This window comes from Marivirga arenosa, assembly GCF_030503895.2.
Taxonomy (GTDB): Bacteria; Bacteroidota; Bacteroidia; order Cytophagales; family Cyclobacteriaceae; genus Marivirga; species Marivirga arenosa.
Genome location: NZ_CP129970.2, coordinates 288,357 through 346,027, shown reverse-complemented (window position 1 = coordinate 346,027; position 57,671 = coordinate 288,357). Strand labels below are relative to the sequence as shown.

The following is a 57,671-nucleotide window of genomic DNA, read 5'->3' as shown; positions in this document are numbered from 1 at the left end:
TCCTTTGTCATAGCCTAAATTTGCCATTACATACCAAGCATCATTTAATGTGTATTTTGAAGAGAGTTGTATTCTGTAAAAACTATTGTTAAGGAATGTTTCAGGAGCGAATGTATTAAAACCATATTCCACCACCAAAGCAGTTTGTGGGGTTAAGCCTGCTTCATTTAATAAGTTGAATTTAGTCCCTATCACTACAGGACCTGAGAAACTTCTCCAAATAAATTGTGGACTAGTGCCCGCTTCTAATAATCTTTCGCTTTGATAAGTTTGGCCTAATCGTAACTCCCATCCATTAGTCAAACCATATTTTATTAAGGTATTATTCCAGTTAATTAATTGTAATCGGTCTGTGGGATTTACAGTACTATTTTCAAAGGAAAATCCACCCTCTATTTGAAAGTAACCTCTAGGGATAGTAGCTGAATACTCTGAAAATCCAGGTCTATCGGTAGTAATCGATATGCTGTCTTCCTGAGCAATCACTAGCACTGATTGAATTACTAGAATAAATGATAATATAGTTCTCATTGCTATTAGATTTCATGCAAGTTAATAAAAATTGAATATTCAAAAATTATTCAATTTCGGGAAACCTTTTTATTTAAATTTAGTCTTCTAATTATTTATTATATATTTGTATTAAAATAATTTTAGATTAACCTAAAAAATAATTGATGAAGTCTTTATTTTACTCTATTTTATTCGTTTTGAGCTTTTTAGGGACTATTTCAGCTTCTTTTGCACAGACTTTAAAGCTTGAGATTTTAGATGAAAACAATTCACTACTACCCTTTGCAACAGCATATGATGAGGTATTGCAATATGGTGCTACTGCAAATGATAAAGGATTTTTATTACTTGAATTAAAGTCAGGATCAACTGAAATAACAATTTCGTATCTGGGTTATCAAAAATATAAATTGCGAATTCCTGAGTTAGATTTAACCAAAACACATCAAATAAAACTTATTCCTGATAAATTAGGCTTAAATGAAGTAGTAGTGAGCGGGCAAATGCAAGCAAGGAGTTTACGGAATTCACCAGTAAAAGTGGAAGTCTTTAAAGCAGATTTTCTTAATGATTTTTCACAGGGTTCAGGAAACCTAATGGAAAATATTTCTATGGTCAATGGGATTCAAGAAAACGTAGCTTGTGGGGTATGTTATACTAACGAAATCAGTATAAATGGTTTGGAAGGTGCTTATACCTCATTACTAATAAATGGTATACCCATTTACGGTAATTTGGCTACGGTTTATGGATTAAATAGTATTCCAACTGATATGATTGAGAAAGTAGAAGTGGTAAGAGGTCCCGGTTCTACTCTGTATGGATCAGAGGCTATGGCTGGTGTGATTAATATTATTACGCCCCATGCAGAGGAGAGTAGTTTTAATTTAAACTCCAGTTACTCTCAATTTGGTGAATGGAAAGGTAATTTCATTGGTCAATATAAAGGTGAAAATTGGAAGCATTTTTCTGGTGTTCATTGGGATGTAGCGAATCAATTTATAGACGAAAATGGCGATTTATTTTCCGACTTAATATTGAGAGATCGATTTTCTATATTTAATTTTTCTGAAAATGAAGAAAAGCAATTTTCTATTGGAGGGAAATACTTTTTTGAGGATAGAAGAAATGGGGTACGAGAATTTGTTCAAGATCGAAATTACAGACAACTAAGAGGTAGTGATCAGGTTTATGGGGAAAGTATTTACACCAACAGATGGGAGCTTTTTGGGAATAAAAAGTTTGGGCAATCTCCATTTGAACTACAGTTCTCCGCTAGCCAGCATTGGCAAGATAGTTATTATGGAGATACATTTTATCAGGCTGAACAACATCAAGCATTTGTCAATTTGATATCAGAACATACAATTGGGAATCATAATGTATTAGCCGGTTTCAGTCAAAGAATTAGTTATTATGATGATAATTCTGCTGCAACCCAAGATGAAGGCAGTAACGAACCGAGCATTCAAATTATTCCTGGTGTTTTCGTGCAAGATGAATGGAGTATTTCAAATGAATGGAGAATACTTTCAGGAGCTCGATTAGATTATTATAATTTACATGGATTAATTTTCTCACCAAGATTAAATGTTCAATACCAATTAAGTGATTGGGCAAATTTGAGATTCAACAGTGGCACAGGTTTTAGAGTGGTCAATCTTTTCACAGAAGATCATGCTTTTGTTTCAGGTCAAAGGGAACTACTAATTCAAGAAGAGCTAAATCCTGAAAGATCGTTCAATGTTGGATTGGGATATCAGCAGGTTTATACTATTGGTAATCAGCAAGGTAATATTGAATTCGATGGGTTCTACACGTATTTCACCAATAAGATTATTCCTGATTACGATACGCCCGGATTTATTATTTATGAAAATTCTGAGGCATATGCTTTCACAAGAGGGCTTAGCCTAAATATTAATCATCAAGTAGGCTCAGATTTATTTTTTAACGCAGGGGCACAGTGGCAAAATGCACGTCAAGCAGAAGAAAATGAAAGTGGATCGTTAGAGGAAGTTCCGATTATTTATTCAAGAGATTGGTCCGCTGTCGGTTCATTAGAATATAGCTTTCCTTTCAATATAAAGCTTAATTATAGTTTCAATTGGAACGGGCCAACTGCCTTACCAGAAGTATATGAAGTCAACTCTGCTGGAGAAATTGTAAGCATAAGAGATACTTTTTCTCCTGATTTCACCCTGCATAATATTAAATTAAGAAAGAATTTTAAGAATTTAGAGGTGTTCGCTGGAGTGCGTAATGTCTTTGATAATACACAAAGCTTATCCCCCCTAAGTGGCACTCAAGATCAAACGGCACCTTTAGGCTTTGGAGAGTTTTTTGATGCAGCCTACAATTATGGTAGTATGACAGGTAGAAATTTCTTTTTGGGATTTGATTGGAAGATTAAATAATAACCTAATTTTTAGTCAATTAGGGCAGTAAATGAACGAATAAACGAGAATAATAAGCTAAAAACACTTGCTTCATCGGTTTTTTCGTACTTCTGAACGATTAAACGTAACATTTAACTGTAAAATCATATAAATATAGAAAAAAGTACTGTATTTTTGCTTGATTAAGTTATTGGTTGTATGTTTTTAAATTTATATAACTAATGATAATGCTATTAATTAAAGAACTGATATGAAAAAATTCTATCTACTTGCTATCATTTTTATTTGCTCAATTACCAGTAATATATTTGGACAATCTGGTCCTGCGGGAATTGGTAATGCCGATGGAAGTAACGGACAACCTGAAACAATTTATTGGTTAGAGGCAGGAGATTTAGGATTGAATAACAATGATCCTGTAAGTAATTGGAATGATAAATCTGGTAACTCAAATAATTTAAGCCAATCCGGAACATCAAGACCTACTTTTAAAAATGCTTCTGATGCTAACTATGATTTCTCAGCAGTTAGTTTTGACGGTACGGATGATTTTCTTCCATTTGATGGTAATCTTTTAGTTGGAACAGACTATACAATTTTACTAGTCGGAACTCGAAAATCCAATGGAAGAGAGGTAATTATGGGAGGTTCTGTAGGCGCTACTAATCAAAATTTACACCCATATTTTAATACCGGAGCTCTACATTCACATCATTGGGGTAATGACCATAATGCTGGATATACTGGGGGTGACGGTAGTACAGCTAATGCAACCACTCCTAACTTTGGTATTTTTGGATTTAGGTTAAACAGCAGCTTGGGCACGGCTCAGCGTGCGCTTTACCAGAATGGTCGATTAATTGGTACTAGAAATAATAATGCACAATTAAGTGCTTTTGTGGATGCGGCCATAGGTAGATTTGAAGCAGTAGGTGAATTTAGCGATATTGAAATTGCCGAATTAATTATTTATTCAGATGCTCTAAATGAAGCTCAACAAGTACTCGTACAAAACTATTTATCTTCTAAATATGACATTACATTAGATGATAATGAATTTTATGCTGGAGACACACCAGCTAATGGTAATTATGATTTTAATGTAATAGGAATTGGTCAGCAATCAGGAGACCAAATACTCACAAATAGTAATAGTGGCTTTTATTTGACTGGAGATGGAACATTAGATGCAAATGGTGAATTTGTAATGTTCGGAGATGATAACTCTGCAAATGCAGTATCTACTTCTAATTTAGGAGCAACAGTTCAGGAAAGGTGGGCTAAAACTTGGTATCTTGATAAAACCGGGACCCTTAATGCTACCATAGGTTTTAATATTTCAGAAGGGATTCCAGGAGGTCTTTTTCCTGCTGGAGATGTAGATAATTATGTTCTTTTAAGAGAAAATGCAGGAACTTTTGATATTGTTCCCATCGCGGCTGTTGATAAGTCGCTGAATGCCGGAAGAATTGAATTTATTGTTAGCGATGCTGACTTGCTTGATGGTATTTACACTTTAGGAACAACCAATAATACGGATAGCCCTGTTGCAGGACAACCTAATCAAACATGGTATTCGAGACTATCAGGAGATTGGAATGATCCAAATATTTGGACTCTAGATGGTTCAGCTACACCACTTCCGAATAATCCAGGAAATGAAATTCCTGACGCTACTGATAATGTCGTGATTAATAATGCTACTACGGTAACATTGATTAATGATAATAGAAATGTTACAGATATAGAGGTAATAGGAACCTTAGACATAGCTAATACCTCAGGGCATAATTTCACGAATATTAGAGGAAACGGTCGGATAAGATTAGCCGGAGCCGCTGGGATAGGTAATTTCCCTCAAGGAAATACAACTGATTTTGCGGATAATTTTATTGGAGGAACAGTTGAGTATTACGGAACGGGATTGACGGTAAATGAAAATAGAGTTTTTAATGACGTAATTATAAATTTAGACAATAATACTGATGACTTAGTGTTAATGGCTGATTTACTGAGCAATGGCGATCTTACAATAATATCTGGTGATTTACAGATTAATGACAATTTATCTACCACTATTAAAGCCCTCGAAGTAAACGGTACATTATTCGTAGATACAAATGGAGCTATAAGCGTAGGGACAGGGAATACAATAGGAACATTTTCTATTAATGCTAATAACATGCCATCTTCAGGTAATTACCACAATATTTATCACCAAGTAATTATTAAAGGAGATTTCATAAATCAAGGTAATGTTAGGTTTACCAATCAAGCAAGTCCAGTTTATAATGAATTTACCACTACTGGTGCCGCTACGGTTCGGTTTGAAGGAGCTACGAATAATACGGCTTCTTTATTTGGTACAACTGATTTTTACAATCTAGTAGTTGATAAGGGCACAGATGAGACCTTTGAAATTGAGATTAATTCTGATAATTCAGCTAACTTTTCTCTTTTTGGTCCTAATGATGTCGGAAGAAATAGTGGTGGAGGCTTTACAGCTGAAAATCCAGAAATTAGAAAAGCACTTTGGATTTATAGAGGTACATTGCATCTTTCAGGTGATATTATCATACCAACCCTTTCTGAGGGCAATAGAAATGGAGGAAATGGTGACTATGCCATTGGTGCTACTGCTGGGTTATGGATCGATGGGCCTAATGTTGAAGTTTATTCTACTGCTGACAATGCCGGTCAAGTGCCTGCAGGAGCAATCGGTGTAAACGGAGGAGGAAGTAACCAAGCACTTTCTTTGTATGGTAAATTCAGAATAACAGATGGTTTTTTTGGTACTAGAGCAAGTGCTGGCTTTATCTTTTGGAATGCTGATGCAGGAGAAGTTCTTATCGAAGGCGGAACTGTAAATGTTTCTCAATTTAGGTCAGCAGGCGGTGGAAATGGAATTTACTCATATACACAATCAGGAGGAGATGTTTTGGTGAGGGCTAACGAAGGACAGCCAGGAGAAACCAGCGGTACATACAGTTTATTTAGTTTAGATACCGAAGATGCCGTATTCAATATGTCTGGTGGTACTTTAACAGTATATGGAAATAGAGGAGAGGCTATATTTATCAACAGTGGTCCTGGAAATTTCTCAGTAACAGGAGGAACAGTAAGAGTTGAAAATAGAAATGGCACTCGTGCCATAGTATCTACCAGAGTTCCTTTCTGGGACTTTGAAGTAGCTAGGGATCAAGCTGGCGATGCAGATGAAGTGGATTTAATAACTTCAACATCTGGAGGTAATACCATTACTAATCCTGAATTAATTGTATTAAATAATTTCACGATTGAACAAGATATTAATTTTGATCATAATGGAAATGATGTCACAATAGGAAGTGATTTTACCATTGAAGCAGGTGGGGATTATGAATTTGCTGGAGGTAAGCGAAATACTACTTCCTTTATTGGAACTGATAATGCCACATTAACTTTTTTAAATAGAACTGGTGGAACAGGGGATGAGCAACGTTTTTGGAATGTTTTAGTAGATAGACCATCAGGTAAAACTCTTTCTTTTGAGTCAGGAAAGACCAATAGAAATGGCAACAATAATAATTTATTTAGAATAGATGGTGACTTCTTTAAAGTATTGAGTGGTACTGTTGATCAAGGTACGCATAGTATAAGAATGTATGCCGATACATTATTGAATTATGATGAGATTTGCGTTTTTAATCCACTGGCTATTAATGATGCTGATCCTAATGGAAGAAATGATATTATCAAATTCAGAGATGACGGTGGACCAGCTACAGTATTGATTACTGCCGATACTTCTAGGTTTGGCGCTATTAAGCTTAATAGCGATGATGAAATTTTTACTTTAAATTCTGATTTGCAAATTGATTATCTTGATTATAGACACGGTAGATTTAATCTTCAAAGTAATAATCTCACAATAAATATACTGGATAATAATTTGAATGGTACAGCAGATTTTGATGTAAATCAGGATGGTGCTGTTTCCGGTGGTACTGAAAATGGTATTTTTTCACCCGCTGATATGATCATTACCAGTGGAAATGCTTCAGATGGTGGACTTTCCCTTTTAGTGACAGCCAATGGTACCTATACTTTCCCTTTAGGCATTGGGACCGATGCAACAAGATTGTTAAGGAATAATTCAAAATATACACCAGTTACTGTAGAGGTAACAGGCTTGGCAGATGCAGGATACATTACAATCCGTCCAGTTGATAGGGTATTATCCACTACCGATGGGACAGGTGGTGATATATTATCCTACTATTGGAAAATAGACAGTGAAGGGTTCAATACACCGCCTAATGTTGAATATAGTATGATATACTATGATGAGGATTTAGATGGATCTGCAAATGAAGGCACATTCGTAGCCGGAAAAGTGCTAGAACAAATTCCATTTACTAGAAATTATGAAGACGATGGAGATGCAGAATTTGAAGGTGTTGATGTAGTAAATAATACTATTACCTTTAACGGACCAAATCCTGATTCAGGCTTTCCTTTAGAAAATGCTTCTTATACAGCAGGAGAATCAGGTAGATTTGTAGGGGCTCCTACAATATATTACTCTTCCACTGCAGCAGTTGGGAATAATACAGATTTTAATAGAAATGATAGATGGAACCAGTCTAATAGATGGTCAACAGTTGGTCACTATTCAACTGTAAATACGGGCACTTTTCCTCAGCCTGGGGACGTAGCAATAATGGCTTTTGGTTTACAAAACGCAAACTCCACAGTCGATAACGCGCAAAGATCCCATTGGTATTATTTAAACGCTGACGGAGGGGCCGCGAAATTGATATTCTCAGAAACTGTAGAAAATGCTAACGGTGATATTGTAGTCAATGATGCCTCATTTCAACCACAACTTATTATTGCTGCCGATAATGCGCTGGATGTAAATTTTGGAACAGTTGAAGGAAATGGCACATTCAATGTAGAATTGGATTGTGCCCCATGTAATATAGATCCAAATTCATCAACAGTCGTATCTGCTAATATTACAGCAGACTTCGGCCTATTTGCTGATGTTGAGGCTGCCAGATTTGATTTTGATTTATATAGCAATAATAATACGTCAGTTTATATGCCAACTGATATAACCTCTGTTTTCCCAAACCTTCAAATTAAAGGTCAGGGTGGTAATGGAAGAAGACTTGTCTTTGAATCAGACGTGACGATTAACAGAGATTTAGTTTTACGTGAAGGAGGATTTTTAAGATTGGGGAATCAAGCAGATGGTGATGTGACTGTTGGTAGAAACTTGAATATGACTACAAATAATGATGGTGATGTAGTTGAGTTTCCTTTAGATGGACCAGGCAGAGTGCTGACAATCAATGGAGACATCAATATGGATAATAATAATGATGAAATTACTTTCCGAGATAATAATAATGCAGGTGATGTTACTATCAATAGATTAAGAGTTGGTGGAAATATAAATCAGGAAACTGGACAGATTAATCTCTATTCTGGGGCTGGACCAAATCGGGATCAAGTAGAATTGGAAGTTTTCGGTGAAACTGATGCTGAGTACACAAGAACTAACAACCCAATAGCTAGCCTTTATAGATTAATTCTAAATAAAGGGAACAATAGAAGTACCACTTTTACCTTCCAAGATAACTTTTCTTTAAATGGTGAAACAGATGGTACTGAAAAAGCTTTAGAACTACAAAACGGAACATTGATATTAAATGACAATGCTATTGATATCGACCTAACTACTGGAGGAGATAGTTTTGTAATTCCAGCTACTGCCAGTTTACAAATCACTCAGGGCTTAGCTAATATAGGAGGAGATGATTCGGGAATTATATTAGATGGTGCTTTAATCATTGATGGTGGTACTCTAGATATGACTGGCGCAGGAAACGGTAATAATTTTATTGAGTACTCTGCATCTGGAAATGCTGTAATTGAGGTTTCTGATGGATCACTATTAGTGGGTTCACAAATCCGTGGAGGTCTTGGTACTACTGCAGGGGTATTAAAATATAGACAAACTGGAGGTATCGTAGAAGTAGGAGTAAATGCTGCTCCAGAAGCAGATAGAAGTGTTTTCGAAATTAGAAATGAGGGTAGTGAGTTTACTTATACTGCAGGTGATCTCATAGTTAGAAGACAAAATACTGGTGCGCCAACTGTAGCTGCGATTAGGATACTACCAACAGATTTTAGTATTAGCAGACCTATTATCATTCGAGCCAATGATACGGGCCAAGGAAATATTGGTATAAATGCTAACGTCCCATTGGCAGGACTAACAATTGAAGGCGTCAATAATCCAACTGTTATTACTAATGTAAATGCCTTAGAACTTAATGGTGACTTAGATATTCAAAATGGAGCTTCATTTAATGCCAACGGAATAGATTTATTGTTAAATAGTGATCTTATTAATAATGGTACTTTTACAGCTTCAGGAAACAATACTCAGTTTTTATCAAGTATTAGCCAAAATATTAGTGGAGCCAATCCTGTAACATTTTTTGAATTCACAAAAAATGCAGAGGGGACTCTTAATTTAGTAGGAAATCCAATAGTTGTGAACGGTTTGTTCAGTCATGAAAGCGGAGTAATTAATGATAATGGAAATATCATTGATTTGAAAAGCAATGCAGTGATAGAGGGAGAAATATCTAGTGCTGCAGGTGGAGCATTAGTATTCTCTGGAGCTACACAACAGCAATTACAACGCTTAACAGCTGGGGTTACAGATTTAGGAGTTGTAACCATATCGAATCCATCGGGAGTAATTATTCCTGAAGGAAATGGTTATAACTTTACTATTAATGGAGATCTTGAAATGAATGGAGGTATTTTTAATATCGGAAGTTCATCAGTTGTAATAGGGCAGAATGCTGATATTACTACCAATAGTTCTTTCTCAGTAACTAATATGGTGCGTACCAATAGTTCATTTACAGATAACGGATTATCAAAAGTATTTTCCCCAGGAACGAATGGGGTATTCATATATCCTGTGGGTGAAGATGATTATACTCCTGTAGAAATAGATTTTGGTACAGGTAATTCAGGCACAAGTCTAGGTTCAATTGCGGTAAGACCTGCAAATGAATTCCACCCAGTGGTGAATGATGGTGATAATTTCTTCGCTTCTGGTGATATCAATAATGTATTACAGTATTATTGGACTCTTAGATCTACAGGTTTAACAAACTTCTCTGCAGATGTGAATTTTTCTTATGATCAGTCTGATGTAGTAGTTGCAGAGGGTGGTTTTACTGAGGCAGACTATATAGCTGCAGCAATATTAGCCTTTGACAATCCAACAAATGAGATCAATAAGTTTTCTGAAACAGAGGTTGATGAAACGGCAAATCAGATTTTATTTCCTGCAAGCTTAAAGTTTAACGCAGTAAATAGTAACAATATTAGTGGAGATTATTTTGCAGGTATAGATCAAGCTATTCCAGATAATGTCGCTACCTACACAACCCAAGCTATATTGGGTGATGTTACCAATACAAATACTTACGTTGAGAATTTACCGACAGATGGTGTAGCACCTTCAGGAGCTGTATTAATAGTAAGTAGCGGTACAGAGGTTACATTTAATACTGATAATGTCCGTTTATATAAAACTATAATAGAAAATGGGGCTACCTTAAATATTGATGATACTGACGGTCATAGACTAGGTATTCTAGAGGGTACAGGTAATCTTAAAATTACTAGTAATAGCAGTAATGCGCCATTACCTACGGCTGACTATGGAACTTTCTTTTCATGTTCTGGCGGAGGTTTGGAATATGCAGGTGATGGAGATTATTCAATTTTGGCAGGAATTTCATCTCTTAGAAGATTGGTACTTAGTGATGATAATGGAAATGGAGTAACTGGTGTTAGAAATTTCCCAAATAATAATGTGACAATTTGTGAAGATATGGTTGTTGATGGTCCACTCGTTAGTACAGTAAATAATACATCAATTAGGATTGATGGAGACATGTATATTAATTCAGGTGAATTTACTGTCCCAGGAGGTAATTCAGGGAGATTTACAGTAATTGGTCAGTTTAATCAAACTGGAGGTGTTTTCAATGGTAATTCTAGAGGGAGAGGTTTTTTTGCAAATAGTGTGAATATTGATGGCGGTAACTTCAATGTTGGGACTCTTCGATATCAGTTCTACTTCTACGGAGATATCAGTTTTAATAGCGGTTCATTCAATGGTGGGTCTGGTATTAGTGAAGTTTTAATTTTTGCAAATTCAATTTACAATGAAAATAATAATATTTCAGGTGATTTCACTGGTTTAAATTCTTTCAATAACCTAACAATAGATAAAAATAATTTAGGAAATAACGTTTTTCTTGATGGAACAATTGAGGTAAGTGGGGAATTAAATTTGACCGATGGTAAAATCATTTCAAATGGAAATGATGTTGTATTAGGCTCAGCTGCAACAGTTTCTCCTGCTAGAGGTAGTAGTAATTCTTACATAACGGGTAAAGTAATTAAGCCTTTAGCTGCAGGAGAAAGCTTTACCTTCCCAATAGGTAGTGTTGATCGTTGGAGACCCGCTAGAATTAATGGGGTAAATGCTGGTTATACTTGGGAGGCTCAGTTCTTTGAAGGAAATGTTGTCACAGATAGAGCTGAAGTGGACGATATGAGTACTTCGGATCCTGCCATTCAAACACTACAGCAAGGAGAATATTATGTAATATCCGATAATTCTACAGGTGGTACTGCATCGAGTGTTGAGTTATCATGGGGAATTGAAACAGATGTTGCTGCTGGATCAGCTGATAGAGGGCAGTTAACTGTAATGGTATATAATACTACAACAAGCGAATGGGATAATTTGGGAGGTACTTTTCCGAATGGACTTGGAACCCAAAGTGCAGGTATTGTTAGATCAGCTTCTTCTCAGTCCTTCAGTGAAAAGATTTTCATTATAGGCTCAACTGATGCAGCAAACCCATTACCAGTTGAATTTACTTACTTTATAGCAGATAATAAACCCAATAGAGTAGAGTTAAATTGGCAAACTGCTTCAGAACATAATAATGATTTCTTTGAAGTTCAAAGATCTTTTGATGGAAAGCAGTTTGATGTACTTGGAGTAGTAAATGGAAGTGGTGACTCTAAGGAATTAATTGATTATGGTTTTATTGATTATTCTCCTTTAGCAGGAAAAACATACTATAGATTAAGACAAGTAGATTTTGATGGTAATTTCGAATATTCTGATGTGCTTGAAATTAGTAGAATTCAGGAAACTGATTTATCAGCAGTTCCTAATCCTACAAGTGCTAATAATATTAGATTAAGATTATCTGGCTTCCACGCAGAACAAAATATTCAAGTTACGATCTTTGATTTGCAAGGTAGAAGACATTATCAAGCTATTCATTCTCCGTCAGATTTAATCAAAGCAATTCCTATTAATAAGGAATTAAACTCAGGTATTTACATAATAGATGTTAAACAAGCCAATATTAGAAAGAAAGTAAGACTGATGATTAAGTAGATAGGGGTATTCAATTTTTATTTTTAACTGCATTTGTCTGATAAGGCAAATGCAGTTTTTATTTGTATAGGGCTTAAATATTATAGAAGTATTTACTGTAAGGATTTTATACTGTGAAAAACTGATCTAATTTTGCAGTATGCTTTCGATTAACAATTTAGATTATTTCATAGGGGATAGAGCATTATTCAATAATGCATCTTTACACATCAAACCCAAAGATAAGATTGGTTTAATTGGTCTTAATGGTCAAGGTAAATCTACACTTCTTAAAATTATCAATGGGGATATAACACCTGATAAAGGAGAAGTACAAATGAGTAAAGATTGTACAATCGGTTTCCTCAATCAGGATTTATTATCCTTTCAATCGGATGAAAGTATATTACATGTTGCCATGCAAGCATTCAAAGAAGCTTTAAAGTTGCAGGATAAGATTGACGGCATTTTGAAGAAAATGGAAGAAGATTATTCTGATGACTTAGTTGATAAATTAACGAAAGCACAAGAACAGTTTGAGATGATGGAAGGCTACAGCTTACAAGCTAAGGCTGAGGAGATTTTAGAAGGGATTGGTTTTAAAACTGAAGATTTGAGCCGTCCGCTGAAGACATTTTCAGGTGGATGGAGAATGAGAGTTATGCTAGCTAAACTATTACTGGAGAAGCCTTCATTATTAATGCTAGATGAGCCTACTAACCACCTTGATCTGCCCTCAATCCAATGGATTGAAAATTATTTAAAATCATATGAAGGGGCATATATTATAGTTTCGCACGATAGAGAATTCCTAAATAGAACGATTGATATAACGGTTGAAGTTGATCAGCAACAATTGAATTTATATTCAGGTAATTATAGTTTCTATCAGGAAGAAAAAGCATTAAGAGCTGAATTGCAGCAAAATGCTTATGAAAATCAACAGCAAAAAATAAAGCAAACTGAGCAATTTATCAGTCGATTTAGGTCAAAAGCTACGAAAGCAAAGCAAGTACAGTCTAGGGTAAAAGCTTTAGACAGAATGGATAAAGTAGAGGCCGTGGTGGATAATAATGCTACCATTAATTTTAGCTTTAAAATCAATAATAAGTCGGGTCGTCACATTGTGAGACTGCAAGATATTTCTAAATCATACGGTGATATAAAAATATTAGAACATGCTGATGCTCATATTGAAAGAGGCGATAAGATAGCCTTGATTGGGGCTAATGGTAAAGGTAAATCTACTTTACTACGGATTATCGCTGGGGAAGAAAAAATTGAAGGTAAGCGAGAGGAAGGCTATAATGTAGAGTTTGGATTTTTTGCGCAGCATCAGCTTGAATCATTAAACATACAAAATGAGATTTTAGATGAATTGAAGCAAGCAGGGAGTGATAGAACTGAAATGGAATTACGAAATCTACTGGGTTGTTTTCTTTTCAGAGATGAAGAAGTGTTTAAGAAAATAAAAGTATTATCGGGAGGTGAGAAGTCTCGTGTTGCATTATCCAAAACCATGATTTCAGACGCAAATTTCTTGCTACTGGATGAGCCCACTAACCACTTGGATATGCAATCTGAAAATATATTGATTCAGGCATTACAGCAATATGAAGGTTCTTTTATAACCGTATCTCACAATAGATATTTTGTTTCTAATGTAGCGAATAAGATTTGGTGGATAGAAGATTATCAAATCAAGGAATATCCTGGTACTTATGAAGAATTTCAAGATTGGTTTGCCAAAAGAGAGGCTGCTAAAGCAGAGGAAAAAGCTTTTGAACAAGAGTTAAAGAAAGAAGAGAAAAAACAAAAGCAAAGCAAACCGAGACATAATCCAGAAGACGCTGAATACAAGGCTAAACAGAAAGAATTAGGTAAAATTGAAAATCAGATTGAAAAGCTGGAAGTTAAAAAGAGTAATTTAGAAGAAGAATTAGCAAAACCTTCAGTTTATGGTAATCCTGATAAATTATTTGAGGTAAACCAAAACTTTGATAAAGTAAGTAAAGAGTTGGAAGAGTTGACTAATCAATGGGAAGCCTTAGCGATGGAAATAGAGTGAATCTAAAAAATTGGACTACTTTTCATATTTCGGTAAGTAAATGTGAAAAGTAGTTCCTTTATCAATTTCACTTTCAATTTCTATTTTTCCCTTATTAATTTTAACAAACTCTTTCACTAGTTGTAGGCCTAATCCAACGCCTTTTTCACCTTTTGTTCCCTGACTGATTTGAAAGTTATCTTCATTCAGCAACAGATCGACTTTATGTTTTGGCATACCAATCCCACTATCTTGAACTTTTATACGAACAAATTTATTCTGTTCCTCTGCCATTACATTTACCTGTCCTTTATTATCCGTGAATTTTAATGCATTACTAACCAAGTTTCGTAATATAGTTTTAACACTATTGACATCAGCCCACAAATAGGCTTGATCAGGAACAGTGGTACGTAGTTTTATCTGTTTACCTTCAGCCATATTAAAAAATAAATCTTCTAACTCATTAACTATAAGTTTTAGTTCTATCTTCTCAGGGTGATAGGGAATATTTCCTTGCTGCGTAACTGACCAATCCAACAAATTTGAAAGTAGGGACGATAAATTACTGATGGATTTATCAAATACTTTATGGATGTTATTCAAATCTTTGAGGTCCTGATTATCTATACTCATTTTCATGATGGTAGATAAGCCCTTGAAAGAATTCACAGGTCCCATTAAGTCATGGGCAATAATGGATAAAAACTTTTCCCTTGTTTCATTTATGGCTTCCAGTTGATCTCTTTGAGCTTCCGCTTCTTCCTTTCTTTCCTTTAAGATTAAATTGAGTGTATGCCTTTTTCTGCTGTTACGATAATATAAAAAGCTGACTAAGCCTAATAATACTATTATAACTGCCATAGAGATGAAAATGATATATTGCGTTCTTTTCTCGCTTTTTAATAGAGCAATCTCAGCTTCTCGTTTGTTGACTTCATATTCAGTTCTTAAATCTGCTATTTCCCGTATTTTTTCTTCACTATTGATGCTGTCTCGGTAAATTAGGTACTGACTTTGATGAAAATATGCTTTTTGAAACTCATTTTGAGCTTCATATAATTCGGATAATTTCAAGTTAGCATCACGAATTTGCTCTTTTAATGAATTTTCTTCAGCTATTTTTAGACTGTGCTTTGCATATTCTATTGCACGTTCTAAATCATTGTTTTCTTTGTAGATATCAGCAAGGTAGGTATCGTAAACTGCAATAGGGTAAAAATCCTCCAATTTCTCCAAGATTGCCGATGCTGAGTCCATCTTTATTTTAGCTATTTGATGTTCACCTTTTTGAGCATGCACCAAGCCCATATTGCCAATAGTATAGGCAGTACCCATCAAATAATCAATTTGCTGGAAAATTATGGCAGATTCTTCAAAATATAAATTGGCTGAATCATATTTTCCGAGGATTCTATAAAACTCTCCTGTGTTCATCAGGCTTTTAGCCAAATTAGTTGAGTCGCTTTTTGTTTTGCCTTTCCTTAAATAATTTATTCCTAATTTGTAATGCTTAATTGCTTTGTCATAGTCTTCACTAACTCGGTACAAAGTGCCAAGAGAACTATATATTAATGCAATTCTTTTGTTGTCTCCTTGTTTTTCAGCTTCTCGTAATCCTTGTATATAATGTGAGAAGGATTTTTCCAAATCACCTGTTTTCTTGTATATATGGCCCAGCTGGAGATTGGTTTTAAATAACCACCTGCTATTTTCTAAGGTAGTGGCTTTGTCATATGCTGCTTTTGCGTACTTAAGTCTTACTTCTGGTGAAAGTGTTGCGTTTTTAAATAATTCCTCAAAAATTTCCAATTGGATAGAGTCATTTTCAAACTCCCCATTTTGCAATAGTTGTTGTAGACTATCTGCACTTTGGTATTGAAACCCAAGAAGATGGTTAGAAAAAAAAGAAAGCCTATTAAAAGATAAGCTTTCTTGTTGACAATAGTAAATGGAAAATTAGCCATCGTCTTCCACTTCCAGTTCAGGATCGTCCACAAATGACTCATTCCCAATTTTGTAAGCGATAGAATAAGATTCATTTCCTTTTGCATTTTTGCTAACAGTACCTTTCCAATCTGACGCAGGATCATTAGGATTTACAGGTGCAGGATCTGCTGAAAAAATATCTTGACTATTCTGCTTTGCAGTAATTCCCATGATTTGGTCTATTCCTCCATTGGGAACTAACTTCCATGTAACAGTATCGCCAGGTTTTACATTGGTGGTGATGTTGTCTTTACCTGAGTGCCCTTCATTATCCGTTAAGTAAAGGTGATTATTTCCTTCCTGTTTACTGATGTTTATGATTTCTGTTGACATATATTTTGTTTTTTAGATGTGAAATTATACAATTTCGATTCTAAGTTTAGAGAAATTTCATCAATATATGTCAATTTAGTTTTATGTATTTGATTAAGTATTCTTTTTTGAAGATGAAAGGCTTAAATCATTCTTTGTAGCTTTACCTATATTTTAAAAAAAAAACAAAAAAAACAGCGCAGATAATCCCACGCTGTTTTTAAAATTTAAATTTAGTTTCTTCTTAGAATATAACTCCAAATGAGATTGCTCTTAGCGGATAATCAGCTTCAGGCCCTCTATCTTCTATAAATATAGGGCTTAGATCATAAGTAGCAAACAAATCGATTCCTTTCCATCCAATTTGAGCCTTAACTCCATATTTCCAGTTGTTAATGTAGAAGTTATTTTTTACTACATCCTTACCATTGTCATTATATTTAAATTTTGATTTACTCCCTATTCTATAACTCCCAAAAGGACCAGCACCGAATCTAAAAGCATCACTACTTTTTCCGAGATGAAACATCGGGATGAAGTTCAAATTCAAATATGTAATATTCAGTTTGCTTCTCTCTGGGCTTATGTCTGGCCTTGTTACTTCAGTATCTACAAGATCAACTTTTTCGCCTCCTTTTGTGATTTGATATTTGTTGTCAGATAGCGCGAAATTGTTCCATAATAAGCCAAACTGAAACTTAAACCTAACATAGTCTCCTGTTCTGAATACATGATTAGAATGAATTCCATAAGTCCAAGAGGTAATTGGATCTAGGCTATACTCTTTGTTATCATTATCAGGGAATTGGTTATTATTATTCAGGTAATTATTAAGTCCTATTGAGAATTCTATATCATTATCGTAGCCAAAAAATGATTTACGTTTTTTAACAGACTTCTCTTTGTTAAAAGCGGTATCAAACTCATCATCATCATTATCATCAGATGAATAATTCATGCTTCCATTTTTGGATTGATCAAAGATTCTACCAATTGCAAAAGGCACCTCTGCATTTTCTCTATAATCTCTTATGAATCCTATACCTGATTCAGGAATATCTGTAGTGGAAGCGGTGCCAGAAAAACCATCATTACAGTCTACTTCAATAGTTATCGCTTCAATTTCTCCTGATATAATCTCAAGATTTGTATACTTTAAATCAATATTTCTTTTATCAGCTTCTTCTTTAAACTCATCTAATTCAGCTTTTGATGTTGATTTAAAAATCTTAACAGTAAATATACCTTTATTGATGAAATCCGTATTTTTTAAAGCTTGGACTAAGCTTACTTCTTGCAGTTTATATTGCTCATTTGAGTTTTGTGCGTAGGCCATTACATTTAAAAGACCTAAACAAACGATTAACGAAATTTTTATAATATTTTTCATGACAGTTCTGTTTCTTTGTTAATTACTTTGTTTTTTATTGAGTTGAAATGCTGAGGCAAATAATTCGCTTTTTGCATTTCTTAAGTCTGCTAAACTGAATTCACTGGCCAGCGATTTAAGTTTATTATTACTCTTGCTTATTATATTCTGATTATTGTTTTCTGCGTATTGATAATTGATTTCAACTATTACTTTATTTTCATGCTTAATTGGAGATAATTTCAACTCAGGTATTAAATCTGTATTGATGTCAGCATTATTGGGCTCAATTTTTTCAATAGAAGCCATTCTGATAAATTTTTCTTTTCTCAGCTCAAGCTTTTCCAGCTTAGGTTGGTTATTGTTTACTTTCTTAGAATTACCTATCACTTCAACTGTATTGGTAGATGTGGTTTTCTGCAATTCCGGAACCTCTACCTTATCAACTTGAGCTAGATTAATTGCTGATTTATTTAAATCAAGCTTAGCAAAGTTTTCATTTTGTTGAGAGTTATAGTTGTACACTATTCCAAAAGAAAGAACTAACAGTATACTTACACTAGCTGCTATCATCCATGGGAATCCTTTTTTTTGTTTATTCCCCTTTAAATTCGACTGTATTTTAGCAAAAGCATCAGCTGATATTCTATCGCTATGACGCTCTAGTTTTTGCTTAAATAATTGATCTATCTTATGAGTTTCCATGACCTATTGCTATTTCTTGTTCCATCTCTGCTAAGCGCTTTTGTAAAAATGTTCTTGCTCGGCTTAACTGAGATTTCGATGTATTTTCATTAATATTTAATTGTTCAGCTATCTCCTTATGAGAATAACCTTCAATGGCATAGAGGTTAAAAACTGTTCTATACCCAACCGGTAGTTCCGATATCATTTGCATTAAATCTTCAGTTTGCAAATGATCTTCCATTGCGTCATAATTTGGTAAATGATGCGCTTCTTCTATATCCATATTGAGTTGCATATTTTTATGTTTTCTCAAATACTGTAGCGATTCATTTACCATGATGCGTTTCATCCAGCCTTCAAAATTGCCTTCACCTGTATATTGATTTATTCTTTCAAATATTTTGGTGAAAGCTGTGATCATCACACCTTCAGCTTCAAGCATGTCTTTTACATACCTTCTGCAAAGGCTTAACATCCTTCCGGAATATTTATCAAACAAGGCTTTCTGAGCACTTGCTTTCTGCTTAATACAGCCTGCTATTAAGTCTTCTTCCGTTTTAGATTTGTTGATAAACACTTTCATTATTGCTGGTTACATCTAGAAGATGCAAGTAAGTTATGATCGGTTGCGTGGGTAGTTGATAATTTTTAGAAATTTAGTGTTTTTTTACATGATAATTAAATGTAATCGTTCAAAAAGCTTTCTTATTTGGTTTATAGGCCTATTTTGAATATTGTATTGACACAATTTTTTTTTATTAACTTTTATCATCAAGGTGATTTAGGACGGATTTTTATTCTCCGGTTTTAATCTTTATAAGTCATTCATGTAATTCTAATATATATTTTGATATGAATTAATTAGATTGATATCAAAATTAAAATTTCTCACTATGAAGAAACTTACATTAATTCTAGCGCTAGCTTTAATTACCTATCATGGCTTTAGCCAAGGTACAATGTTGTTAAGGCAACCCACTATTTCCAACGAACATGTAGTATTTGTTTACGCCAATGATCTTTGGAAAGCTCCAATATCAGGTGGAGATGCCATCAGATTAACCACCAATGAAGGTTATGAATCATCCCCTCATTTTTCTGATGATGGAAAGTGGATTGCATTTAGCGCCCAATATGATGGTAATACTGATGTATATGTGATGCCTGCTGACGGAGGTTCTCCTAAAAGACTAACTTTCCACCCTGATTCTGATTATGTTCAAGGCTGGTCAGCAGAAGGGGACATAATATTTAGAACTGGAAGACAGGCGCATCCTACTAAAACATCACAATTATATACTGTAAAAGCAGAAGGTAGCTTTCCTCAACCCTTAATTGATATAAGAGCTGCATATGGAGAAGTATCAGCTGATGGAAAGCATTTAGCCTATACTCCAATAACTTCTTGGGATCCAGAGTGGAGGAATTATCGTGGTGGCCAGGCAATGCCTATTTGGATTCTGAATTTGGAATCAAAAGAATTAGTACGAACACCCCAAAAAGATAAAGAAAGACATTTGGATCCAGTTTGGGTAGGAAATAAAGTGTATTATCTATCTGAAAGAGATTACGTTAGTAACATTTGGAGTTTTGATATTTCCTCTCAGGAAGAAGAACAAATTACATTTCATAAGAAATTTGATATTAAAAGTTTAGATGCTTTTGGAGATCAGATTGTGTACGAACAAGGTGGATATATTCATTTACTCAATACTTCTGATAAAAGCACAAAACAGTTGGAAATCAATGTAGCAGGAGATTTAAATTTCAGCCGTGAAAGATGGGAAGATGTAAATGCGAATAATGTTACAAATCCGAATTTATCGCCTAATGGAAAGAGAGCGATATTCGAATATAGAGGTGATATTTTTACATTTCCTAAAGAGGAGGGGAGTTGGAGAAACATCACACAAAGCAGTGGTGTTGCTGATAGATTTCCTATTTGGTCGCCAAAAGGAGATAAAATCGCATGGTTTTCAGATGAAAGCGGAGAATATCAATTGTTAGTAGCTTCTCAATTTGGAGAGAATAAGAAATCGTATCCTTTAAAGAATCCAACATTCTATTTCACACCCGACTGGTCTCCGGATGGAAAGTATATTAGTTATACCGATACCGATTATAACTTATGGTATATCAATATAGAAAATGGAGCTGTTAAGAAAGTAGATACAGATGGATATGCTCATCCTAATAGGACAATGAATCCTAATTGGTCTCCTGACAGTAGGTACATTGCTTATGAAAAGCAGCAGGATAGTCATTTTAAAGCGATTTTTATTTATGATATTCAAACTGGTAAAGCAACACAGGTTTCGGATCCTTTAGCAGATGCAACCTCACCTGTATGGGATCAATCTGGAGATTATCTTTATTTCTTAGCAAGCTCAGATTACGGTCTAAATTCTGGCTGGTTAGATATGAGTTCTTATGACCCATCTATTACAAGAAGCCTTTATGCTGTAGTACTTTCCGCAAATGGGACAGCACCTAATCTTCCTGAAAGCGATGAAGAGGATGCTAAAGCTTCAACAGATGAAAAGGATGATAAAGAAGACAAGGATGAATCAAAAGCCATTCAAATAGATTTTAATACTATTCAAGAAAGAGTTGTCGCCTTAAAATTAGATGCTCGTAATTATCAATTTATTAAATCTGCTCAGGCTCACAGCTTATATATAGCGGAGTCTATTCCTAATCAACGTGGGTTAAAGGTACATAGCTATGATGTGAAAAAGGAAAAAGCAGATGATTTTGCTGAGGGAATAAGCCAGATGGTATTATCAAAAGATGGTAAGCATACCTTATTTCAGCAAAATGGTAGCTGGAGTATTACTTCAACTAAAGGAAAGGCTAAACAAGATGATAAAATTTCAGTATCTGCGTCTATGAAAGTCAATCCTAAAGAAGAATATGCACAAATTTTCAAAGAAGGATGGAGATTTATGCGTGACTTCTTGTATGTAGATAATGTCCATGGTGCACCTTGGGATAAAGTATATAGTTGGTATCAACCATGGGTTAAATATGTTAATCATAGAACAGATTTAAATTATTTAGTTGATATTTTGAGTGGTGAAGTTGCTATTGGTCATTCCTATGTTTCAGGGGGTGATATGCCAGATTTAGACAGAATACCTGTTGGACTACTCGGAGCTGATTATGAAATAGCAAATGGATATTATCGCATTAAAAAAATATATGATGGAGAACATTGGAATCCTGATATCGAATCGCCTCTTGGGTTGACAGGTCAAAATGTTAATGAAGGAGATTATATAGTGGAAGTGAACGGTAGAAAGTTAACAGCGAATGATAATATTTATGATCTTTTTGCTCAGACTTCTGGTAGAGTGATTTCTTTAATGGTAAATGATAATGCTTCAATGTCAGGCGCTAGGAGAGTATATGTGAAACCAGTATCTAGTGAATATAGATTAAGATATATTGATTGGGTTGAGGGGAATAGAAGAAAAGTAGATGAAATGTCAAATGGGAAACTGGCGTATGTATATATTCCAAATACGAGCGGTCCTGGATTTACTAGTTTTAACAGATATTATTTTGCTCAGCAAGACAAAAAAGGAGTAGTCTTAGATGAAAGAAATAATGGAGGAGGTTCTGCTGCAGATTATATGATTGATATCTTAACTAGAGAACCTATTGGTTATTTTAATAGTAAAGCAGGAGATAATCGTCCATGGACTTCACCAATTGCAGGTATTTGGGGACCTAAGGTGATGATTATTAATGAAAGAGCAGGCTCAGGTGGTGATTTACTTCCTTATATGTTTAAGAAAAAAGACATTGGTCCATTGGTTGGAACTCGCACATGGGGAGGATTAGTAGGGACATGGGATACACCTCGATTTATTGATGGAGGTAGAATGGTAGCGCCAAGAGGAGGTTTTTATGATACTGATGGAGAATGGGCAGTAGAAGGCGAAGGAATAGCTCCAGATGTTGAAGTGATTGACGACCCTAAAATGGCATTAGAAGGTAGAGATGCACAATTAGAAAAAGCAGTGGAGCAAGCATTAAAACTATTGGAAACGGAAGAGTTTAATATGAAGGCAGAACCGGAAGCACCGGTTAGATGGAAACGACCAGAAGGCTGGGATAAAGATTGATAAGCATATTTAAATTCAACAAAAGAGCATTAGATAATCTGATGCTCTTTTTTTTGTGGCAATTTCACCGGATGAATTCCGCTATTCACCTAGTTTTTTCATGCTACAGCCTAGAATGATTTACAATAAGTAATCATTTACTCTATTATTGTATCGAACTTAAATCTTAATATAGATGGAAAATAGAAATCGGTATTCAGGAAAGAATAACTTCTCCTTTGGTTTTATTCTACTCTTCATTGGTAGTGTTTTATTATTAGATAGACTTGATATTATTAGCTTTAGCTGGGTCTTTAGTTGGCCGTTTATCATGATTGGCTTTGGTGTATTTTTACTAATACGGCATGAGGGAAAGAATTTATTTGGTTTATTTTTAATCCTCTTTGGAACCTTCTTTTATCTCAGAAGAGAAAATTGGATACCTGATGAATATTATGAATTTATATTACCAATTGGGATAATAGCAGTTGGTCTGTATTTGATTTTGAATAGGCGATCTAAAGGTTCTTTGGATGAATTCTCTGATGAAGAAAAAAAAAGCTTTGAATCATCAGATCCAGAGATAGTGAATAGTGATTATATAAAGGCTGAATCAGTATTTGCAGGATTACAAAGAAGATTAATCACTAAAAACTTTAAAGGTGGTAAAATTACCACAGCTTTTGGAGGTGCAGATATTGATCTGTCGAAGGCTGAAATAAAGGATAAAGCGGTCTTAGATGTTGAAGTTATTTTTGGAGGTTTAAAATTAATTATTCCACCTCATTGGGAAGTTCAAGCAGATGTAAGTAATGTCTTTTCTGGCATAGAAGATAAAAGAGCGTTTCCTTCTATTAATGAAAGTGATAAAAAAACACTTTATATTAAGGGCTCAGTTAGTTTTGGCGGACTCCAATTTAAATCTTATTAAATAAATTATGATAATTAGTTTTCTTCATCAGCGGAATAATGCATGGCTTAAACTAATTATCATATTTCTATTATTGTTGTCACTTTGCACATTACTTTTTATGTATTATGGGCAAAGTGTATGGGCATCTTTAATAGATAATTCCATATTCAGTTTATTGCTTTTTTCAGCATTTATCATTTTGGAAAATGTATTTAAGAACTATATACCTACAGCTAAAAACCGCATATTAGTTTACATTATTCCACTTGTAATTTCTATTGCTATATTGTTTTTGGGAGATTTCATACTTCAAAAACTTGCTATTTCTTCAGAAATAAATCAGGATTTTTTGGATCAAGTATTTGTTTTAAGAGCCTTTATAATTTCTATAATTTTAGTTTTTTACACAGTTTTAATTAACATAAATGCTAAAATAAAAGAACAGAAAGAGATAGAAGAAAGAGAAAATAAGATTCAGCAATTAGCGAAAGAATCAGAATTATATCAGCTAAAACAGCAATTACAGCCTCATTTTTTGTTCAATAGTTTGAATTCTATTAGTGCCTTAATTAACCAAAAACCAGAAAAGGCGCGAGAAATGACTTTACAGCTTTCTGACTTTTTGCGAAACACAATTAAGAAAGAAGCCAATAATTGGATTACTGCGGAAGAGGAATTGAAATTTTTAAAATTATTCACTGATATAGAAAATGTCCGCTTTGGTCATAGGTTAGCAATAAAGTTTCAATTCAATGATGAGCTTATGGAAATGAAACTTCCTCATTTATTGATTCAGCCTATATTAGAAAATGCTATTAAGCATAGTTTGTATACTCTAGAAAATGATGTTGAAATCAATGTTTTATTTGATCAGTATCAAAATAATTTAAGAGTAAGGATTACAAATCCATATGATTCAAAAGTTGGACAGGCAAAAGGAAGTGGATTTGGACTTGATGCAGTTAATAGAAGACTTTTCCTTATTTTTGGAAGATATGATTTATTAAAAATTACAGATCAAGATCAGACCTTTATGGTAGATTTAACTATCCCTCAACAAAAATGAAAAGAACCATAATTATTGATGATGAACCACTTGCAGTTAGCCTTGTAGAGGAATATCTACAAAAGCATACTGATTTTGAAATAGTAAAAACCTGTAATAATGGTTTTGAAGGAATAAAAGCCATTCATGAATACAATCCAGATTTAATATTTTTGGATGTTCAAATGCCAAAAATTAATGGTTTTGAGATGCTTGAATTACTAGATGAAGTTCCTTCAGTAATTTTCACTACAGCCTTTGATGAGTATGCTTTAAAAGCCTTTGAAGTTCATGCCGTTGATTATTTATTAAAACCATTTTCACAAGACCGTTTTGATACTGCATTAAATAAGTATAAAGAAGCGAATCACGCAAAAAATATTTCTAAGCTGATAGAGGATGAAAATCTACTCCAGAAAGAATTCCTTAATCGAATAGTGCTAAAGGAAAAAAATGATATTAAAATCATTCCTGTTGAGGAGTTAATATTTTTGGAGGCTAATGATGACTATGTAAACATTTACACTAAAGACGGGAAGTTTTTAAAAAATAAGACCTTAAGCTATTTTGAGAATAGTCTTGATCATAAAGTCTTTGTTCGAGTTCATCGCTCTTATATTGTAAAGGTAGCTGAAATCACTAAAATTGAGCATTATAAAAAGGATAGTTATATCGTGATTTTAAAATCAGGTGAGCAAATTCCAGTCAGTAAAACGGGTTACCCAAAACTAAAAAATGCTTTAGGGTTATAAAAGAGGCCATGTTTATATACATGGCCTTTCTGATTAGAATAGAATTAAACTTATAAAAGTGTAGTTGGGCATATATATTCAGATACAGGTATTTCTGTTTCCTTAATAGCTTTAAAGCCTCCCCTTACATCTTCAAAATTATCATAACCTCTTGCTTTCAGTATAGAGGCCGCAAGCATACTTCTATATCCTCCTTCACAATGCAAAATAAATTCTTGATCTTTAGGGATTTCTGCTAAATGCTGATTAATTTGATTTAAAGGGATGTTTTCAGCTCCAATTATATGTTCTGAATCAAATTCACTTTTCTTTCTTACATCAAAAATAATCGGTGAATTATTCATTCTTCCTGCTAAATCTTTAGCATCAATTCTATGAATAGTATCTATTTCTTTATGTGCGTACTTCCAATTGTTAAAGCCTCTGTCTAAATAGCCAATAGTATTGTCATATCCCACTCTAGATAATCTGATCATGGCTTCCTCTTCTTTGCCTTCTTCCGTCACTAAAAGAATTTTTTGTTTGATATCAGGAATCATTTCACCTACCCACATAGCAAAGTTTCCATCTAAACCTATATTTATGCTGTTAGGTATAAAGCCTTTTGCAAATTCTTCAGCATCTCTTGTGTCCAAAACTAATGCTCCGGTTTCATTTGCAGCTGCTTCAAAAGCCCCTGGGCTGAGAGGATGTTTAGCTTTTTCCATTACCGTATCAATGCTTTCATATCCTTTGATATTCATCAAAACGTTTTTTGGAAAATAGCCTGGAGGAGCGGTCAGGCCAGTCAATAGTTTTTCTATAAACTCTTCCTTGCTCATCGATTGTAGGGCATAATTTGTTTCTTTCTGATGACCTAATGTGTCTGTTGTTTCTTTACTCATCATTTTACCGCAAGCACTACCCGCCCCATGATTAGGATAAACTATTAACTTATCGTCCAATGGTAAGATTTTATTATGAAGAGAATCATATAGTAAGCCTGCTAGTTTTTCTTCTGTTAAATCTTCAATTACATGCTGTGCTAAATCTGGTCTACCTACATCGCCAATAAATAAGGTGTCACCAGTAATGATACCGTGATCTCTACCTTTTTCATCAATTAATAGATAAGTAGTACTTTCCATTGTATGACCTGGAGTATGTAATACTTTCACTTTATAATTACCTACAGTAAATAAATCATTGTCGGCTGCTACAATTGCTTCAAATTCTGGTTTTGCAGTAGGACCATAAACAATTTTAGCTCCAGTTTTCTTTGCCAAATCTAAGTGACCACTCACAAAATCTGCATGAAAATGAGTTTCAAATACGTATTTAATTTTTGCTTTATCCTTATTTGCTCTGTCAATATAAGGTTGCACTTCTCTTAAAGGATCAAAGATTGCAGCTTCTCCATTGTTTTCTATATAGTAGGCTGCATGTGCTAGACATCCGGTGTAAATTTGTTCGACTTTCATAGCTCAATAAAAATTTAGTTTATACAATTTTACGAGCTGTAAATCAGTCAGTTAGTAACTTTGGTAACCTTTCTTCAATACAATGATGAGAATCATTTTGAATAATGATTTATGTCATAAAAACCGTTAATTTAGAAAAAAATGGCAAAGAAATTTTACTTACTAAATGCCAGTGAATAATTCAAAAGATTCTAGATAATCGGGAATGAAAATATTTTTATGACCACTTTGTTCAAGCTCATTTTTCAAATGCTTCATAGCTTCCAATTCACCATGGACGATAAAGGTAAATTTTAATGCATTTGTAAATGATTCATACCATCTGATTAATTCCAGTTGATCAGCATGGGCTGATAAACCATCTATTTTTGTGTAATGACATTTGATGGATTTTTCTTCTCCGTAAATTCTCACGCTTTCCTTACCCTCTAAAATATCTCTACCTCTAGTGCCTACTGCCTGAAATCCAACCATTAGTAATAAATCATTTTCATTGCCTAAGCGATTAAACAAATGGTGAAGAATTCTACCCCCGGTAAGCATTCCACTAGCGGAAATAATAATGGCTCTATTTTTTAATTCATTAAGTAGTTTGGATTGCTGATGTTCCTGTACATAATGAAAGTTTTTAAAATTAAAGATCTCTTTATCCTTTAACTTATGGCGATCACTATATTTTTCATAGAGATTGGTCACGCTTATCGCCATTGGACTGTCAATGTAAACTGGGATATGCGGAATCTGGCCGGTTCTCATTAATTCATACAGGTAAAATAATAGATTTTGAGTTCGACCTACTGTAAATGCAGGGATCAAAATGACACCATCATTTAAATGATATAAAATATTCTGTTTTAACTCATCCTGAACTTTAGAAACTTCATTTATTCGGTCTCCATAAGTGGATTCCATAAATAATACATCTGCATTTTTGAAATGAGTGGGAGAATTTAATATGGGGTCAGAATCTCTTCCGAGATCTCCACTGAAAAGAAGAGTCTTTTCTTGGTTTTCACCTTTCAAAATAATTTTTACTGATGCAGCACCTAAAATATGTCCTGCTGGATAAAATATAATTTGAACCTTATCATTAAGGTCGAAGGGTCTTTCGATCTTTTGGGGAACCAAGGTCTTTAATGCCGCTTCAGCATCTTTTTGATCATACAAGGCTAATGGGTTTTTGTGCTTAGAAAAGCCTTTTTTCTTAGCGTACTCTGCTTCCTCTTCCTGAAGTTTGGCTGAATCTAACCACATAATTTCAAGAAGGTCAGCTGTTGCATCTGTACAATATACTTTTTTATTGTATCCTTGTTTAATCATTCTTGGAACGTAGCCAGAATGATCTAAATGTGCATGTGTGAGAACAATTGCATCTATTTCTTCTACATTAATGGGGAAATCATCCCAATTTCGCAATCGAAGGGTTTTTAAGCCTTGAAAAAGCCCACAATCAACTAATACTTTAAAATCGTCTATTTCTAACAGAAATTTTGATCCTGTTACGGATTGTGCGCCACCCAAAAATTTTACTCTTACGTCCATATTGATCTACTTATGTAGCATTTAACACTAGCAAACTATCAATTTAAACGTAAAACTTGTATGAAATGAATGATTATTTTGAAAATATTATGAGCTAAGGGTGGAGGAGTGAAAAAACAAACTCATGTCAGACTGAATTGCTGACATGAGTTCAATTTTATTAATCTGCAGAAATTCGTCCTGCGCTATTGCTCTCACTGTCTAAGCGAGGTCTTCCTTGATAAGTAATTTTTGAAGCACTACTAGCTTCTGCATTTAAATAATCAGTAACGTAAACTTCGGCTTTAGCAGCACTTGAAGCTTCAATATCAGCTCTTTTTACTTTTAATCCATAAGCCTCCAATTTTGCTGCACTGCTAATATCTAAGTTGAAGTAGTTAGCTACTCCTTTTAATCTTGATCTTCCTGCACTAGATAAATCCATGTTGATTTCATTATAGTCCAGATCAGCATATAATCTGGCACCACTTCCAATATCTAAAGTAAGTTTGCTACCTTCCATTTTCTGAACATTAGCAGTAGCTCCAGATGTTACTTCTAAATTATTTAATTCTGGCATTCTGATAATACACTTCACTTTAGGGAACTGTGAATCCCAGTCCCAATCTTTTGAAAAGAATTTCCATTCTACTTCCTCTCTATCAAAATAAACTTTCAATCTGTTATTTTGAACTTCAAACCGGAAGTCTTCCAAATCATCCGTGTCATCAGTAACCACTTGTAAACCATAGTCATTCGATTGAATTACTTCAATCATGATTCCTGTATTTGCAGATATTTCATCGAAATCTGAGATTTCATAGGTTCTAGTATAAGCATCATCATCAAATTCTAATGATGGACCGAAGAACAAATCGGTATTAGATCTAAAATCATCATCTGATTCGTAATATGATCTTTTCGTTTCTTTTTTATCAGTACAAGTCAAACATTTTAAGTCTCCATTTTCTTCAAATGTCCATCTGTTATTGGGGATTTGACTTACACTATACCCATTAATATAAATTGTATTTTTTAGGATATGTCTCATTTTTCTACCCATCTCAAACTCTTGTCCATAAGGTACATATAAGGTCATATCTAACCTTTGTCCTCTGAATGGCGCATCTTCTTGAAACTGAATATTCGAATCGAACCATAAAATACTGTCACTTTTCAACTCTACATTGTGGCTTACCTTTTCCGCATTCTCACTAGCTTCAACTCTGGTGCTGCCTTGTGCTTTAAATCGTTTTTCTAATTTATAAACATCGCCTTCATATCCTCTGATTTTTAGATCAGTAACATCATAATCTTCATAACCTACTTCATTTAATTTAAGAACAGCCACCTTATTATTTAGATTATACTCCTCTGTTATTACTACTTCTCCATCAGATTTAAACTCCATAACTTGCGCTGGTATTAAAAATGCGCCTGTTATTAAGCTTACAAACCAAATAGCGATCAAAGAGAATGCGACAGTTCTGTTCATTAACCATTTTCTAGCCATCACACTAATACCTGCAACCGCTAGGAATAATGCTGGGATTAAGGATAATAAGAATACAACAATAATTAATTCTGCAGAAAAGGTATTGGCAATCAGTTGAGGCGGAATATCAAAGAAATTAAAAATTGAGGCATCTATCAATAAGCCTTGGCTGATAATAAGCAAAACAATCGAGGTAACCGCAGATGATAAACCCACCACAGTTAATACAATACCCAATACGATTCTTGCAGCTTCTACTAAGAAGTTAACTAAAGGACCTAGTATTTTTGCTAAACCAGTTAAAATAATTGCTATTAACCTGAAAGGAAATAATAAGATTTTAACTAATAATGACTCTTCACCATCTTCAACCTTTAAGCTCGATTTAATATTCTTTTCAATATTACTTAAGGTAATGGGGGTTCCTTCCATCTGCATTTTCTCAGTTACTGTTTTCGCAGAAGGAGTAATAAACCATAAGACTAAGTAAATAATTAAGCCTGCTCCTCCTGGAATTAAGAGTAATACAAATAGTATTCTAATGATGGCAACATCAGTTCCAAAATAAGCTGCTAATCCTTTTGCTACACCGCCAATTACTCTGTTTTCTTCACTTCTATATAGCTTTTTTACCTTGTCATCCTCTTTAAGATTTGGATTTGCGGGTAAGAAAATCCACATTAAAATGTAACCGATAAAGATTATGGCAGAGGTAGGTTGGAAAGGAATAAGTCCTAAGAACCCTACTATGAATAATAATCGTATCCATAAAACGTCAATACTAAAGTAATTCGCTATACCTGCTGCAACACCTCCAAAAATATATCTTTTAGTGTCTCTGTATAACTTTCTTTCTCCTTCACTTGCTTGGCTTTCATAGCTTTCAGTAGTGTTTTCTTCAAAAGCTTCATCCGTTTCTTCAGCTTTTTTGAAATCTTCAATGCTACCTAACGTAATCATTAAAGCTTCTACATCTTCAAGCTCAATTACTTGCTTGTCTTCCTTAAGTTTAGCTAAGAAAATTTCAGCAATACGATTTTCAATATCGCTAATGATTTCCTGACTGTCCTTAAAATCTGAAAAATAACGATTGATGGCATCCAGATAGTTTTTCAGCTTGTCAAAGCCGTCTTCTTCTATGTGGAAAATTATGCCTCCTATATTTATACTTATATTCTTTTTCATTGCTTTAAAATTAAGATTTTTTGATTAATGATTTTGAGAAATTATTAGCCAATTAATTTTCCTCTTTTTCAGATTTAAGTTCATCATCTGTTTTTTTCTTGATTCTTTTGGCTGATTTATTAATCTCAATCCAAGTTTCATCCAATGCTTTAATTGTATTTTGTCCGCTCTCAGTTAATTGATAATATTTTTTAGGCAGACCACTTTGCGTCTGTGACCATTCATATTGAACTAAATCTTCTTGCTTCAATTTCATTAATAAAGGGTATATGATACCTTCAACTTTAATTAAATCTTCTTCAAGTAATTCGTCAATGATATCGGAGGCGTAAATTTCACCTCTTCTTAAAATCTGCATCACACAATATTCCAGAACCCCAGTCCTTAATTGTGTTTTTATCTTTTCTGCTAACATAGAATTATCATTTATTGATTAATTAATTATGGACCCAATGCCATTGTCTCTTATCCTATGCCAAGATGTGTACCATATTAATTTAACTAGTGAAATGATTTGCACTATTTTGATTAAAAAGTGCCTTTACATCAAATAAAATGGTGTTATTTATTTTTTTATTGAATTAAAGCAGGAAATCTAATGTTGAGGATTTGTTCGTGAAAGGTCAATTTCTTCCGATAATTGTTCGAAAGTGAACAATATAATATGCCTTGAATTGCTAGATTTAAGTTGAAATCTACCCTTAGAAATTCAGATATGAATATCAACTTATAACTATAATTCTTATTTTTGAAAATTAAAGAACCCAATATTTAATGCGTAATCTCATTTTACTATTTTTATTATTAACCTCATCTCTTGAATTGTCTGCGCAGATTTCAAAACCAAAATATGCGAATGAGTTTTTATCTATTGGTGTGGGAGCTAGAGCTTTTGCTTTAGGTGGAGCTACAGTGGCATCAGTTGAGGGAGCATCAGCTGGTTATTGGAATCCTGCAAAGTTATCATCGTTAGGAAGTGATTATGCTTTAGATTTAATGCATGCAGAATATTTCGCAGGAATTGCGGCATATGATTATGCCGCTTTTGCGACAAACATTGATGAAAAAAGTAACATGGGGTTTTCAATCATTAGATTTGGAGTTGATGATATACCAGATACTCGGTTTATCTATGATGCAAATGGAGCCTTAAATTATGACAATATACGATTCTTCTCTGCTGCTGATTATGCTTTTCAATTTTCTTATGCCAGAGAATTAGATTTTTTGGAAGGGCTTTCAGCAGGTGCTAATATGAAAATAATTCACAGAACTGTCGGTGAATTTGCTACAGCCTGGGGATTTGGCTTTGACTTAGCAGCGCATTATAAATGGAAGAATTTTGATTTTGCTTTAGTAGGGCGTGATATTACAGGAACCTTTACTAGTTGGTACCATAATATAACTCTGATTGAAGATATCTATACTCAAACGAATAATACAATTCCTGAAAACACTACTGAATTGGCAGTACCTCGTGTAATATTAGGTACTGCCTATACGCAAGAGCTACCTTATAAATTCTCTATAATGGGAGAGTTTAATTTTGATGTAACCTTTGATGGTGCTCGAAATACTTTTGTTAGTGAAGAAAATTTCTCTATTGATCCTAAAGGAGGAATTGAAATTGCATATGACAATATGGCTTTTCTAAGATTTGGAGGAAATAATCTCCAAAAGATTAAAAATTTTAATGGTTCAGAGAGATGGAACGGTCAAGCAAATATTGGATTGGGATTTAAATATAGAATACTACAAGTTGATTATGCTTTCACTGATTTGGGAAATAGTTCTGAATCTCTTTATTCTCACGTCTTCACTTTAAAATTGAATTGGAATGCGAAGGAATAGGGTAGTATTTATTATATCGTTTTTATTTCAGTTTACTCAACTACTTGCTCAAAATCCTCAGTCATGGATTAATTATAATCAAACTTATTATAAAATCTCAACAGCAAGTAATTCGCCTTACCAATTAACTTATAATGATTTATTAGAGGTCGGAATTCCTTTAGCAACTATTGATGCAAGAGCCATAAGAATGTATCATCGTGGAGAGGAGGTAGCAATTAGAATTACAGGACAAAATGATGGACGAATTGATCAAGGGGATGTAATTCAATTTTTGGGAAAATCCAATGATGGGGTTTCAGACACACCATTATATCAAAATCCATCAGATCAGGCTCATCAATATTATAATCTATTTTCTGATACCACCGCTTATTTTTTAACATGGCGGTTAGACGGTACAGCAGGTAAGAGAATGATAGAAAGAAGTATTGTTAATAATACAAGCAGTTTAGCAGCTGAAGAATCAATATTACAATCAAAATTGCAACTATACACTCAAAATGGAGACAGAGGTCAACGTTATAGCCCCCAAGATGATGTTTATAAATCTTCCTTTGATTTAGGTGAGGGATGGACTGGATCGGCTTTTACGGCTTCAACAGATTTTACACTCTCCAATATTGTTAAAGAGAATAGATCAGCAGCTTTACCTGAACTTGAGGTATTAATACAAGGCCGAAATATGCGTTTACATCAAACAGAAATACTAGTAGGACCTAATACTGGTAATCTTCGATCAATTGGGGTAGTCAATTTTGAGGAATATCAATACCAATTATTAAATGCTGAATTGCAGTGGGAGGATATCAATACTGATGGAACAATGATAGTTCGCGCTATACCTCAAGCTGAGGGAGCAGATAGAATTTCTTTATCCTATATTAAATTAGATTATCAAAGAAATGCAGATTTAGAAAATGAATCGGGTATTCAGTTTAGTCTAAATCCAAATCCTAATTCTGAATCTTATGTGAGCTTTACAAATACCAATAGTAGTGCACGACTTTACAGAGTGGATATTTATAATGAACCAGAGCTATTGTTAACCAATCGAAACGGTTCTGAAATCAATACTGTAGTCCAAAATACATTAAATGGCGCAAAGCTATACATTCAAAATCAGAATTTCTTAAGTCCTAAAATTGAGAAAGTTAGTTTTAGAAATTTGGCTAATTTAAACCCTGATTATGTAATAATTAGTCATCCTCAATTAATGAGGCCTAGCGGAGAGTATAGCAATCCTGTAGCTGCATATTCTGCTTACAGGGCTTCAACTACTGGTGGAGGATATGATACACTTACAGTTGATATAAATCGATTATATAACCAGTTCAATTATGGAGAAATCTCACCTCTAGCTGTTTATAGATTTACTGAATATTTGGTTCAAAATACCAAAGCTAAAATGGTTTTTATAATTGGGAAAGGAACCAATTGGTATCATAATTATTACAGAAGAAATGAAATAACTGATGATTTATACAATGATTTTGTTCCACCCGCAGGTTCACCTGGTTCCGACAATTTATATGGGTTTGATTTAATAGATAATGCCAGAGCATCTATATCCTTTGGCCGTTTAAATGCACATAATAGTCAAATTGTAGCTAATTATTTAGATAAGATAAAGGATATGGAATCTCAGGAATTTGATGATTTGAGAAGGAAACATTTCCTAAATCTTAGTGGTGGGGTTTCTTTTACTGAAGTGAATCGATATATCAATTATATCAACGACTTTGCTAGCGCTGAAATAAGGCCTTATATCGGAGGAGATTATTCTAACCTAACCAAGGAAACTACCCAAGTTGTGGAGTTTATAAATGTATCTGAAGAAATTAATAAAGGAGTTAATTTGATTACTTTCTTTGGTCATTCTAGTCCCAATACTGCAGACATCGATATTGGACTTGTTTCGAACGAAAATTTGGGTTATGAAAATCAAGGGAAATACCCCTTTATTCTAATTAATGGTTGTGATGCAGGGGCTATTTATCAAATCGCTAAAAATGCAGATGTATTTGGCGAAAATTGGATCAACACAGCAAATAAGGGTGCTTTAGGGATGATTGCTCATTCCTATTTAGGGTTCTCAAATGAATTGAAACGCTACAGCGATATATTTTTTGCAAAGGCATATAACGATTCGGTTTTAATTAATGAACCCATAGGAATCGTTCATAAAGCAATAACAAATTCATACTTGGATATATTTGGTGCCAATCCTTCGCCTCTGTATATCTCTCAGGCACAACAGATGAATTTGATGGGAGATCCCGCATTTAAACTATTTCCTGCTGAAAAGCCTGATTATGAAATAACGGATGAATCATTGGAGGTAGTTTCTTTTGATGGGAATGAAATTGATGCCTTAACTTCTGAATTTGGGATAGATGTGATCATTAATAATTATGGCATAACAGTTGAAGATTCCTTAGCTATTTTAGTAAAAAGAAATTTGCCTAATGGAGAAATAATTGTTCAAGACACACAATATGTGGCACCAGTATATTATCAGGATACGGTTCAGATTAAAGTAATAAATAATAGGCCAGAAAGTTTTGGACAAAATATATTTGAAGTTATAATTGATCCTGCTGGCAAAGTAGATGAACTCAACGAAAATAATAATACAGCTCAGATTGAATTCTTCATTTCCTTAGGTACAACACTTAATTTATATCCCTACAATGATGGAATAATAAATAATCAAAATATTACCTTAAAAACACAATCAATTGATTTAAAGTCTCCTGTACGAGATTTTTCATTTCAATTAGATACTGTTCCTACTTTCAATAGTCCATACTTACAATCCCAAACCATAAATGCGAGAGTAATAGCAGAATGGCAGGTAAATTTATTGGCTGTAGAGGATCAGAATTATTACTGGAGAAGCAAATTTGCAAACCCTCAAGCAGGTGAATTAGATGAATGGTCGAATTCAAACTTTGTTTACAATTCAAATTTAGCTCAAGGTTGGCGTCAGAATTCTATTAATCAGATTTCAAAAAATAATATTGAAGGGATTACCATTTCAAATACATGGAGCTTTGAAGAAAATAACTTTGACTTAAGTGTTGTAGCTCCTGCTAATAGTCAAACAGATAATATCAGTATTAAAATCAATGGGAATGAATATGCCACTTTTGGTAGTCAGTTGGGGCCTTGTGCTATAAATACACTTAATTTAGTAGCATTTGATAAATCAACTGGCGTGCCTTATGTAATCCTATCGAATGGAAGTTTTGATGTGTTAGATCCCTTATCATGTGGGATTAGACCACAAGTCATTAATCAGATTAGAAATGGACAATTAGCACAACCGGAAGAGTATTTTAAGAAATATTTTGATGAATTAGCTGAAGACGACTTTGTATTGATTAGTTCATATGATAGTGTAGCATGGAATGTGTTACGCGCTAATAATAGAACAGAATTATTGAACTTAGGTGCTTCTTCATCAGCGATAGATAATTTACAAAATGGAGAGCCTTATATATTATTGGGAAGAAAAGGTGCAGGAGAGGGTAATGGGATTGAAGTTTTGGCTGATCCCAATAGTACTACTTCAACTAAAGAACAAACTATTAACTTGGATGACATAATAAATGCGCGTTTTGAATCAGGAAGTATAGTTTCTAGAATTATAGGTCCAGCAAAATCTTGGGATCTATTAGATGCTAATTTTATTAATGTTGAAGCATCTGATATAATTAGAATTGATGTATTTGGAATTGATACTTTATCTAATCAAACATTATTATTCTCAGATGTGAACCTACCGCTTAATATATCGAATATAAATGCTGAATTATATCCTCAATTAAGATTGAGAATTAATTTTTCTGACCCTACAAATTTAACACCTGCTGAACTCACTAATTGGGAAGTGACACATACTGAAGTACCTGATATTCTAATTTTACCAACTCAAGATACAGAAGAAATGAGAGCAGAATTGGCTGAAGGAGAAGTATATAATGCTTCATTTCAATTATTCAATGTTACTCCTAATGATTTTGATGACCCTATAATTTTAAATCGTGAGATATTTAACCGTGAAAGTAGACAGACTTTCAATGAAAAGATACAGTTTCCTGCTTTACTCAGCGAATCAGATACCACATTTAGCCTAGGTATTAATTCTGAAGCAAAAGTAGGTGAGAATGATTTAATCCTGAAACTGAATGATAATAACTTATACAGTGAGAAAAGATTTAGTAATAATCTGCTTAATTATAATCGATTATTCATGGTGCAGAAAGACTCACTTCCACCATTGATTGAAGTTACTTTTGATGGAATTAGTATTCTAGATGGTGATATAGTATCACCCCAACCTTTTATTCAAATTGAATTAAAAGATGAAAATCAACTCATTCAGAAAAAAGATACTACTGGAATTGAAATGGAATTACTAGAACAGTGTGAAGGATGCTTGCCACAGAGAATCAACTTTTCAAGCCCTAATGTTGAATGGATTCCAGCATCAGAAGGAAATGCTTTTACCATAAATTACCAACCTAATCCTTTAGAAGATGGAGATTATCAATTAAGAGTTCGAGCAACTGATGCTAGTGAGAATACAGCAGGGGAAGAGCCTTACAAAGTACGCTTTGAAGTAGTTAATGCATCTACTATCACAAATTTTTATCCTTATCCTAATCCATTTTCTACCAGCACACGCTTTGTTTTTACCTTAACAGGTAGCGACTTACCTCAAGAAATTAAAATTCAAATTTTAACGGTAACAGGTAGGGTAGTAAGAGAAATATTGCAAGATGAAATCGGGCCTATTCATATCGGAAATAATATAACTGATTATGCTTGGGATGGAAAAGATGAATTTGGTGATCGATTAGCAAATGGTGTTTATCTCTACCGAGTATTAGTACGTAAAGATGGAGCTTTTATGGAACAGAGAGCAACAGCGGGTGATAAAGCATTTACAAAAGGATACGGGAAGCTTTATATTTTAAGGTAATTTGCGGTCGAATATAAATTATTTCGTGTTGTTAACACTATTTAACACAAATCATAGTTGGTAATATACCTTAGTAGTTAATTTGCATAAAAATTATTCTAAAAGAACTATGATGAAGAAAGCACTATCAATTTTAACCACTTTTTATTTACTTTCTATTTCTCTGTCTCTAGCTCAGGGGGTAGAATTTTACACTAACGATGATGGAGATAAACATATTTGGGGGGAATTTCCAGTTCATCAATTACAAGAGGATACTACTTATTCAACTTGGTTTAACAAAGGCTATGAGAAATTCTCATTAGAGCAAAGAGAGTTAGAATGGACTAAAAAACTTCAGAACAAAGAAGTAGACATTTATTTAGGAACTTGGTGTGGAGATAGCCAGGAGTGGGTACCTCAATTTCTTAAACTTTGGGATGAATTAGGTTTAGAAAGGGATCAACTGAGATTCATTGCTCTTCATAGTTCTGATGAAAAATACAAACAAGGCCCTAATGGAGAAGAAAAGGGCTTAAATATTCACCGTGTACCTACCTTTATTTTTAAAGAAGATGGAAATGAAATTGGTAGAATAGTAGAATCGCCAAGTACAGATTTATTAACCGATGTTGCTCAGATTGCATTGGGATATCCATCAGCCCCTAATTATAAAGGAGCTAGTTATTTTCTTGATCTTTTTGATAAAATGACTATGGATGAGGTTTACGAAGATATCCAAAATATTTATAATACAGCTTATTATAAAGTAGGTAGATCTGCAGAGTTGAATACCTTGGGTAAGGTATTAAAAGCTGGGGGAAAAAATAAAGAAGCCTCACTTGTTTTTCAACTCAACACCTATTATCACTCCTCAGTATGGTATACTCATAATAGTTATGCAGAGCTTTTGACAGAAATGGAGAATTATTCAGAAGCAGTTAAAGCTTATGAGAAAGTAATATCCATATATCCTGATAATGAGAAAGCTAAAGCAGAGTTAGAAAGGATTAAACCACTGGCTTTAAAGCAAGAAGAAGAAAATGAAAGTATAGAAGGAGCTAATTAATATAGCTTCCTTCTTTATATTATTTTGATTAAACTGAAACCTAAAAATACTGCTAATAAACCTATTAGTATACTTCCAATTCCGTATAAAAGAAACAAGCCAAACTGACCATTTTGTAGGTAGCTTAAATTTTCAAAAGTAAAGGTTGAAAATGTTGTGTAACCTCCGCAAAAGCCTGCGATAAGTAATAGTTTAAAGTTTAATGATGGGTTTTCTAATTCATAGGCAAGGAAAATCCCTATTAAAAATGAACCTAAAATATTGGCTATTAAAGTACCGAATGGTAAAATTGTAGATAAATACTTTTGAGAAATTAAAGCTGTACCATAACGAGCAATACTACCTAATGCTCCACCTAAACCTACTAATAGTAAATTTTTTATCATTTTGAGGCATATTTACGTTTCCATTGATCACGATCATACACTAATTTACCTGCGGAATTCCATTCTTGGTTAATGTAGGGCTCAAAGTTTTTATCGAAAGGATCACGACCGTATTGAATGGTTTTTTTCCTTCTTCTTCTTAAATCATAATATTCAACCCATAAGCCTACTTTTTCATCAAATCTGTACTCACCTTGGACGGCTACTTGACCATTTTCATGAAAGTAAAGATAGGTTCCCTCTTTTTCACCATGTTCAATAGGAATTACTTCTTTTACCCGTTCTCGCTTTTCCTCATCATAATAGGTGATTTTAGAGTCAATAGGCCAACCTTTAAAATAGGTTAACTTATCTAATAAGATCCCGTTATTGTCATAGCGCATCCATCTGCCATGTTTTAGCCCATTCCAAAACATCCCTTTTTCAATTACTACCTCATCCTTTAATTTTTGGTATGGTCCATGTAATATTCCAGCAAATTTCGGGTCTGCATTTTTAGTACTTCTGATTTCTTTTCTTTGAAAATCATACCAATAGAAATCTCGGACATATGGATCGGGTTCCACAAATTCTTTTTTTAAGTAATTAAAGAGTTCACGAGTTACATTATTTCCATAACCTGAAAGCGTATAGCTCTTTCGAGTTTTCTTATCATAATAGAAGTTTCTTTTTGGTTTTTCTTCTTTCTTTTCTTCTTTGTCTTCTTCCTCTTCTTGTTCCGTGCTTAAGTCTATGGTAACAGGAGCTCCATCTAAAAATTGGAAAGTTTTTTTGATGGTGTCAGCTGGAGTTGGGATAGTATCCTGTGAAGCTTCTTCTTTTTTATCCTGCGCGATTAGTATAGTGGATAATGAGATGAAAAAAATTGATATGAGTAAGAATTTCTTCATATAGCCATTAACGAAAACAGCCCGAAGTTATTGAAAATTCCGGGCTGTCTCTAATAATTATTAATTTTTCAATTACGAATTTCTAATTATTTTTCCATCATTTCAACGCTACGGTTAATAAAGTCAGTCAAGTCTTTACCATTTAACATGTTTTGCGATAATAGCGCTAAATCATAGTTCTGCTTTGCAATATTTTTTTGCTCCTCTTCTTTTTCAGCTTTCAATATTTTGGAAGCCATCTTATGATTTGCATTCACAGTTAAATTATACTGATCTGGCATTCCACCCATGAAAGGCATTCCACCTCCAGTTTGCTGCATATCTTTCATTCTTCTCATAAATTCTGGCATTGTCAGTGATACTGGTAATTCATCAGGCGATAATGCTTCCACTGCAACCGTCATAGATTGATTATTGATGGCTTCTTCAAAAATCTTTTTAAGCTTTTCTTTTTCATCATCAGAAAGAACGCTTTCTGCTTTTTCATCCTTGTCAATTAACTTGTCTACAATATCAGCATCCACACGCTTGATATTTGTTTTCTCTAGTTTTTGTTCTAATTGATTGATGAAATGGGCATCAATTGGGCTATCTAATAAAACAACATCATAGCCTTTTTTCTGTGCTGAGTTAATGTATGCATGTTGCTTATCAGGATTTGAAGCATAAAGTATAGTCACATTCCCATCTTTATCGGTCTGATTACCAGCAATGCTTTCTTTATATTCATCTAAAGTGAAATATTTATCCTGTTCAATGCTTTGTAATAAGCAGAATTTCTTCGCTTTGTCATAGAATTTGTCATCACTCATCATTCCATACTTCACAAATAAGCCAATGCTTTCCCACTTCTCTTCAAATGATTTTCTATCATTTTTGTAAAGTTCAGCTAATTTATCCGCTACTTTTTTGGTGATGTGATTATTGATTTTCTTTACATTACTATCTGCTTGTAAGTAGCTTCTAGAAACGTTAAGAGGAATGTCAGGAGAGTCGATAACTCCATGCATTAACATCAAGAATTCAGGAACAACATCTTTTACTTCATCAGTAATAAATACTTGACGAGAATATAGCTGAATTTTATTCTTCTGAATATCAAAGTCATTCTTGATTTTAGGGAAGTATAATACTCCTGTTAAGTTGAACGGATAATCAACATTTAGATGAATCCAGAATAAAGGATCTTCACTGAATGGATATAATTCTTTGTAAAAGTCTTTATATTCCTGATCCGTTAAGTCAGCAGGTGCTTTTGTCCAGATTGGAGTAGTATTGTTGATTACCTTTGGTTTCTTTACCTTTTTCTCTTTGGCATCATCTCCTTCCCCTTCTTTTACTGTTTCTTCTGTTTCTCCAAATATGATTGGGATTGGTAAGAATTTACAATACTTGGTAAGAATTTCATTGATTCTGTATTCTTCTAAAAACTCTTTTGAATCATCATTAATGTGAAGAATAATTTCAGTCCCTCTTTCTTTCTTGTCACCCTCTTTTAATTCAAATTCAGTACTTCCATCACAAGTCCAATGAGCTGGTTTAGAGTCCTTTTCTCTTGATAAGGATATAATTTCTACTGTATCTGCCACCATAAAAGCAGAATAGAAACCTAAACCGAAGTGACCTATTATTCCAGATCCTTCACCTTTTTCTTTATATTTTTCTACGAATTCGGTGGCACCAGAAAAGGCAATCTGGTTAATATATTTTTTGATTTCTTCACCTGTCATACCGATACCTTTATCGATGACATGCAAAGTCTTTTTCTTTTTATCTATCTTGATTTCGATGCTAAGATCACCTAAATCACCCTCATATTCGCCTAAAGTACCTAGGCTTTTAATTTTTTGAGTAGCATCTACTGCATTTGAAACTAACTCACGTAGGAATACCTCATGATCAGAGTATAAAAACTTCTTTATTATCGGGAAAATATTTTCCGAATGAATCGAAATACTACCTTTCTCTTGCATTTTGTTTACTGTTTTGATTACAAACTCGCAAACCTCAATAGTTATTCCATTTGAATTTTTATGATCATTTGCTGTCAGCTTGTCATAAATTTTGAATTGGATAATGTCAACTATGAAAAAATAGCATTATTGTTAATTCACAATCAAAAAAAATGCCTCTCTAATATAGAAGCATTTTATATATTTTTCTTTATAGCTCCTTATTATCTCAACCTATCCATAGATCTTACAAGCCTTTCATCTTTTCTTATAAAACGAACAGCTAATGAATTGAATACTAGCGCTATGGCTGGGAGAAAAAGCCCGTAATTATAAGCTCCAGCTATACCTGGTAATACATTGCCTTCTGCTTGTGTAGTCCAATATGCAGATAAACCTAAAGCCGTACCGATTAAGATTGAATTCAGAGTTGAGAGCATAATCTGTCTCATTCTATTTTTATACATTCCAATGGCAATGAAAGCAACTAATGAACCTAAAAGTCCTAAAATTCCAGCAACAGCATATGGCATAAATTCTTGTTCTTCTCCTTGTTCTGGAATATTGGAAGTTTCTAATGCAAAAGCAGTAATCGTATAGGTAGCACCGGTTTCAGTATCCACTTTTTGCCATAAAGGTGAAAAAAGGAAAACTAGCATTGCTAACGCAACTATCAGTAAAAATATAGTTTGTATTCTTTGAAGCATCTAAAAATCTGTTTGATTATTTAATTGCAAATATACAGTAAAAAATACTTTAGCAAATGTAACAACACTAAAATAGAACTTAATTCTACATTTGATTTCAATATTTAAACCACCCTAGCTTTTGTTAGTTATGCATTATAAATGACTAACTAATATCATGTATGGTGAAATTATTTTATTTTGTATTAGTATTTTTAGTCCCCTTTCAAATCAGTAAGATGACAATATTTAACTTTAATAAGAATTCTGATTTATCTAATTGGTATGTGGTAGATGATAAAGTTATGGGTGGAGTTTCCGCTGGTTCTATCAGAATTAATGAAGAAGGGTATGCAGTTTTTAAGGGAGATGTTTCCTTAGAAAACAATGGTGGGTTTTCATCTGTCAGATACCGATTTCCTAAAATCGAGTTAACAGATTTTACAAAAGTTAAAATTAAATTGAAAGGTGATGGTAAAAATTACCAGTTCAGAATAAAGGCAAATTCAAATGATTATTATTCTTATACATTTACTTTTCAAACGACAAACAATTGGGATATTATCGATATTCCACTAAGTAGTATGTATCCTGTTTTTAGAGGTAGAAGACTTAATATGCCTAACTTCAATCATTCATCTGTTTCAGAGGTAACCTTTTTGATTGCAAATAAGAGGAATGAAAAATTTGAATTACTAATAGACAGTATTGAGTTGATTTAAATAGAACTTTTCATCTTCTTTTTCTTTATTATATCTTAAATGAATGTAACAACTGTTACTATCCTAATATTTGAATGTGCGTTACTTGCATCATAGTTTTACAAAAATTAGAAATAAATGAAAAATTCAAATATAACAATTATTGACGTAAGGTCAGAAGGAGAATTTGTAATGGGACATGCTCAAGGAGCAATAAATATTCCCTTAAATGAGATAGAAGATAAAGCTGAGGAAATTAGCAGGATCGATGGAGAAATAGTATTATGCTGTGCATCAGGAAATAGAAGTGGAATGGCACAAAGCATTTTACAATCCAAAGGTATAGATTGCCACAACGGAGGTTCATGGTTTGCGGCTGAAAATTATGCAATGGCATTATGAGTTTTTTAAGAAAATTATTCGGTTTAGGTCCTAAAGCTGATTTTAAAACATTAGCTGAAGAAGGGGCCATAATTTTGGATGTTAGAACAAAAGGGGAGTTTAAACAAGGTCATATAAAGAATGCTAAAAACATTCCTGTAGAGACTTTGGCTTCTAATATTTCTCAATTAAGAGATAAAGAAAAAACAATAATCACCTGTTGTGCATCAGGAATGAGGAGTAGCAGAGCTAAAAGTATATTAAAAGCGAATGGTTATGAAAACGTTTTTAACGGTGGTGCGTGGACTTCACTAAATAGAAAATTAATATGATTAAAGCGATTTGGAATACTCCCTGGACTTTTATGCGATGGCTAAGATTGCTTATAGGTATGTATTTATTAGTAACAGCTTATCTGGAATGGGATTTCATGGCATTAATAGTGGGAGGATTATTCACTTTTCTAGCTTTGTTGAATCAAGGATGTGGTAGTGGCAGTTGTGCTGTGCCCAAAAAATAAGTAAAAAAAGCCAGTAGTTTTCTGGCTTTTTTATTTTGTAAAAACCGACAAAATAACTAAAATTTATGAAAGAATTTTGGAATGAAAGATATGCTCAGGATACGTTTGTTTACGGAACTGAGCCCAATGAATTTCTCCGTGACAATTTAAAAAAAATGGAAGCAGGTAAGATTATTCTTCCATGCGATGGTGAAGGTAGAAACGCAGTTTTTGCTGCACTTTTAGGTTGGCAAGTGAATGCATTTGATTTTAGCTCATCAGCAAAAGCTAAAGCAAATAAACTTGCAAAAGAGATGAATGTGTCTCCTCATTATGAAACTGCAGATATTCATGAAAAGGAGTATCCGGAAAATTCAGCTAATGTAGTGGCTCTCATTTACGCTCATTTTCCTGAAGAATTAAGAAAACTTGCTCATCAAAAAGCCATAAAATGGTTGAAGCCTGGAGGGAAAATAATATTGGAAGCTTTTAATCCTGATCAAATCAATAATAATTCTGGAGGACCCAAAAATGTAGAGATGTTATATACAAAAGAAATCCTTAAAGAAGATTTTAAAGATTTAAATATAGAATTGCTGGAAATTACAGAAACACATTTAACAGAAGGAAAATATCATGAAGGAAAAGCTGATATTATCCGCTTAATTGCAACTAAACCTTAACAATAAATAAAAACTATCAATTATGGATACTGAAATCTTAGCAAGAATACAGTTTGCCTTTACAGTGGCCTTCCATTACATCTATCCACCTTTAAGCATTGGATTAGGAGTAATATTAATCATTATGGAAGGGATGTACTTGAAAACAAAAAAAGAGTTATATCATAAAATGACCCGTTTTTGGGTTAAGATTTTTGCTCTCATATTCGGAATTGGAGTAGCTACTGGAATTGTAATGGAGTTTGAATTCGGAACGAATTGGGCAACCTATTCACGCTATGTTGGAGATATATTTGGTTCTGCTTTAGCTGCTGAGGGTTTATTTGCTTTTGCACTAGAATCAGGATTTCTTGGGGTATTGCTTTTTGGATGGAATAGAGTTTCACCCGTTGTTCATTTTATTTCTACTATTGGAGTTGCTTTTGGTTCTATGTTTTCAGCTGTTTGGATAGTGGTAGCCAATAGTTGGCAACAAACCCCTGCTGGTTTTAAAATAGTGGGAGAGGGTTTAAACCAAAAGGCAGAAATTACTGATTTCTGGGCAATGGTATTTAATCCATCATCAGTAGATAGACTTTCTCATGTTATTATAGGAGCCTTTCTTGCCGGAGCGTTTTTAGTACTCTCAGTAAATGCATATTACATTTTAAAAGGAAAATTCCTTGAAATAGCAAAACCAGCTTTTAAAATCGCATTGGTTGTAGCAATGATTTCTTCTTTAGCACAATTATTTACTGGGCATAATTCAGCTGATGGTGTTGCAGAAAATCAACCTGCAAAACTTGCTGCATTTGAAGGTCATTATCCTAAAAGTGAGGTGGCAGATTTATATTTATTCGGTTGGGTAGATCACAAATCAAAAGAAGTTGTAGGAATTAAATTACCAAAAGGTCTAACGTTTCTAATCCATCAGGATTTTACTACCCCAGTCAAAGGTCTAGATGCTTTTCCTGAAGATGAAATTCCTACTCAGGTGAACGCAGTTTTTCAATTTTATCACCTTATGGTAGCTATTGGTATGTTATTAATTGGCTTAAGTTTATTTGCAGGCTTCTTATGGTGGAGAGGAAAATTATTTCAATATAGATGGCTTATGTGGGTATTCGTTTGGGCAGTATTTTTACCCCAGATTGCTAATCAGGTAGGGTGGTTTGCCGCTGAAATGGGAAGACAGCCTTGGGTGGTTTATGGATTATTGAAAACTTCTGATGCCTTATCTCAAGCAGTTACTGCTAATCAGGTTTTATTCTCATTAATTTTATTTTTCTTCGTTTACTTATTGCTTTTTCTATTATTTATATATCTACTTAATAAGAAAATTCAGCACGGACCGTATGATGAGAAAATGGAAGACCAAAGGCCGCATCAAACTGCTAGTGTACCTGATTTCAACTAATCAAATTATCAATCAATCTTAATTTTAATAAGCTAAAAATATGGATACTTTTATCGGACTTGAATATAATATTTGGTGGTTTTTGCTGTTGGGAGCAGTGGTAACGGGTTATGCGATCCTGGATGGTTTTGATATTGGTGTTGGAGCTATTCATCTCTTCTTAGGAAATAGGGAAAATAGAAAAATTGCAATAAATGCAATTGGCCCCGTTTGGGATGGAAATGAAGTTTGGCTTGTAATTACAGGAGGAGTCTTATTTGCAGCTTTTCCTCCTGTTTACGCTACACTTTTTTCAGGTTTATATATCCCGCTGATGTTGTTTTTGGTCATGATTATCTTTAGAGCAGTGTCAATCGAATTCAGAGGGAAAGAACCGATGGTGTGGTGGCAGCAAACTTGGGATATCGCTTTTTCAGTTGCCAGCATTATTATGGCACTTGCTTTAGGTATGGTATTAGGGAATGTACTGCAGGGACTGCCAATTGATGAAACAGGTGAGTTCACTCATGAAACAGATTTTAATTTTATCAATCCATTTTCTCTATTAACTGGTGTGACCACTTTAGGTTTATTTATGCTTCATGGAGCTCTTTATTTGGGAATGAAAACTGAAGGTAAGCTTTATGACCAATTAGGTTTAATAATAAAAAATAGTACTGTATTTTTTATTTTAGCAGCGTTACTGTTAAGCTTTTACACATTACTATACGTACCCCATTTAACTGATCAAATTAAAGAACAAGAATGGATGTTTTTCTTGCCTGTGGTTCTAGTATTATTAATGGCTAATATTCCTCGTCAGGTAAGCAAAAGGAATTATGGATATGCTTTTATTTCTTCTACTGGAGTGATTTCAGCATTATTAGTAATTGGAGCAGTAGGGCTTTTTCCTTCTATGCTTCATTCTACTATTGACCCTGCTTATAGTTTAACACTTTATAATGCTTCTGCCTCTGAAAAATCATTAGGTATAATGCTTACCATTGCAATGATTGCTGTACCCTTAGTTGCGATATACACAGGCTTTGTTTTCTGGACCTTCCGTGGCAAAGTTAAAATTGACGAACATAGTTATTGATTTTATCTATAACTATATATAGAAAATCGTCTTAATCGATTGTTGGAACACTAAATTTATAGTGTATTTTTGTATAGAATCAAATTTTTTAAACCATAAAGTAATGAAAAGAATAATTCCAATAGTATTATTATTCGTCATGAGCATGTTTACAGCATGTCAAAATGAAGGCGAGAAGACTGCAGAAGCAGATGCTTATTCTGGTGCTACTAAGAAGAGTGAATCTGCAATGAAGGCGAGCCAATTAACTGATTGGTGGCCAAATAGATTAGATTTATCAATTTTAAGGCAAAATTCTGAGTTGTCGGATCCTATGAATAAGGATTTTGATTACAAAGAAGCTTTTCAAAGCTTAGATTACTATGCGTTGAAGCAAGACATTGCTAAAGTACTTAAAGATTCTAAAGATTGGTGGCCTGCAGATTATGGTCATTATGGACCTTTTATGATTCGTATGGCATGGCACAGTGCAGGTACTTACCGAACTGGCGATGGTAGAGGTGGATCAAGATCTGGTCAACAGAGATTTGCTCCTATTAACAGCTGGCCTGATAATGCTAATTTAGATAAGGCAAGAAGATTATTATGGCCTATCAAGCAAAAATATGGTAACAAAATTTCTTGGGCAGATTTAATGATCTTAACAGGTAATGTTGCCCTAGAGGATATGGGATTTGAAACCATCGGTTTTGCTGGTGGTAGAGAAGACGTTTACGAGCCTGAATTAGATGTTTATTGGGGATCTGAGGAGAAATGGTTAAGTGATAAAGAACGTTATTCTGGAGATAGAGAATTGGAAGATCCTCTAGCAGCTGTACAAATGGGGTTAATTTATGTAAACCCAGAAGGACCAAACGGAAATCCTGATCCAGTATTGGCTGCATACGATATCAGACAAACATTTGGAAGAATGGGTATGAATGATGAAGAGACTGTTGCTCTAATTGCAGGAGGTCACACATTAGGAAAAGCCCATGGAGCTGGTCCAGCTGATAATGTGGGTGAAGCACCCGCTGCAGCAGATATGGAGGAGCAAGGTTTCGGATGGAAAAGTTCTTACAAATCAGGTAAAGGTAAAGATGCTATAACTTCAGGTTTAGAAGTAACATGGACTGCAACTCCTGCAAAGTGGAGTCATAGCTATTTAACAAGTTTATTTGAAAATGAATGGGAGCTAACTAAGAGCCCGGCAGGCGCTCATCAGTGGGTGGCTAAAGATCCTAAAGTGATGGTGCCCGATGCGCATGACCCAAATAAAAAACATAAGCCAGCAATGTTTACAACTGACTTATCTTTAAGATATGATTCAGGTTTTGCAAAGATCTCTCGTGAGTTTTTAGAAAACCCTGATTTATTTAATAAAGCGTTTGCTAAAGCTTGGTTTAAATTAACCCATAGAGATATGGGACCTAATTCTACTTATTTAGGACCTGAAGCTCCTGAAGAAGATTTCATCTGGCAAGATCCTGTTCCAGAAGTTAATCATCCTTTAATTAATGCTTCAGATATTGCTAGCTTGAAGAATGATATCCTTAATTCTGGATTAAGTATCAGTGAAATGGTTACTACTGCTTGGGCATCTGCTTCAACTTACAGACATTCAGATAGGAGAGGTGGCGCAAATGGTGCACATATCCAATTAGCACCAATGAAAGATTGGGAAGTTAATAACCCAGAGCAATTACAAAAAGTATTAGGTACTTTAAGAAATATTCAGGGAGAATTTCACAAAACTTCAGGTGCTAAGAAAGTATCTATGGCTGATCTTATTGTATTAGCAGGTGCTGCCGGTATTGAGAAAGCTGCTGCTAATGCTGGATATGATGTTGAAGTACCTTTTACTCCTGGCCGTATGGATGCCAGACAAGAAGATGTTGATGTGGCTTCAATGAATTTATTAGAGCCAATGGCAGATGGATTTAGAAATTATCTAAAAACTAGATACAGTGTTTCTACTGAGGAGTTATTAATTGACAAGGCTCAATTGTTAAGATTAACTCCACCAGAAATGACGGTATTAATTGGAGGTATGAGAACATTAGGAGCTAATTATGATGGTTCAGAGCATGGTGTTTTCACTGACGATAAAACAAAATTAACGAATGATTTCTTTGTGAATCTTTTGAGCATGAGCACTGAGTGGGATGCTACAGATGATACAAAAGAACAGTTCATTGGAAAAGACAGAGAAACTGGAGAGCAAAAATATACAGCAACTAGAGCAGACTTAGTATTCGGTTCACATTCTGAATTAAGAGCTTTAGCTGAGGTGTATGCACAGTCTGATTCAAAAGAGAAATTTGTGAATGACTTTGTCGCATCATGGGACAAAATAATGAAGTTAGATAGATTTGATTTAATCTATCAGTAATCAATTAGTGGTTATTGTTTTTAGAAAAGCCGAGCTGAAAAGTTCGGCTTTTCTTATATTCGGCCATTTTAAAATCAAAATAAATGAAAATAATAATTGCTTCTCAAAATCCAGTAAAAATTGAAGCTACTAAAATAGCCTTCCAAAAAATGATAGATGATGATTTTTCATTTGAAGGTATTAACGTTCCTTCCAATGTAAGAGATCAACCCATGGATCATAAGGAAACATTACTAGGAGCAAAAAATAGAGCTCAAAATGCAAGGAATAATAAGCCTAATGCTGATTATTGGGTAGGCATTGAGGGAGGAATTCATAATGATGATTTCGGTATGCAAGCTTTTGCTTGGATAGTTATCTTATCTAAAACGAAGAACAGTCAAGCGCAAACTGCAGTGTTTTATCTACCTGAACCAATTGCAGAAATGGTAAACAATGGTATTGAATTAGGCGAAGCGGATGATATTTACTTTAAAAGAAGTAATTCAAAGCAAAAAGATGGAGCAGTCGGAATTTTAACCAATGGATTAATAGATAGAACACAATACTATGAACATGCTATAATTATGGCTTTAATTCCATTTCAAAATAAACGGTAATTTTAGTTTGTTTTTAGCTTTTACTCTTTTATTTTTATAAGAAAAACTATGAATTCTTATATAACCTTGTTGTTCTTTTTCATCTCAATTTCGCTTGGATTCTCACAGGAGCAAGTAAATTTGACTATTAGAAGTAATAAGGGGCTATCTAAAGAATATTTGCTAATCCTTCAGAATGAAACTTATGCTTTTAGCCCGGATCAAAAGGAATATGTATTTTCATTAACAGTTTCTGAACCCGAATTTGGAGCGCTTATTACACCAAACAATAGATCATATACATTTTGGTACGATGGGGGTGAGGTTGAAGTGTTTTTTGAACAGAATATTTTTAGTAAAGAATTAATAGTAAGTGGATCAGAAAGTCATAAAATTTTTGAAAAGTTTGATTATAAAGATCCATATCCCAAATTCAAAGAGGTTTTCATTTCAAACTTAAATTCAATAGTTGCCTTAAATTACATAGATCGGTATTACAGATTTATGGATTTCACAAAAGCTCAATTTAAAGAGCTTTATCAGCTTATTCCAATAGCAAGGCGTTCAGAAATACCTAATTTCAATGCATATATAAATAGTTTAGAAAAGAGAAAAATCGAGCTGAAAGCTGAAATTATTGATTTTACTGGGTTTGACAAAGAAGGGAATTCTATTAGCACTAAAGATTTTCGTGGTCAATATCTATTAATAGATATAGCCGCTTCATGGTGTGGACCCTGTTGGAAGGCTTTTCCCTATTTAATTGAAGTGAAGGAAGAATTTAGTGAAGTGCAATTTATTACACTTAATGAAGATAGTGCTATAGATAGATGGACATCTTTAGCTGAGAAGAATAATTTATCAATAAACTGGCCAGTGATATGGACGATTGAGGGTGATAAAAAAGAGTTGCTACTTCAATATAAGATTCAATCATATCCAACTTATTTATTGGTTGATCCAAAAGGGATTATTGTTGAAAGATGGGAAATTTCTTCTGAAGAAGTACTGAAAGCTAAATTGAAAAAACATATTAATAGAGGTTCTTGAAATAGTATAATCAGTGGATTTAGCTTAGAACCTTTGATTAAATGTGAAGTCGGTTGTTTATTTAATATAGTAACATTTGTTACGCCTGATAGATATTGTACTATCTACTTTTGTCTTAAAATTAACAGATAGACAATATGACATTAATAGAAATAATTGGTTTTTTAAGTGCGGCTATAATTGGCATCTCTTTAGGCTTAATCGGTGGAGGAGGTTCTATTCTTACTGTACCTGTATTAGTTTATTTACTTGGAATTAATCCTGTTACAGCCACTGCCTATTCATTATTCATTGTAGGTTTTAGTTCTTTAGTAGGGGGATTAAATTATGCTAAAAAAGGATTAGTAAATTATAAAACAGGTATAGTATTTACAATTCCAGCTTTCATTTCAGTTTATTTAACGCGTTTACTTCTAGTACCAGCTTTACCAGAATCATGGTTTTACATTGGAGGATTAGAAATCACAAGATCAATTGGGATTATGGTGATTTTTGCGATTTTAATGATTGCAGCATCATACTCTATGATTAAAGGAAAGAAAAAAGTAGCAGAAGAGGCTGAGGAGGAAGCAGGAGAAACCGTTCAAAAATTTAATTACCCATTAATTATTGTAGAAGGAATCGTAGTAGGAGCATTGACAGGTTTAGTTGGTGCAGGTGGAGGATTCTTAATTATTCCTGCACTAGTAGTATTGGCTAAGTTACCAATGAAAGAAGCAGTAGGTACTTCATTATTAATTATTGCTGCTAAATCTTTAATTGGTTTCATTGGTGATATTCAATCTGGTGGAGAAATTGACTGGGTATTTTTAGCCATATTCACTGTAATCGCTGGCTCAGGTATATTTATAGGTTCTTATCTATCAAATTTAATTGATGGACAAAAACTAAAAAAAGGCTTTGGATGGTTCGTTTTAATCATGGGATCAATCATGATTTTTAAAGAACTATTCATGTGATTGGATTCTAATGTTGTTTAATTTTAAAAAGAGCTCCTAGGAGCTCTTTTTTTGTTTACAAGCATTTTAAATCACTATGTAACCAATGTTACTATCTTAATTGCATTAGTGTCGTTAATACTACTGAATTCAAAAAAAGAAAAACCAACGATATGAATATTAAACATTTTTATGATGACGCTTTAGCTCAAGGTTCTTTTGCAATTGAAAGTGGAGGAGAAGTAGCTTTAGTAGATCCATCAAGAGATATTCAACAATATATAGACTTTGCGCATGATCATAATGCTAAAATTATAGCAGTATTTGAAACGCACCCACACGCAGACTTTATCAGTAGTCATTTAGAATTGCATAATAAATTTGATGCTAAGATTTATGTAAATGAAAAAGTGGGAGTGAGTTATGATTTCTCACCCTTAGGTCATGGGGAAGAAGTTAAAATAGGTGGAGTTACTTTCAGAGCATTGTTTACTCCAGGGCACTCTCCAGATCATAATTCATATTTATTACTAGATGAAAATGGTGAGCAAAAAGCTGTATTTACAGGAGACTCATTATTTGTAGGAGATGTTGGTCGTCCCGACCTAAGAGAAGGAGCCGGAAATATTCAGGTAAGTAAAAAAGAATTAGCAGGAATGATGTATGATACAGTAAATGATGTATTTGCTGATTTATCAGATGATACGGTAGTTTATCCTGCACACGGACCCGGCTCACTTTGTGGTAAAAACATGAGTAGTGACTTGAGCAGTACCATTGCTAAAGAGAAAGAAAATAACTGGGCGTTTCAAATTAAGGAAAAAGATAAGTTTGTAGATGCATTTTTAGAAGGACAATCTTTTATACCTAAATATTTCCCAAATAGTGTTGAGGTAAATAGAAAAGGAGCAGCTTCATTAGAGGAGGCAGTAAAAAATGCAGAAATAAAAGAAGGCTTTGAAATTCCTAGCTCTGCATTAATCATTGATACCAGAGTAAAAGAAGAATTTAAAAAAGGTCACATTAAAGGTGCTATAAACATCCAAAATAAAGAAGCTGATAAGTTTGAAACTTGGTTAGGATCTATAGTAGGTCCTGATGAGGAGTACTACCTGATTGCAGAAAATAAAGAAGAATTAGAATTTGCAATCTATAGAGCTGCTAAGATAGGATATGAAAATAATTTAGTAGCAGGAGTAATTAACCCAAAAGGTGATGTAGTAACCGATCCTTTGGTGAATGTAGAGGACTTTAAGAAAAACCCTGAAGCATACACCATAATTGATATTAGAAACAAATCAGAGGTAGCAGATGGTAAATTCTTTGAATCTGCAACGAATATTCCATTACCTGAATTGCGTGAAAAAGCAGATGATATCGATACTGAAAAGCCAATAATAGTACACTGTGCTGGTGGTTATAGGTCAGCAGCAGGATTTAGTATAGTAAAAAGATTATTACCAGAAGCTAAAGTGTATGACTTAAGTGATGCGGTAAATGACTTTAAATAGTGTTTTAGTTTTTTTTGATTGATTAGTGAAAAAAAGGTGGGCTTAGGCTCACCTTTTTTGTTTTATACCTACAGCTTATGCTTAATAATCAACACCTTGATTTAATATTTTAAAAAAATAAAAATATTTCACATCCTTTAAAACTTTTCAGAGAGCAGCCGCATCCAAGAATTAAATAAGTCATAACTTGAATATATTAAAATGTATGCGGTGCAAAATGAAGATTTAATATCACAAGCCCAAAGTGGAGACACCTATGCGCAAGGCGAAGTGGTGAGAGAATGGTATCCGCGTATTTATAATTATGCTTTTAAATACTTTGGAGAATCCGATTTAGCTGCTGAAGCCGCTCAGCAAACTTTCATTACCATGCATCATAAAATTGATCAATTGAAAGAATGTAGCAAGTTTAAATCATGGATTTATACAATAGCTACAAATATTTGCAGGCAAGAAAGCAGAAAAGGTAAAAGACACAGATGGTTAAGTTTTGACCAGCTTTTACCTAAAAAGGAAGAGGATACAAGCCCAGTTTGGGAAGTGTCAAAACCCAGAGAACATAATCCAGAACAGACTTATTTAAGAAGTGAATTAGGTGGCATTTTAAATAAATGCTTACAGCAATTAAGTAAAGACCAAAGAGAGGTTTTGATTATGAAAGAATATGAGGGATTGAAATTCAGAGAAATAGCAGAGGCTTTAAATGTTTCTGAAAATACCGTAAAGTCTAGACTTTATTATGCTTTCTCACACATGAGAAAACTATTAGCAAAAGAGAATATTACAGAAAATACATTAAAATATGAAAACTGAAGATTGGAAAGCGATGATAATGGATTATCTCTATGATGAGCTTGATCCTAAAGATAAAACAGCTTTTGAAAAGGAATTAAGTCAAAATCCAGACTTAAAAGAAGAATTGGAGGCTTTTCAAAGTACTCAAAATATTATGGGGAGCTGGGAGGATGAAAAGGTGAGTGCACCTCCATTTTTTAATGTATACAAAACCGAGCCACCAAAAAATAGTCATAATGGGTTTAAATGGTTTATTTCAATTGCAGCCTCCTTCTTGATTTTAATGTTAGCTGCAAAATTTACAGGACTCGAAATTTCAAGTCAGGATAATGGCTTTAGAATAGCATTTAACCAAAATTCAACTGATCAAAATCAATTAAATCAGCAGGAAGTTCAGAAAATGATGGGCCAGGTATTGGCTAATTATGAACAGAAACTGGAAGAAAAGCGAGTGGAAGATAAGCAAGAGCTAAAAAGCTATTTAGCTAAACAAAGTAATCAGAACAAAGCAATTATTGATAATTACTTAACCTCATTGCAACAAAATAACTTGCAGCTGATGGAAACCTATTGGAAAGAAAGTAACGAACAACAACAAGTATATACAGAACAACTATTGTCTGATTTTGCTGAATACGTTCAAGAACAAAGACAGGAAGATATGGACTATTTGTTTGCTAAAATGGAATTGATGGAGTCAGATAAAGATCTTTTTAAAATTGAGACCGGTCAAATGATCAATGCTCTGGCAAGTAATCAATCAGCTGAAGAAGCTTATTAAATAAAGAATTAAAAATTTAAATAAAATAGAGATGAAAAGATATAGTTTAATAGTAGCACTATTCCTTATGGGCATGATCAGCTTCGCTCAAGATATTGACAAAGCTAAAATGAATAAGGATTTGAAAGTTGCTCAAACGGTTTTGAATAGCTTGGTAAATGATAATAGATCTGCTAATTGGGGTAATAATAATGAAGAACAAGCTCAGTACATAGAAGATTATGGAGTGATTTTAACGATGCCAAGAAATAGAGCTTTTGGATTCACCATTGCACCTGAGATGCCACCTATGCCAGATTTTTCAAACGCAATTGCCAGAAGTTTCGAGGTCATCGAAGATATACGAATTGATATTGAAGATGAAGAATTAGATGAAGAAACAAGGGCCGAAATAGAAGCGGAAAGAGCCGAAAGAAGAGCTGAATTAGCGGAAAGGCAAGCTGAATTGGAAAGAAGAGCTGAAATTGCAATGGAGAGAGCTCAAGTAAAAATTATGCAAATGGACAGCATGAGAAATGAAAAAATTGCTGAAAATAAAGAACAGGTGATTGAATTTTTACTCGATTATGGACAATTGATTAGTCAGCTTAAAGATTCGGATAAAATTTTAGTTATGGAAAAGGGTCAGGATATGAGATTCTACCGCAACGCTCAAGGTGTTGAGGCAGTAAAATCAAATAGATTGTCTATCGAGGCAAAAGTATCTGATCTAAGAGCTTTTCAAAAAGGTAAGATTGACAGAGAGGAGGCGAAAAGTAGAATCGCGATAAATCAGAAAGCAGAAGTAAAACCACTTGCTAAGGATTTAACTTTGCTTCAAACTATTATGAGAAGGTTATATGCTAAAGACTTATCTGATACTTATTATCTTAATTCAAGAATGCCTTATGATCAGATAGAAGGACTTGGAGTGATCTTTTATATGGACATGGTTTCTTCCATCAGATCTGGAAGTGATTTTTGGAATGTACCTACTCAGGATAGGGAAGACTTAACACAAGAAGAACGGGATGAACTTATCAAGAGTTTATATCCACGGTTTGAGGAAGAGTTGATAGATAATATTTTAGAATATGGTAAAAATGTCAATAGCCTAGCTGATGATGAGCAATTAATTTTTAAAGTTGGGATAACGAAATGTACAGATTGTGGAATACCTGAAACCTTGGAATTACAAGTAAAGGGGAAAACTTTGAAAGATTTGAAATCTGGAAAGATAAATCAAAATCAAGCTCTAAATGATTTAAAAGTTGTGAAAGGAGCATTGCAATAAAACCTTATTACATTAGTATCTTTGAGCCTGTTAGCGTAAGCTGTCAGGCTCTTTTTATTTCTGGCAATGAATCTCATTAAATAATTTTCATGCAAAAATTAGATATTCTTTATCTAACCGATTTATATTATAAGGCACAAGGTCGTAATTACTACGAAGAGGATCTTTACATAACTTCTCAATTAAAAGATCACTTTAATGTTTTAATAGGACATCCTCAGCAAGCAATTGATCATATTGATAAAGCTGATTTAATCGTTTTTAGAAATACAGGACCTGTTGTTTATTATCAAGAATATTTTGATCAGTTTGTAAATAGTGTAAAAGTTAAAAATACGCCAACATTCAATTCCTTTGATGGTAAAGCAGATATGAAAGGGAAACAGTATCTTTTGGATTTGTATGCTCAAAATTATTCTGTTATTCCTACTGTTGAAAAGATTGAAGATTTAGATCGTCTCCCTAAGTCTGATCAATATATTATCAAATTAAAAAACGGTGCAGATTCTATTGGGATGCAATCTGTGAGTAAGGAGGAGATAGCCAATGAAAA

General features: G+C 33.8%; 40 protein-coding genes (2 of these 40 cut by a window edge). 26 read left to right on the top strand and 14 right to left on the bottom strand.

Annotated features, from left to right (window positions below; genetic code table 11):
* Positions 1–531, bottom strand: the 5' portion of a protein-coding gene (locus QYS48_RS01460; protein ID WP_302099651.1) for a transporter. The gene continues 270 nt to the left of window position 1, outside the view; only the first 531 of its 801 coding nucleotides appear in the window; the start codon lies at positions 529–531; its stop codon lies off the left edge, out of view.
* 146 nt (positions 532–677) lie between these two features.
* Between QYS48_RS01460 and QYS48_RS01455 the strand changes: the two genes are divergently transcribed.
* The 3 genes from QYS48_RS01455 (at position 678) to abc-f (ending at position 14,464) form a co-directional block, all read left to right on the top strand.
* Positions 678–2,930, top strand: a complete 2,253-nt coding sequence (locus QYS48_RS01455) for a TonB-dependent receptor (RefSeq protein WP_308357229.1) — start codon at positions 678–680, stop codon at positions 2,928–2,930.
* A gap of 232 nt (positions 2,931–3,162) precedes the next feature.
* A complete protein-coding gene (locus QYS48_RS01450) occupies positions 3,163–12,417 on the top strand; it encodes a T9SS type A sorting domain-containing protein (protein WP_308357228.1) in 9,255 nt (3,084 codons plus the stop codon).
* Positions 12,418–12,556: 139 nt separating this feature from the next.
* Positions 12,557–14,464, top strand: a complete 1,908-nt coding sequence (gene abc-f, locus QYS48_RS01445) for a ribosomal protection-like ABC-F family protein (RefSeq protein ID WP_308357227.1) — start codon at positions 12,557–12,559, stop codon at positions 14,462–14,464.
* Positions 14,465–14,479: 15 nt separating this feature from the next.
* Here the strand turns inward: abc-f and QYS48_RS01440 are convergent, their stop codons facing one another.
* From QYS48_RS01440 to QYS48_RS01420, 5 genes are all read right to left on the bottom strand, one after another.
* Positions 14,480–16,255, bottom strand: coding sequence for an ATP-binding protein (locus QYS48_RS01440; RefSeq protein WP_308357226.1), 1,776 nt, complete (start codon positions 16,253–16,255; stop codon positions 14,480–14,482).
* A 147-nt stretch (positions 16,256–16,402) separates the two neighbouring features.
* Positions 16,403–16,765 (bottom strand): hypothetical protein, encoded by a 363-nt coding sequence (locus tag QYS48_RS01435; protein ID WP_308357225.1) that lies wholly within the window; start codon positions 16,763–16,765, stop codon positions 16,403–16,405.
* Between the two features lie 223 nt (positions 16,766–16,988).
* On the bottom strand, positions 16,989–18,134 hold the full coding sequence (locus QYS48_RS01430; protein ID WP_308357224.1) for a hypothetical protein: 1,146 nt from the start codon (positions 18,132–18,134) through the stop codon (positions 16,989–16,991).
* Positions 18,135–18,152: 18 nt separating this feature from the next.
* Entirely contained in the window at positions 18,153–18,818 is a 666-nt protein-coding gene (locus QYS48_RS01425; RefSeq protein WP_302099665.1) for a hypothetical protein, read from the bottom strand.
* Positions 18,805–19,383, bottom strand: coding sequence for an RNA polymerase sigma factor (locus QYS48_RS01420; RefSeq protein ID WP_302099666.1), 579 nt, complete (start codon positions 19,381–19,383; stop codon positions 18,805–18,807). The genes QYS48_RS01425 and QYS48_RS01420 overlap by 14 nt, the downstream gene beginning before the upstream one ends.
* Before the next feature lie 310 nt (positions 19,384–19,693).
* Between QYS48_RS01420 and QYS48_RS01415 the strand changes: the two genes are divergently transcribed.
* From QYS48_RS01415 to QYS48_RS01400, 4 genes are all read left to right on the top strand, one after another.
* Positions 19,694–22,930: a PDZ domain-containing protein gene (locus tag QYS48_RS01415; protein ID WP_308357223.1), complete on the top strand. Its 3,237-nt coding sequence runs from the start codon at positions 19,694–19,696 to the stop codon at positions 22,928–22,930.
* A gap of 175 nt (positions 22,931–23,105) precedes the next feature.
* Positions 23,106–23,840: a DUF5668 domain-containing protein gene (locus QYS48_RS01410; RefSeq protein ID WP_308357222.1), complete on the top strand. Its 735-nt coding sequence runs from the start codon at positions 23,106–23,108 to the stop codon at positions 23,838–23,840.
* Positions 23,841–23,847: 7 nt separating this feature from the next.
* Entirely contained in the window at positions 23,848–24,888 is a 1,041-nt protein-coding gene (locus QYS48_RS01405; protein ID WP_308357221.1) for a histidine kinase, read from the top strand.
* Positions 24,885–25,619 (top strand): LytTR family DNA-binding domain-containing protein, encoded by a 735-nt coding sequence (locus QYS48_RS01400; RefSeq protein ID WP_302099674.1) that lies wholly within the window; start codon positions 24,885–24,887, stop codon positions 25,617–25,619. Before QYS48_RS01405 ends, QYS48_RS01400 begins: the two co-directional genes overlap by 4 nt.
* A 50-nt stretch (positions 25,620–25,669) precedes the next feature.
* Here QYS48_RS01400 and QYS48_RS01395 read toward each other — a convergent pair whose 3' ends face one another.
* The 4 genes from QYS48_RS01395 to QYS48_RS01380 all read right to left on the bottom strand — a co-directional run bounded on the left by QYS48_RS01395 (position 25,670) and on the right by QYS48_RS01380 (position 31,695).
* The gene (locus QYS48_RS01395) at positions 25,670–27,079 is read right to left on the bottom strand and encodes an MBL fold metallo-hydrolase (protein ID WP_308357220.1); all 1,410 of its coding nucleotides are present in this window, start codon (positions 27,077–27,079) and stop codon (positions 25,670–25,672) included.
* A 162-nt stretch (positions 27,080–27,241) separates the two neighbouring features.
* Complete coding sequence (locus QYS48_RS01390; RefSeq protein ID WP_308357219.1) at positions 27,242–28,621, bottom strand: MBL fold metallo-hydrolase; 1,380 nt, start codon at positions 28,619–28,621, stop codon at positions 27,242–27,244.
* 160 nt (positions 28,622–28,781) lie between these two features.
* Positions 28,782–31,280 carry a PspC domain-containing protein gene (locus tag QYS48_RS01385; protein WP_308357218.1) on the bottom strand — a complete coding sequence of 833 codons (2,499 nt, stop codon included), beginning with the start codon at positions 31,278–31,280 and terminating at the stop codon, positions 28,782–28,784.
* A 52-nt stretch (positions 31,281–31,332) separates the two neighbouring features.
* Positions 31,333–31,695, bottom strand: coding sequence for a PadR family transcriptional regulator (locus QYS48_RS01380; RefSeq protein ID WP_308357217.1), 363 nt, complete (start codon positions 31,693–31,695; stop codon positions 31,333–31,335).
* A gap of 359 nt (positions 31,696–32,054) precedes the next feature.
* Between QYS48_RS01380 and QYS48_RS01375 the strand changes: the two genes are divergently transcribed.
* From QYS48_RS01375 to QYS48_RS01365, 3 genes are all read left to right on the top strand, one after another.
* Positions 32,055–33,131 (top strand): PorV/PorQ family protein, encoded by a 1,077-nt coding sequence (locus QYS48_RS01375; protein WP_308357216.1) that lies wholly within the window; start codon positions 32,055–32,057, stop codon positions 33,129–33,131.
* Complete coding sequence (locus QYS48_RS01370) at positions 33,118–38,121, top strand: C25 family cysteine peptidase (RefSeq protein ID WP_308357215.1); 5,004 nt, start codon at positions 33,118–33,120, stop codon at positions 38,119–38,121. The genes QYS48_RS01375 and QYS48_RS01370 overlap by 14 nt, the downstream gene beginning before the upstream one ends.
* A 109-nt stretch (positions 38,122–38,230) precedes the next feature.
* Complete coding sequence (locus QYS48_RS01365) at positions 38,231–39,169, top strand: thioredoxin family protein (protein ID WP_308357214.1); 939 nt, start codon at positions 38,231–38,233, stop codon at positions 39,167–39,169.
* Between the two features lie 14 nt (positions 39,170–39,183).
* Here the strand turns inward: QYS48_RS01365 and crcB are convergent, their stop codons facing one another.
* The 4 genes from crcB to QYS48_RS01345 form a co-directional block, all read right to left on the bottom strand.
* Positions 39,184–39,555, bottom strand: coding sequence for a fluoride efflux transporter CrcB (gene crcB, locus QYS48_RS01360; protein WP_302099692.1), 372 nt, complete (start codon positions 39,553–39,555; stop codon positions 39,184–39,186).
* Entirely contained in the window at positions 39,552–40,445 is an 894-nt protein-coding gene (locus QYS48_RS01355) for a hypothetical protein (RefSeq protein ID WP_308357213.1), read from the bottom strand. The genes crcB and QYS48_RS01355 overlap by 4 nt, the downstream gene beginning before the upstream one ends.
* 86 nt (positions 40,446–40,531) lie before the next feature.
* The gene (gene htpG, locus QYS48_RS01350) at positions 40,532–42,418 is read right to left on the bottom strand and encodes a molecular chaperone HtpG (RefSeq protein ID WP_308357212.1); all 1,887 of its coding nucleotides are present in this window, start codon (positions 42,416–42,418) and stop codon (positions 40,532–40,534) included.
* Positions 42,419–42,621: 203 nt separating this feature from the next.
* Positions 42,622–43,104 carry a DUF4293 domain-containing protein gene (locus QYS48_RS01345; RefSeq protein ID WP_308357211.1) on the bottom strand — a complete coding sequence of 161 codons (483 nt, stop codon included), beginning with the start codon at positions 43,102–43,104 and terminating at the stop codon, positions 42,622–42,624.
* Positions 43,105–43,322: 218 nt separating this feature from the next.
* Between QYS48_RS01345 and QYS48_RS01340 the strand changes: the two genes are divergently transcribed.
* From QYS48_RS01340 to QYS48_RS01265, 16 genes are all read left to right on the top strand, one after another.
* Positions 43,323–43,805, top strand: a complete 483-nt coding sequence (locus QYS48_RS01340) for a CIA30 family protein (RefSeq protein ID WP_308357210.1) — start codon at positions 43,323–43,325, stop codon at positions 43,803–43,805.
* 117 nt (positions 43,806–43,922) lie between these two features.
* Positions 43,923–44,186, top strand: a complete 264-nt coding sequence (locus QYS48_RS01335; RefSeq protein WP_302126842.1) for a rhodanese-like domain-containing protein — start codon at positions 43,923–43,925, stop codon at positions 44,184–44,186.
* Entirely contained in the window at positions 44,183–44,497 is a 315-nt protein-coding gene (locus QYS48_RS01330; protein ID WP_302126840.1) for a rhodanese-like domain-containing protein, read from the top strand. The genes QYS48_RS01335 and QYS48_RS01330 overlap by 4 nt, the downstream gene beginning before the upstream one ends.
* Complete coding sequence (locus QYS48_RS01325) at positions 44,494–44,685, top strand: hypothetical protein (RefSeq protein WP_302126837.1); 192 nt, start codon at positions 44,494–44,496, stop codon at positions 44,683–44,685. Before QYS48_RS01330 ends, QYS48_RS01325 begins: the two co-directional genes overlap by 4 nt.
* 65 nt (positions 44,686–44,750) lie before the next feature.
* Positions 44,751–45,347 carry a methyltransferase domain-containing protein gene (locus QYS48_RS01320; RefSeq protein WP_308357209.1) on the top strand — a complete coding sequence of 199 codons (597 nt, stop codon included), beginning with the start codon at positions 44,751–44,753 and terminating at the stop codon, positions 45,345–45,347.
* A gap of 22 nt (positions 45,348–45,369) precedes the next feature.
* Positions 45,370–46,743: a cytochrome ubiquinol oxidase subunit I gene (locus QYS48_RS01315; protein WP_308357208.1), complete on the top strand. Its 1,374-nt coding sequence runs from the start codon at positions 45,370–45,372 to the stop codon at positions 46,741–46,743.
* 40 nt (positions 46,744–46,783) lie between these two features.
* Entirely contained in the window at positions 46,784–47,821 is a 1,038-nt protein-coding gene (gene cydB, locus QYS48_RS01310) for a cytochrome d ubiquinol oxidase subunit II (protein WP_308357207.1), read from the top strand.
* Positions 47,822–47,924: 103 nt separating this feature from the next.
* Positions 47,925–50,192: a catalase/peroxidase HPI gene (gene katG / locus QYS48_RS01305; RefSeq protein ID WP_308357206.1), complete on the top strand. Its 2,268-nt coding sequence runs from the start codon at positions 47,925–47,927 to the stop codon at positions 50,190–50,192.
* A gap of 83 nt (positions 50,193–50,275) precedes the next feature.
* Positions 50,276–50,791, top strand: coding sequence for an inosine/xanthosine triphosphatase (yjjX, locus tag QYS48_RS01300; protein WP_302099703.1), 516 nt, complete (start codon positions 50,276–50,278; stop codon positions 50,789–50,791).
* 48 nt (positions 50,792–50,839) lie between these two features.
* The gene (locus tag QYS48_RS01295; protein WP_308357205.1) at positions 50,840–51,820 is read left to right on the top strand and encodes a TlpA disulfide reductase family protein; all 981 of its coding nucleotides are present in this window, start codon (positions 50,840–50,842) and stop codon (positions 51,818–51,820) included.
* 137 nt (positions 51,821–51,957) lie between these two features.
* Positions 51,958–52,779, top strand: coding sequence for a sulfite exporter TauE/SafE family protein (locus tag QYS48_RS01290; RefSeq protein ID WP_308357204.1), 822 nt, complete (start codon positions 51,958–51,960; stop codon positions 52,777–52,779).
* A gap of 152 nt (positions 52,780–52,931) precedes the next feature.
* Entirely contained in the window at positions 52,932–54,269 is a 1,338-nt protein-coding gene (locus tag QYS48_RS01285) for a rhodanese-like domain-containing protein (RefSeq protein WP_308357203.1), read from the top strand.
* Between the two features lie 210 nt (positions 54,270–54,479).
* Complete coding sequence (locus QYS48_RS01280) at positions 54,480–55,082, top strand: RNA polymerase sigma factor (RefSeq protein WP_308357202.1); 603 nt, start codon at positions 54,480–54,482, stop codon at positions 55,080–55,082.
* Entirely contained in the window at positions 55,072–55,845 is a 774-nt protein-coding gene (locus tag QYS48_RS01275; RefSeq protein ID WP_302099707.1) for an anti-sigma factor, read from the top strand. Before QYS48_RS01280 ends, QYS48_RS01275 begins: the two co-directional genes overlap by 11 nt.
* Before the next feature lie 31 nt (positions 55,846–55,876).
* Entirely contained in the window at positions 55,877–57,118 is a 1,242-nt protein-coding gene (locus QYS48_RS01270) for a hypothetical protein (RefSeq protein WP_308357201.1), read from the top strand.
* 89 nt (positions 57,119–57,207) lie between these two features.
* Positions 57,208–57,671, top strand: partial view of a hypothetical protein gene (locus QYS48_RS01265; RefSeq protein ID WP_308357200.1) — the 5' portion only. It continues 355 nt past the right edge of the window; 464 of the gene's 819 nt are visible here — the first part of the coding sequence; the start codon lies at positions 57,208–57,210; its stop codon lies beyond the right edge, outside the window.

Coding starts and splice junctions, on each gene's coding strand:
- QYS48_RS01270 (WP_308357201.1), top strand. CDS start 55,877: ATGAAAAGATATAGTTTAATAGTAGCACTATTCCTTATGGGCATGATC.
- QYS48_RS01370 (WP_308357215.1), top strand. CDS start 33,118: ATGCGAAGGAATAGGGTAGTATTTATTATATCGTTTTTATTTCAGTTT.
- cydB (WP_308357207.1), top strand. CDS start 46,784: ATGGATACTTTTATCGGACTTGAATATAATATTTGGTGGTTTTTGCTG.
- QYS48_RS01335 (WP_302126842.1), top strand. CDS start 43,923: ATGAAAAATTCAAATATAACAATTATTGACGTAAGGTCAGAAGGAGAA.
- QYS48_RS01330 (WP_302126840.1), top strand. CDS start 44,183: ATGAGTTTTTTAAGAAAATTATTCGGTTTAGGTCCTAAAGCTGATTTT.
- crcB (WP_302099692.1), bottom strand. CDS start 39,555: ATGATAAAAAATTTACTATTAGTAGGTTTAGGTGGAGCATTAGGTAGT.
- QYS48_RS01455 (WP_308357229.1), top strand. CDS start 678: ATGAAGTCTTTATTTTACTCTATTTTATTCGTTTTGAGCTTTTTAGGG.
- yjjX (WP_302099703.1), top strand. CDS start 50,276: ATGAAAATAATAATTGCTTCTCAAAATCCAGTAAAAATTGAAGCTACT.
- QYS48_RS01375 (WP_308357216.1), top strand. CDS start 32,055: ATGCGTAATCTCATTTTACTATTTTTATTATTAACCTCATCTCTTGAA.
- QYS48_RS01395 (WP_308357220.1), bottom strand. CDS start 27,079: ATGAAAGTCGAACAAATTTACACCGGATGTCTAGCACATGCAGCCTAC.
- QYS48_RS01405 (WP_308357221.1), top strand. CDS start 23,848: ATGATAATTAGTTTTCTTCATCAGCGGAATAATGCATGGCTTAAACTA.
- QYS48_RS01390 (WP_308357219.1), bottom strand. CDS start 28,621: ATGGACGTAAGAGTAAAATTTTTGGGTGGCGCACAATCCGTAACAGGA.
- QYS48_RS01290 (WP_308357204.1), top strand. CDS start 51,958: ATGACATTAATAGAAATAATTGGTTTTTTAAGTGCGGCTATAATTGGC.
- htpG (WP_308357212.1), bottom strand. CDS start 42,418: ATGCAAGAGAAAGGTAGTATTTCGATTCATTCGGAAAATATTTTCCCG.
- katG (WP_308357206.1), top strand. CDS start 47,925: ATGAAAAGAATAATTCCAATAGTATTATTATTCGTCATGAGCATGTTT.
- QYS48_RS01340 (WP_308357210.1), top strand. CDS start 43,323: ATGACAATATTTAACTTTAATAAGAATTCTGATTTATCTAATTGGTAT.
- QYS48_RS01315 (WP_308357208.1), top strand. CDS start 45,370: ATGGATACTGAAATCTTAGCAAGAATACAGTTTGCCTTTACAGTGGCC.
- QYS48_RS01450 (WP_308357228.1), top strand. CDS start 3,163: ATGAAAAAATTCTATCTACTTGCTATCATTTTTATTTGCTCAATTACC.
- QYS48_RS01345 (WP_308357211.1), bottom strand. CDS start 43,104: ATGCTTCAAAGAATACAAACTATATTTTTACTGATAGTTGCGTTAGCA.
- QYS48_RS01400 (WP_302099674.1), top strand. CDS start 24,885: ATGAAAAGAACCATAATTATTGATGATGAACCACTTGCAGTTAGCCTT.
- QYS48_RS01420 (WP_302099666.1), bottom strand. CDS start 19,383: ATGAAAGTGTTTATCAACAAATCTAAAACGGAAGAAGACTTAATAGCA.
- abc-f (WP_308357227.1), top strand. CDS start 12,557: ATGCTTTCGATTAACAATTTAGATTATTTCATAGGGGATAGAGCATTA.
- QYS48_RS01275 (WP_302099707.1), top strand. CDS start 55,072: ATGAAAACTGAAGATTGGAAAGCGATGATAATGGATTATCTCTATGAT.
- QYS48_RS01365 (WP_308357214.1), top strand. CDS start 38,231: ATGATGAAGAAAGCACTATCAATTTTAACCACTTTTTATTTACTTTCT.
- QYS48_RS01425 (WP_302099665.1), bottom strand. CDS start 18,818: ATGGAAACTCATAAGATAGATCAATTATTTAAGCAAAAACTAGAGCGT.
- QYS48_RS01385 (WP_308357218.1), bottom strand. CDS start 31,280: ATGAAAAAGAATATAAGTATAAATATAGGAGGCATAATTTTCCACATA.
- QYS48_RS01435 (WP_308357225.1), bottom strand. CDS start 16,765: ATGTCAACAGAAATCATAAACATCAGTAAACAGGAAGGAAATAATCAC.
- QYS48_RS01380 (WP_308357217.1), bottom strand. CDS start 31,695: ATGTTAGCAGAAAAGATAAAAACACAATTAAGGACTGGGGTTCTGGAA.
- QYS48_RS01325 (WP_302126837.1), top strand. CDS start 44,494: ATGATTAAAGCGATTTGGAATACTCCCTGGACTTTTATGCGATGGCTA.
- QYS48_RS01285 (WP_308357203.1), top strand. CDS start 52,932: ATGAATATTAAACATTTTTATGATGACGCTTTAGCTCAAGGTTCTTTT.
- QYS48_RS01295 (WP_308357205.1), top strand. CDS start 50,840: ATGAATTCTTATATAACCTTGTTGTTCTTTTTCATCTCAATTTCGCTT.
- QYS48_RS01410 (WP_308357222.1), top strand. CDS start 23,106: ATGGAAAATAGAAATCGGTATTCAGGAAAGAATAACTTCTCCTTTGGT.
- QYS48_RS01355 (WP_308357213.1), bottom strand. CDS start 40,445: ATGAAGAAATTCTTACTCATATCAATTTTTTTCATCTCATTATCCACT.
- QYS48_RS01415 (WP_308357223.1), top strand. CDS start 19,694: ATGAAGAAACTTACATTAATTCTAGCGCTAGCTTTAATTACCTATCAT.
- QYS48_RS01320 (WP_308357209.1), top strand. CDS start 44,751: ATGAAAGAATTTTGGAATGAAAGATATGCTCAGGATACGTTTGTTTAC.
- QYS48_RS01430 (WP_308357224.1), bottom strand. CDS start 18,134: ATGAAAAATATTATAAAAATTTCGTTAATCGTTTGTTTAGGTCTTTTA.